The following is a 55,218-nucleotide window of genomic DNA, read 5'->3' as shown; positions in this document are numbered from 1 at the left end:
GCGAATCCTGCAAGATCACGACGGCCTTTGCCAAGGTCGGATTCTCCGGCGATTACGGTGGCACCTATTTCCTGACCCAACTGCTCGGCAGTGCGCGGGCGCGCGAGCTTTACCTTACATCGCCGGTGCTGACCGCGAAGGAGGCGCATGCGATCGGCATGGTGACGAGGGTCGTGCCCGACGCCGAGATCGATACAGCCGCGCATGAGCTGGCGCTGTCGCTGGCGCAAGGACCATCTATCGCGCTCGGCTACATCAAGCGCAACATCAACAACGCCGAGCATCTGCCGCTGGAAGACTGCTTCGACGGCGAGGCGATCCACCACACCCGCTGCAGCGACACCGAGGATCACAAGGAGGCCGCCAAGGCCTTCGTCGAGAAGCGCAAGCCGGCCTTCAAAGGCGCATGACGGTGGCGCCCCATATGCGGCTGCGACAGATATGCCTGGTCGCGCCTCAGCTCGCGCCTGTCATCTCCGATATCACCGAGATCATGGGCCTTTCCGTCTGCTACCGCGACGGCAATGTCGCCAAATACGGCCTGGAGAACGCGCTGCTCCCGGTCGATACGATCCTTCTGGAGGTCGTCGCGCCGTTCAAGGACGGCACCACGGCCGGCCGCTTCATCGAGAAGACCGGCGGCCGCGGTGGCTACATGGCGATTTTCTGCTGCAACGATCCCGACGAGCGCGGCCGCAACGCCAACGCGCTGGGCGTGCGCACCGCCAACGTCATTGATCACGCGCCCTATCACGGCGTGCAGCTCCACCCGCGCGACTGCCGCGCCGCCTTCATCGAGTTCAATCACACCGAAGGCAGCGACGACATTCTAGGGCCGTACCCGCCGGCGGGACCGGACTGGCAGAAATACATCCGCAATGACGTGACGCAGGCGCTCACGGCCGTGGAGATGCAGAGCCCTGATCCGGTGGGGCTCGCGGAGCATTGGCGCAAGATCATCGGTGTTGCGCCGGGTGGCGATGCCGAGCTGAAGCTGCCGAATGCGACCTTCCGCTTTGTGAAAGGGGCGAGCGAGATCATGAGCGCGCTGGAGTTTCGGGTGGCTGATGCCGCGAGTGTGTTGCATGCCGCGCGGGAGAAAGGACTTGCGGTGGCGGGCAACGAGTTCCTGCTCGGCGGTGTGACGTTTCGTGTGAGCTAACCTTGCCCGTTATCCGTCACCGTGTCGTGTTCGCCTCTTCAGCGGCGCTCGAAGGGCGACGGCCACCGGCCGGGGCCGCTCATCCTTCGAGGCTCCCAGCACGGTGCTATGCACCGTGCTGCTCGCACCTCAGGACGACGGGCTGAGTTAGCCGCGAAGAAATGCGGCGTAGAGAGCGCAATCACCGTCCCCTAAAATTCGCCACGCGCCGTTCTTCCGTGGCCTTCACGCCCTCCTTGAAATCCTCCGTCGCGCGCAGGCGGGTCTGCTCGGCAAGTTCGTGATTGGTCGCCGCCATCACGCGGTCGGCGAGGCCGGCGCGCATCGTGGCGCGGGTGGAGAGGAGGCCGAGCGGGGAGCATTCGGCGATCTCGCCGGCGAGCTTCATCGCGGCCGCTTTCACCTGGTCCTGCGGCACCAGCTCGTTGGCGAGGCCCCATTTATAGGCCTCTTCGCCGGTGACGCGGCGGCTGGTGTAGAACATCAGCTCGGCGTTGTTCTTGCCGATCAACTCGGGCAACGTCGTGGTCAGACCGAAGCCGGGATGGAAGCCGAGTTTCGTGAAATTCGCGGAGAAGCGGGCTTCCGGGCAGGTGACGCGGAAATCCGCCGACACCGCAAGGCCCAATCCGCCGCCGATGGCCGCGCCCTGCACGGCGGCGACGATCGGCTTCTTGGCGCGGAAGATGCGCACGGCCTGGATGTAGAGATGATTGATCGGGCCGAGACTGTCTGCCGGATCGCCCTTGGCCTTTTTCTCCGCCTCTTGTGCTTCCTGCGCCTGTCGCGCGGGGTCACCGAAATTGGCGCCGGCGCAGAAGGCCTTGCCTTGCGCCGAGAGAACGGAAGCGCGGATCTCGATGTCGCGATCGAACTCGTCGAGCGCGTCCGCGATCTGGTTGATCAGCGAGATGTCGAAGAAGTTGAGCGGGGGACGGCGGATCTCGATGGAGCCGACGTGCCCGACCTTCTCGACGCCGATATCCTTGTAGGTGGTCATGATGTCCTCGAAGCGTTAGCGCAGGCCAAGTCCACGCGCGATGATGCCGCGCAGCACCTCGGTGGTGCCGCCCTGGATGGTGAGTTTAGGTGCGGTCTTGATGGCGAAGTCGAGCTGCCGCTCGAGCGTCTCGCGATTGGTAGCGGTCTCCTCGACGAAGGCCGCGAGATCGCGCACGCGGTGCGGAAGCTGCTGTTCCCAGACCGTGCCGATGTCCTTGACGATGGAAGCTTCCACCACCGGCTCCTTGCCGGCCTGCAGCATGCCCGCGACCGAAACCGACATGCGACGCATGGTGTGGAGCTGCGCGACCAGACGGCCGATGCCTTCGGCGCTGCGCGTATCCGGATTAGGGCCGACCGCGCGGACGAGCTCGGTCAGCACGTAATAAGTCTCGAGGAAGCGCTCGGGGCCCGAACGCTCGTAAGCGAGCTCCGACGTCGCCTGCTTCCAGGCGCCGTCGACTTCGCCGAGCACGTGATCGTCGGGGACGAAGAAATCGGTGAAGACCACCTCGTTGAACTCGTACTGGCCGGTGATCTGCCCGATCGGGTTCACCTTGATGCCCGGCTGCTTCATCTTGACCAAAAACTGCGTCAGGCCGTGACGTCGGTTTTCCTTGGTCGGCGGCGAGGTCCGGAAGATCGCGATCATGTAATCGGCGATATGCGCCGACGAGGTCCAGATCTTGGTGCCGTTGATGAGATAGCCTCCGTCGGTCTTGGTCGCGCGCGTCTTCGCCGCGAACAGGTCCGAACCGGAATTCGGCTCGCTCATGCCGATGGCGAAGCAGATCTCCCCACGGCAGATGCGCGGAAGGATGTCCATCTTGATGTGCTCGGGCGCGTATTTCAGCAGCACCGGCCCGCTCTGACGGTCGGCGACGAAGAAGCGACGCGTCGGCGCGTTGGCGACGCGCATCTCCTCGGTCACGACGTAGCGCTCGAGGAAGGAGCGCTCCTGGCCGCCATATTTCTTCGGCCAGGTCATCCCGAGCCAGCCCTTGGCGCCGACTTTCCGGGAAAATTCCGGCACGTCGGTGTCTTCGCGGTTGGGCTTGTGCGGATCGAAGGTGCCGGCGGCGATTTCCTCGGCGAGGAAGGCGCGCACCTCCTTGCGCAGTTGCTCGCACTTCTCGGGCAGGCGGATCGGATCGAAACGGAGAGCTGCGGTCATATGTTTCGTTCCCTGTTAGCGCGACGCCACGAGCGGCCACAACTCATCGGCGCCTCTGGAGGCGACGAGCTTGCCGAGCTCGACGGCCCAGTGGCTTTCGGAGCCGAAGTCATCGCGCCAGGCCAGCGCCCGCAGCGAATAGCGGTGCAGGATGTGCTCGATGGTGAAGCCGATCGCGCCGTGCACCTGATGGGCGATGCCGCCGCCTTTCTCCGCGGCTTCCGCGCAGCGGATCTTTGCGGAGGCGGCCTCGAGATAGACTTCGTCGTCGAACGATTTGGCGTTCGCGATGGCATCGGCCGCCGACGTCGCGGCCGCGAGCGCCGCGGCGGATTCGCCGGCGAGGCGGGCGAGATTGTGCTGCACCGCCTGGAACTTCGAGATCTTCTTCTCGAAGGCAACGCGTTCGTTGGAATAGCGCACCGAGATGTCGAGCATGGATTCAAGTGCGCCGGCGATCTGAAGGCTGCGCGCGACACCGCCCATCAGCATCAGCGTGGTCTGGTCGACGCCTTTTGGAGCGGCCTTGACGGTCACAGGCTGGACCTTGTCGAGCGTCACGGTATCGCTGTGGTCGTAGCCGACATTCAGCCCGGATTCGATCCGGCCCTTCGAGGCATCGACCAGGGCGATGGAGACGCCGTCCCTGCCATGCGCGAGCACCGCAAAATGCTTCGCGGCCTTGGCAAAGGGGACGCCGCGGGCGCGGCCGGAAAGCGCGCCGTCGGCATCGACAATGATGCGATCCCTCGGGCTCGCCGGCAGCACCGTCATCTCGCCTTCCGGCGAGGCGATCTTCGCCTGCGCCAGCAGCCAGCCCGCGAGCATGGTTTCGGCCAGGGGAACCGCGACTGCGAAGCGGCCGGCGGCGTTGAGCAGGGCAAAACCGTCGGCAAGGCTCGCGCCGGAGCCGCCGAGATCGTCGGGCACCCAAGCCAGCGGCAAGCCGGATTCGCTCAGCGCCTGCCACAGCGGCGCCTGCCACGATTTTGTCTTGTCGTTGTTGATGGTTTGCGGATCGGCGAGATCGGCGAAGATCTTCTCCGCGGTCTCGACGACGATATTGTCACTCTCCGCCACAGCGTTCCCCGTGTTTTGCCATTGGCGCGTCCTGCCCAAGGAGCCGGCGCGCGATCTCTTTCTTGCGCCCGATGATCCGAAAAAGCCATGGCCCTGACAAGCGTTGATCGCAGGCCCATCTGCGGCTCCGGCATGGGGGAAGGAGCTGGTCTGGATTAATTCCGCTTAGCGGAGTTTGCTCGATTTGCAGGGCGCGGCAAACTCGCTAAACAGGGCGCCACATTCAAACACGGGGAAGGACATCCGGATGGCCAAGGACAGTTTGTGCGCAATCGTGACGGGGTCCGCATCCGGTCTCGGCGCGGCGACTGCGGAAATTCTCGCAGCGACCGGGGCACGGCTCGTCATCAACTATTCGTCGAGCCAGAAGGAAGCCGAGGCCACCGCTGAGCTCTGCCGCAAGGCGGGTGCTGCGGAAGTGCTGGTGGTGCAGGGCGATGTCTCGAAGGATGATGATTGCCGCAGGATCGTCGCCGCCGCGAGCGGCTGGGGCAAGCTCGACATCCTCGTCAACAATGCCGGCACCACCAAGCATGTCGCCCATGGCAATCTCGACGGGCTCTCGGCGGAAGATTTCCAGCGGCTCTACGGCGTCAACACCATCGGCCCGTTCCAGATGGTGCGCGCTGCGCGCAGCCTGCTCGAGGCTGGTGCAAACGGGTCGGGGCGTCCATCGGCCGTGGTCAACATTTCCTCCGTTGCCGGCATCAGCGGTGTCGGCTCGTCGATTGCGTATGCGGCAAGCAAGGGCGCGCTCAACACGATGACGCTGTCGCTGTCGCGTGCGCTGGCGCCCCTGATCCGCGTCAATACGGTTTGCCCCGGTTATATCGACACGCCCTGGTTCACCAAGGGCCGCGGCGAGGAACAGGCAAAGCAGGTGCGCGACAGCGTGGTGGCAAAGGTGCCGCTGAAGGTCGCCTCTTCAGCCGAGGACATCGCTCGGCTCGTCTGCTTCCTGGCGATGCCTGCGTCCAGCAACATGACCGGCGAGGTCGTGCGCATGGATGCGGGGATGCATTTGATTACGTAGTTCGTCATTGCGAACGAAGCGAAGCAATCCAGAAATCTCTCCGCGGAGACAGTCTGGAGCGTTTCGTCGCACCAGCGCAAAATTGCTTCGCAATCTGTCGCGGACTCCTCGCAATGCCGGAGTCTGAGGCGGCGGCGCGTTCCTGCAGCCTACGCAGTCACCCCTTGATCACGCCGCTCGCGACCAGTCGGTGCCAGATGAACAGCACCACCACGGCGCCGATCGTGGCCATGATGAATCCCGCGCCCTGATCCGGACTGTAATGGCCGATGGCCTGGCCGACGAAGGTCGCCAGAAACGCACCGACTATGCCGAGGATGGTGGTGAGGATGAAGCCGCTCGGGTTGTTCGGTCCCGGCGCCAGAAAGCGCGCGATGAGGCCGGCGACGAAGCCGACCACGATGATCCACAACAGGCCGCCCATGCTCATGTCAGTGCTCCCCTTGCCGAATGCGTAGATCCAATTTGGATTAAATTCGTCCCGCGAGCTCGGTTTCGCTCGGCAGCCGTCCGTCCGGCGTCAGATGATCGACCACCTGCGGCAGGTACTGGCTGAGGCCGGACAGCAGTTCGTCGCGCGACAGCCCGCTCTGCGCGGACAGACTGTTGATCTGGTCGGCGCCGAGCGCATTGGCGAGATCGCCGGGGCTGATGGCCTTGTTCTCGCCCTTGCCGACCCAGGTGTTCGCGGTGTCGCCGTGGCCGCCCTGCTGGAGCTGGTTGAGGAGATCGCCGAGGCCGCCGCTGAGCACGGAGCCGGCTGCGCCGCCGGCGAGCAGGCCGCCGAGGCCCCCCTTGAGGACATCACCGAGGCCGCCACCGCCCGTGCCGGTGTTCACCGGCGGCGGCACAGGTGCCGGCGCCGACTGCGGCGCGGCGCCCGGCTGGCCAGCCGTCAGACGCTTGAATGCCTTCCAGGCGAGCAGGCCGAGGATAGCCATGGTCATCGGCGACATGCCACCGGAAGATTGCTGTGAGCTCGGGGTGCTCGGGCCGCGGGGCCCGTTCTGCATGCCGTTGAGGACGTCGAGTAGACCCATGGTGCTCTCCTTTGGCGTTCTCGTCGGCGAGCTCTCGCCGGTGACAAGCCCCCAGGCAAAAACATATGGGGCTCTCATGACGGTTACAAGGCAGATGCGACTTGGTCGCGATGGGCAGCCGACGCTGTCTCTGCTATCGAAGGCGAGTGATTGAGGGAGAAGGTCAGGTGCTGACGGATCGACCGATCGTGGTGGCCGGCGCGGGCGCCATCGGGTGTTTCGTCGGCGGCATGCTGGCGGCTGACGATCGTCGGGTCGCGCTCCTGGTCCGGCCGCGCGTGAAGACCGAAATCGAGCGGTTCGGCCTGCGGCTGACGGATTTCGACGGCTCCGAGAAGAAGCTGGGTGCGGGCCAGCTGGCGTTGTCGGAGGATCCCGCGATCTTTCACAGTGCTGGCATCGTGCTGGTCACGGTCAAGAGTGCCGATACGGCCGATGTCGCGGATCAGATCGCGCGGCACGCGCCCCGGGATGCCGTGATCGTGTCGTTGCAGAACGGCGTCGGCAATGTCGCGGTGCTGCAGGAGCGGCTCGGCGGCCGGCGCGTGCTCGCCGGCATGGTGCCGTTCAATGTGGTCGCAATGGGCGACGGACGCTTCCACCGCTCGACCTCGGGCGACATCACCGTCGGCGAAGATGTGGACAATACGGCTGCGGCATTGTCGGTGTCTGGTCTCGCGATGCGCGCGAGTCGCGACATCACCGGCGTGCAATGGGGCAAGCTGATCATCAATCTGAACAATGCGCTCAGCGCCTTGTCGAACATGCCGCTCGCCGCGCAATTGGCGAACCGTGACTGGCGAAAACTGTTTGCTGACCAGATGGCCGAGGGTCTCGCTACGTTGAAAGCCGCCGGAATCAAGCCGGCCTCGGCGACGCCGATCCCGCCGAACTGGACGCCGACCCTGTTGAGACTGCCCGACGTGATCTTCAGCGCGATTCTGGGGCGCACGATGAAGATCGATCCGGAGGCACGCTCCTCGATGTGGCAGGATCTGAAGCAGGGCCGCAAGACCGAGATCGACTATCTCCAGGGCGCGGTCATTGCGCTCGCCGAGCAGAACAAGGTCGATGTGCCGCTGATGCGCCGCATTGTTGCGCTGGTCAAGCAGGCAGAGACGGCCGGCACGGGCCCTCCGGGACTTTCGCCGCAGCAGATCCGCGGTATGGTTTGAGCGTTGACGGTTGATGGAGAAGCACGATGAAAATATGTCTGATGATCGGGCTGATGCTCGCCGCACTCTGCGCCGCCTCCAGCTTTGCGGAGGCTCGGCCGCCGACTGTCATGAACTCCCCCGGTTACGACGCGCGTTTGCAGGAGAGCCGCAAGGCGCTGGGCAATTCACAGACGACCACCACGCCGACGGATGCAACGGTCGTCAAACCGAAGCATAGCAAGAAGAAGCAACCGAACTGAGGAACGGCTTTCAGTCCTCACCGGGTTGACGTGCCGAGAGAGAAGCGAGCGGGTCGTGCCTCAGCCCTTCTTCGCCGGCTTGCTCGGCGTTGGGCTGAACAGCTTCTTCAGATCACTGAGGCCTTCCGACAGCCGCGGCCATTCGCAGGAGAACGAACCTTTGGTGCAAGGCGCGCCCTTCGGTCGCGGCGCAACTTGCTGGACCTTGGGCCGCTCGACCGGAACGGGGATGTGCTCCACTTCGGTTCGCAGCGCGACCTGTTGAAGCTGCTGCGCCTGCTGTTCGCGCTGCTGCCGCACAATCGCCTGGGCCGCTTCATTGCTGCGGCGCTGATCGGCGAGATAGGCGGTGTAGGATTCGTCGATCTTCTTCTGCTCTTCCGGTGTCGGGTTGGGCCCAGCGATGTCGAAGGTCCGGTCCTGGAGGAAGTCGTAATAGGTGTAGCCGCCACCCGGCTTGCGCCGGCCGGCGAATTTTGCGTTGCAGTCCGCCAGTGCCGAAGTCTTTTCGGCCTTGGTTGCGGATTTTTCGGCCGCGTCGGCGCATTCCTCGAAGTCGACAGGCGCGCGCTTCCACCATTGTGCGTGCGCATGCGACGAGGTCAGCAGGAAAAGTCCTGCTGCAGCAACAAGAAGAGGCGCCGCACGACGCGATGCAACTACGTCTGACATTCTTCGAGAGCATTCCCTGCGAAACTCAACCCCAACTGAGTCGGAACTGATTTTTGCTCCTTTCTCGCGAGCTTGTCACCCGTGGAACTCGGGAATTTCATGACTGGAGTGCTGACATTTTTTGCTTGACGTGGCCCGGGAGTCACAGCCTCGCGACGCATGATGCGCTTAGAATTTTATCGATTTGATCCGACGAGGACATGTTCGTCATGAGGGCGCTAAGCTCTATGGCCGCAGTCGCTTTGATGCTGGTTTGCGGCTGCGCGCTTGCCGCCGAGGACGAGGCCCCCAACCATAAGCCGGTGAAGGTCGTGGCCGATGCGCGGCTGTCGGTCGGCGGTAAGGGACTATTGCCGCTCTATCTCTCCAACGACTGGTCGATGCCGCTGCCTGCGATCTCGCGCGCCGTCATCGTGCTGCACGGCCGCTTGCGCAATGCCGACGAATATTACATCTCGGCCCACACCGCGCAGGTTGCCGCCGGCGACGACGGCAAGAGCGCGCTCATGATCGCGCCGCAGTTCCTGGCGGAGGTCGATATCGATGCACACAAGCTGCCCGCCGACACGCTGCGCTGGTCGCTGGTGGGATGGGAAGGCGGCGAGGCCGCGCTTGCGCCCAATCCGGTCTCCTCCTTCGAGGCGCTCGACGCGATCCTGGCAAGGCTTTCCGACCGGCGCATCTTTCCGAACCTGAAGCAGGTCGTTATCGCCGGTCACTCCGGCGGCGGCCAGGTCACGCAGCGTTACGCCATCGCCGGCAAGGGCGAGGCGGCGCTGTCGCGTCAACACATCGAGGTTCGTTATGTCGTCGCCAATTCGTCGTCTTATGCATATTTCAGCGGTGAGCGGCCGGTGCAGGCGATCGCCGCGTCCTGCCAAGGCTACAACGTCTGGAAATACGGCATGGATGGACGGCCGCCCTACCTTGCGGACGCGACGCCGGCCGCGTTGGAGCAGCGCTATGTCGAGCGCGACGTGATCTATCTGCTCGGCACGCTCGACACCAAGCCCGCAGCGGACAAGAGCTGCATGGGCGAAGCACAGGGTCCAAATCGCTACGTCCGCGGCCACGCCTATGCCGACGCGATGGCGAAGCGCAGTCACGGCGCGCCCAATCACAGGGTGTGGGACGTCGCCGGCATTGGGCATGACGTCGACAAGATGCTGACGTCAAAATGCGGCCTCGCGGCGCTGTTCGACAGTCCGGGATGCGGCGCAGAGCGCTGATGCGGATACTTGGAGGGCAGATGCCTTGAAGGTCCGGCTCCGGCTGTTACACTTCGCCTCGCGAACGCCTCATCCTGAGGCGGCGCCAAGAAGACGAAGTGGAAACGCCTGATGTTGCTGCCCCTGTCCGATGTGCCGCGCTGGTACGCTCAACGCAAACCCGAAGGCACGATCGCCGTCCAGCATGGGCAGGACAAGCTGACATGGGACGCGCTCGAGCGCGGTGCCAACCGGCGCGCGCGGGCGTTTGCGGCCAAGGGCGTCAAGCCCGGCGATTTCGTCGCGATCGGATTGCCCAACGGCAATGCGTTTTTCGAGACAACCTTTGCGGTGTGGAAATGCGGCGCGACGCCGACCTCGCTGTCATGGCGGCTGCCGCGCGGCGAAGCCGCAGCCGTGCTCGAGATATTGAAGCCCGCGCTTGTGGTCGGTGGCGAGGCAGACTGGAATGCGCAGAACCGCCTGCCGGCGGATTTCGTGCCGGAAGGTTTTTCCGATGAACCGCTCGACCCTCCGGTCGCGCGCTACTGGAAGGCCATGACATCGGGCGGGTCGACCGGCCGTCCGAAGGTGATCCTCGATCACAACCCCGCGGTCATCGATACGGCCGCGCCGTTGCCGCTCAACATGCCCATCGGCGCCTCGCTCCTGAATCCGGGCCCGCTCTACCACAATGCGCCGTTCATCGTGTCGCACTATGCGCTGTTCGGCGGCGGCAAGCTCACGGGGCTGGTCAAGTTCGACGCCGAGCAGACGCTGCGGCAGATCGAGCGCGAGCGCGTGCAGTGGGTCAATTTCGTGCCGACCATGATGCACCGGATCTGGGCGCTGCCCGACGACGTTCGCAATGGCTACGACGTCTCGAGCCTGCAAACCGTGTTCCACATGGCGGCGCCCATGCCACCCTGGCTGAAGGAGAACTGGATCGCCTGGCTCGGGCCTGACAGGATCTGGGAGCTCTACGGCGGCACCGAGCGGCAGGGCGCCTGCATCATATCAGGCACGGAATGGCTGACGCACAAGGGCTCCGTCGGTAAGATCGGCGAGACGGCGAAGCTTCGCATCATCGGCGAGGACGGCAACGACGTCGCGCCCGGCGAGACCGGCGAGATCTACTTCCTCAACAACGACGGCAAGGACGCAACCTATCACTATCTCGGCGCCGAGCCGAAGCGTCGCGCCGACGGCTGGGAATCACTCGGCGATATCGGCAGGCTCGATGCCGAAGGCTACCTTTATCTCGGCGACCGCCTCGCCGACATGGTGCTGCGCGGCGGCGCCAACATCTATCCGGCCGAGGTCGAAGCTGCCGTCTCCGCGTGCCCCGGCGTGCGCTCCTGCGTGGTGGTGGGCCTGCCAGATCCGGAGCTCGGCCAGCGCGTGCACGCCATCATCGAGCCGGAGGCGAACGCGGATGGTCAGGCCATCGCGGACGGCATGGCGGACTTCCTGAAGGACAGGCTCAGCCGCTACAAGCATCCGGAGAGTTTCGAGTTCGTCGGCGCATCGCCGCGCGACGATTCCGGAAAGGTTCGCCGCACGCTGTTGCGCGACGAGCGCGCGGCATGGATGAAGGACGGACGCGCGTTTCGCATCGTGCCGGCGAAAGCGCGGGTGCACGCCGAATAAGACATCACGGAAGGATCGAGCCCCATGACGATTTCCATCGCAGCGAACAGCGTGTCGAAACCGCCGGCCGGTATCATCGAGGGCTTTCGGAATGCGCCGACCTCGATCATTTCTGACAATCTTGGCCGTCTGCCGGGCGCGGTCGGGCTGAAGCCCTATCACCGCAGCGGCAGGTTGATCGGCGCAGCCTTCACGGTACGCACCCGGCCCGGCGACAATCTCGCCATCCACCGTGCGCTCGAACTGGTCGGTCCCGGCGACGTCATCGTGGTCGATGGTGGCGGCGACGAGACCCGCGCGCTGGTCGGCGAGATCATGAAAAATATCGCGCAATGGCGCAAAGCAGAGGGCTACGTCATCGACGGCGCAATTCGCGATGTCGCCGCCTTTGCCGGCGACGACTTCCCCTGCTTCGCCCGCGCGGTGATCCATCGCGGCCCCTACAAGAATGGCCCCGGCGAGATCAACGTGCCCGTTTCGGTCGGCGGCAGCGTGATCTCGCCCGGCGACATCGTGGTCGGGGACGAGGACGGCGTGGTGTCGTTTCCCGCCGCCGGTGCCGCGGCCCTGCTGGAGGCGGTGCGCGTCCAGATCAAGCGGGAGGAGGACACACTGAAGGCGATCCGCGAGGGCCGCTACCAGGGGGCTTACGGGAAGTCCTGATCGCCCGCTCGTTGTTGAGCGAAGGGCTTCCGATTCGGCCCTCGCTTTGATATGTACAGCTCCAGGCAACCCGCCTCACCGGTGGGTTCCGCGGTCCCGTAGCTCAGCCGGATAGAGCGGCGGTTTCCTAAACCGTAGGTCGCATGTTCGAGTCATGCCGGGATCGCCATTACGGCTTCAGAACGCTGAGAGAAAGTGTGAGGTCGCCTCGCGCACGTCCGGTCGGTTGATGGTGTGCAACTTCGCATCCACGACCAATACCAAAGCGTAGGGACGGCCCTTCAGCGCGCCAGTCCAAGCCTAGGCCGTTGAGGCTTCCAAATCCTGCTCATGGTGAAGGCCTCCAATCCGCGGCAGCGTTTCTGGCGGTGCCATTTGCCTGCTCGGCGCAAAAATTGCTACACGCGGGGGGCAGCGTTTCTGGCGGACGTTTGCCAGCCTTGTCCGCGAATCCGGAGCCAATGATGCCTTTCGACTTGATCCTTCGCGGCGGACGGGTCGTTGACCCCTCGCAGAAGCTCGACGCCGTGGCCGATGTCGCATTTTCTGGTGGCAAGGTCGCAGCCGTCGGCAACGGGCTCAAGGTGGATCCCGGCACCGAGGTTCGTGACGTCTCGCAGTTCATAGTCACTCCGGGTCTGATCGATCTCCACACCCATGTCTATTGGGGTGGCACTTCGCTCGGCATCGATGCCGAGGAATTCTGCCGCGCCTCCGGCGTCACCACCTCAGTCGATACCGGCAGCGCCGGCCCCGGGAATTTCGCCGGCTTCCGCAAGCACGTCATCGAGCCGAGCCAGGTCCGCATTCTCGCTTACCTGCATGTCTCCCATGCCGGCATCTTCGGCTTCTCGCACCGGATCATGGTCGGCGAGAGCGAGGAACTACGGCTGATGAATCCGATCGAGGCCGCCAAAGTCGCCGACGCCAACCGCGACGTCGTCGTCGGCATCAAGGTGCGGGTCGGGCTGCACTCATCGGGCACCTCGGGTGCGGTGCCGCTCGATATCGCGCTCCAGGTCGCCGACGAGGTCGGCATGCCGCTGATGGCACATATCGACCATCCGCCGCCGACCTATGAAGAGGTGCTCGCCCGCCTGCGCCCTGGCGACGTGCTGACCCATGCGTTCCGCCCTTTCCCGAATTCGCCGGCAACCGCGCAGGGCACCGTGAAGAAGGCGGTACTGGATGCGCGTGAGCGCGGCGTGCTGTTCGACATCGGCCACGGCAAGGGCTCGTTCGCGTTCAAGACCGCGCGTGCCATGCTCGCCAACGGCTTCTATCCGGATACCATCTCATCCGACATCCACCAGCTCTGCATCGACGGCCCGGCCTTCGACCAGGTGACGACGATGTCGAAATTCCTCTGCATGGGCATGTCGCTGTCGGATGTGGTTGCCGCGTCGACGGAGAACGCCGCGATGGCGTTGCGGCGCCCCGAGCTCGGCAGCCTCAAGCCCGGCAGCGTCGGCGATGCCACGCTGATCTCGGTGAAGCAAGGCCAGTTCGACTATGAGGACGTCGTCGGCGAGCATCTCATCGGCGACAAGAAGATCGTCTCCGAAGGCGTCGTCATCGGCGGCCGCTGGTGGCATCCGAATTGAGGGACGCTCACGGATCGTGAGCGCCCGATCGCGGGACTTGCCCGTCAGTCGCGTCCTGCCTCCATGATGGCCTTGGCGAGCCGTGCGGGATCGGAGAAGCACAGTTCGTGGCTCCCGGAAACCTGCACCAGGCGGAACAGGCCGAGCTTCTCCGACAGACGCGGATGCCAGCCATGGCTGTGCGGCAGCGCGGTGTCCTCGGTGCAGTTAATGTAGGACTTTGCCAGCGGCATCTCGGCGGGATTGCTCTTCAGCGCGATCTTGTCGCTGAAGGTTGCGAGCGGGTGCGGATTGAGAACGTCATAGGCCTTCTGCGCCAGTTCGAGGTCGGCATCGTTGATGAAGGCCTCGCGCCAGATCGGGAAGGGCAGCACCACCGAGCCGTCGCCGCGCTCGGCTGCGATCGCGTCGAACAGCCCGACATAGTGCGGCGGCACCATGTCGTTGAGGCACTCGCCGTTGTTCGGCACGAAGGCATTCCAGTAGACCAGGCGGCGGATGCGCTCGGGTACGAGGTCGGCGACACCGGTAGTGACCATGCCGCCATAGGAATGGCCGAGCAGGATGACGTCCGTCAGGTTGTTCTCTGCGAGATAGTCGGCGATCGACTGGATCGCTTCCTTCAACCCCGTCGTCTTGGCATCGCCCGGGCGGTTACCCTTGATCGTCGGCGTATAGACCCGATGGCCATGGGCGCGGATCGGGGCGGCGACAGGCTCGAACTCGGCACCGGTGTGCCAGGCGCCATGGACGAGAACGTAGGTCGACATGTTGTGGCTTCTCCCGGGGGTGTGGTTAGATCGCTAAGGGCGCATCGCCGTGCGGCCAGTCTGGACCGGCAAAGGATTTCGCGCTTGGCTGGAAGTGAACCGGATTGGTCTCGGAGTGAACCGATGCAGGAAGCCGCACGCGCCGTTCCGTCACGCCGATCAGCCTGGAATACCGCGGACATCAGGCCGGGCGAACAATTCGCCTATTATCGCGAGGCGATCTGCCAGGCCTTCATGAACCTGACGCCGGAGCCGGCGGCAGCTTCAGGCTTTCCTGCGAGCGTCGAACACATCCGTCTCGGCGATGCCGCGATCAACCGCGTCAGCTTTCCCGAGCATGTGGTCCGCCGCTCCGCGGCCGACATCGCCGCGTCGGACCGCAGCTGCTTCTATCTCAACCTCAAGCTGGCCGGCCGCTGCCGCATTCGGCAGGACGATCGCGAGATCAGCCTGTCGCCAGGACAGGTCGGCATCTTCGACAGCGACCGGCAATTCGCGCTTGTGCACGACCGCGGTCCGCAATTGCAGGTCGCCTCGTTCTGGGTGCCGGCGGAGACCTTGCTGGAGCGCTTGCCGGCCTCGTTCGACGTCGCCGCGACCCGCGTCTCCGACGATCCCTTCGTCGGCCACCTCATCGTCGAGACGGCGCGCACGCTCAGCGACGGTGCGCTGCGCATGACCGAGGACGAGGGCGTGCATCTGTTCCGGGCGTTGATCGAACTGGTTGCGATGAGCCTGTCACGGCAGAGCCGCGCGCGCACCGCGGAGGCGGAAAGCCTGACTGATGCGACCGCGTTGGCGCTAAAGCGGGCCATCCACCGCCGGCTGCGCGAACCCGGCCTCAGCGTTGCCAAGATCGCCGAGGCCGTCGGCATCAGCGAGCGCTATGTGCACAAGCTGCTGGCACGATCCGGCTCCGGCTTCACCGACTACGTGATCGACCGTCGTCTCGACGGCATCGCCAGGGATCTCAGTGACCCCGCGATGGCGGACCGTGCGATTGGCGCCATCGCGTTCGACTGGGGCTTTTCCGACCTCTCCCATTTCACGCGACGCTTCAGGCAGCGCTTTGGCTGCCGTCCGCGTGATTGGCGGGCGCGCTAGTGCCACGCTACAGGGATCTCGCGATCAACAGCTTCATGATCTCGTTGGTGCCCCCATAGATCTTCTGGATGCGGGAATCGATGAAGATGCGCGAGATCGGATATTCCTGCATGTAGCCATAGCCGCCGAACAGCTGGAGGCATTCGTCGGCGGTTTGCACCTGCTTGTCCGAGCACCAGTATTTCGCCATCGACGCTGTGACGGTGTCGAGGTCTTTCGCCACCAGGCGCTCGATGCACCAGTCGACGAAGACGCGCGCGATCATGGCCTCGGTCTTGCGCTCGGCGAGCGTGAAGGCGGTGTTCTGGAAATCCATCAGCGGCTTGCCGAACGCCTTCCGCTCCTTGGTGTATTCGGTGGTGAGCTTGACCGCGCGCTCCATCGAGGCGACGGCGCCGACCGCTAGCGCGAGGCGCTCCTGCGGCAGCTGCTGCATCAGCTGGACAAAACCCTGGCCTTCCTCGTTGCCGAGCAGGTTGTCCGGCGGCACGGTGACATTGTCGAAGAACAGTTCCGACGTGTCGGAGGCGTGCAGGCCGATCTTGTCGAGGTTGCGGCCGCGCTTGTAGCCGTCGGCGCCTGCGGTCTCGACCACGATCAGCGAGATACCCTTGGCGCCGGCCTCGCCGGTGCGGGCGACCACGACGACGAGGTCGGCTGCCTGGCCGTTGGTGATGAACGTCTTCTGGCCGTTGATGACGTAGGAATTGCCCTGCTTCTTTGCGGTGGTCTTGACGGCTTGCAGGTCCGAGCCGGTGCCGGGCTCGGTCATGGCGATGGCGCCGACCATCTCGCCCGAGGCCATCTTCGGCAGCCAGCGCTTCTTCTGCTCCTCCGAGCCGTAATTGAGGATGTAGTGCGCGACGATGGCGCTGTGCACGGAGACGCCTGTCGTCAACTCCGGCACGGTGCTTTCGAGATCGTCCAGCACCGCCGCGTCATAGGCGAAGGTCGCGCCCAGCCCGCCATATTCCTCCGGCACGCTCGCCAGCAGCGCGCCCATTTCGCCGAGCCCGCGCCAGGCGAAGCGGTCGACCATCTTCTGCTCGCGCCATTTCTCGGCATGCGGTGCCAGGTCCTTGGCGAGATATTTCCGGAACTGGTCGCGGAAGACGTCGAGCTCTTCGGTCATCCAGGAGGAGCGGTAGGACATGATTACCTCGGTTGATGCGGCTTGCCGGCTTGGTAGGCCAGTCGACCGCGGCAATTATTGTGTTTTCAGGCTGTGTCGATGACGCTACCAAGGCGGCCGTAGCAGCATCTGTCGGGGTGGTTGATTGTGGCTGTCAAAACGCAAGAGCTCAAGCTCGACATCAAACGCATCGGCGCAGTCTCCGCGATCCTGATGCAGCCGGACCATGTGCGCGCCTGCTACGTTCTGGCGCATGGCGCGGGTGCTGGGATGCGGCATGCCTCGATGGAGAAGATTGCGGAGGGACTCGCCGAACGCGGCATCGCGACGTTCCGGTTCAATTTTCCCTACATGGAAAACAAGCAGGGCCGTCCCGATCAGCCGGCCGTTGCGCATGCCGCCATTCGTGCGGCGGTCGAGGAGGCGGCGCGGCTGTGCCCGGAATTGAAGCTTGTCGCCGGCGGAAAGTCGTTCGGCGGACGCATGACATCGCAGGCTCAGTCGAAGGCTGCGTTGCCCGGCGTCAAAGGCCTCGCCTTCCTCGCCTTTCCCCTGCATGCCGACAAGAAGCCGTCGACCGAGCGCGCGGAGCACCTTGGTGGCGTCACCATTCCCATGTTGTTTCTCCAGGGAACGCGAGACGGGCTTGCTGATCTCGGCCTTCTCAAGCCGGTCGTCGCGGCGCTCGGGACCAAGGCGACGCTGCATGAAATCGAAGGCGGCGACCACTCCTTCGCCGTGCTGAAGAAGTCCGGCCGTACCAACGACGAGGCGCTCGCGGAGGTGCTCGATACGCTCGCGGCCTGGATGGACGGGCTCGCCTGAAGTTCAGGCCGAGTAGAGCCCCTTGTCGCGCGCCTTCTGGATCGCGAGCGCGGCGATCAGGTCGAGCGTCGGCGTCGACAGGCCGGCGGCGCGCGCGAAGGCGGCGGGCGCCTTCACCAGCACGTCGATCTCCATGGCGCGGCCGAGCTCGTAGTCCTGCAGCAGTGAGGGCTTGTGGTTGGGGGCGGGCCCGCTGCGCGTCACGCGCTTGACCTCGGGGATGAAGTGCTGCGCGATGTCGTTCGCCTCGTTCAACATGCGCGGGATGACCTCGGCGAAAGCAGGATCGTCGCGTACGCCCCGCGCAGTCTGGCCGGTCAGCAGGCACAGCACCGACAGCGACATGTTGGTCAGCAGCTTTGACCAGATCGCCTCGCGGATCTCGGCCACCGGCGGCGACTCCAGCCGTGCGTCGTTGAAAGCTCCGCGAAGTTTTGTGATGCGCTCGCAATTCCGGTCGTCGCATTCGCCGATCAGGAGGCGGTTGCGGTCAGGGGTGAGGTTCTGCACCACGCCGGGCGCGGTCACCTCGTTGGAGGAGAAGATGACGCCGCCGATGATTCGCTCCTTCGGAATGCAGGCTCGCAACCGTCCGCCCGGATCGAGGAAGGAAATATCAGGCGGCGTGGGATGCCGCGGCGGCAGGCCGATCCCGTACCACCAGGGAATGCCGTTCTGGGCGAACACGATCGCGGTGTCGTCCTGGAGCAGTGGCTTGATGCTGGAGACCAGGCCGGTCAGCGCGGTCGCCTTCAGCGTCGAGATCACCACGTCCTGCGGACCGAGCTGGGCCGGATCGCCCGAGGCATTCACCTTGGCCGAGACCTCGGAATCGCCGACGCGCAGCTTGAGGCCATTGGCGCGGACCGCTTCCAGATGCGCCCCCCGCATTACGCATGAGACCTCATGACCGGCGCGCGCCAGCCGTACCGCAATGTGGCTGCCGACGGCGCCCGCGCCGAAAATGCAGATGCGCATATGATGTTCGTCCCTGATCCCTAGGATGCCGCCCGGCCGCAGCATGACACAAGCCGCCATGCGATGGACGCGGCCGCCCCACGCTGGAAAGATATGGATCGGGATGCGTTGCCTCGGCCATAGTGCGCGCCAACAAACGATCGGAGGATCGCCGATGACTGCCAGCCCTGTCCTGTGGAGCCTCGATGAACGCGGGGTTGCGACCGTCACGTTGAACCGGCCGGAGGTGAACAACGCCTACGACGGCGCGCTGATCGCGGGCGTGCTGGCGGCCATGGACGATCTCGGCAAGAAGCCCAACCTTCGCGTGGTCGTGCTCAAGGGCAACGGCAAGCATTTCCAGGCGGGCGCCGATCTCAAATGGATCAACGGCGTGAGGCCGCAATCGCCCGACGCCAACGAGGCGGCGTCGCGGGCGACGTTCGAGGCCGTGCAGCGCCTCAACACCTTGCCGATCCCCACCGTGGCCCTTGTGCAGGGCGGCTGCTTCGGTGGCGGCACCGGTGTGATTTCGGCTTGCGACGTCGTGATCGCCGCGGATAACGCCCTGTTCTCCATCACCGAGGTGCGCTGGGGCCTGACCGCCGCGATCATCATCCCGCAGCTCTGCGATGCCATTGGTGTACGGCAGGTCCGCCGTTATGCGCTGACCGGCGAACGCTTCGGCGCCGAAGACGCCCGTCGCATCGGCCTCGTCCACGAGGTGGTGCCGCTGGCCGATCTCGAAGCCGCCGGCGCCAAGGTGGTCGAGCAGCTCCTCGCCAACGGACCCGAGGCGATCGCCGAGACTAAGCGCCTCGCACTGGAAAGCTCGTTCGGTGGAATGGCGGTGGACGATGCGGCGTATGCGCGGCTCGTCCAGTTGCATTCACTCAAGCGCCAGAGCGCGGAAGCGGCCGAGGGGCTGGCCTCCTTCGCCGAGAAGCGCGCGGCGAAGTGGGGTGGCGGAAAGGGTTGAGCGTCCCTCCATGCGGCACTGCAGTTTACAGCGACGGCGCGAGTGACGTTTTTCAGCAAAGTTAGCATCGCCTGCACCGCGGCGGCGTTGCGCCGCCGCTCAGGAATCGCGGCCTTTACCCACAATTCCGGAATCGGAAAATCGCGCAGCACCGGTTTCAGCGTGCCGTCGCGCAAGGCGTCCGCGACGAGATAATGCGACATCAGCGCGATGCCGTTGCCGGCGATCGCGCTGCGCGCCAGCACATGTCCCTCGTTGGACGAAAGTAGCGGGCTGACCTGGATGGTGATGCGGCCGCGCGGCCCGTCAAAGACCCATTCGGGGCCGGTCGGCATGAAGCTGAGGCAGCGATGCTCGACGAGGTCGCGCGGATGTTTTGGCGTGCCGTGCTGCTTCAAATACGCCGGCGAGGCGCAAAGCAGCCGCTTCAAGGGGACCAGCGGCTCGTCGACCACGCCGCCGAAGGAATGCGGGAAGGCGCCGATCGCGATGTCGAAGCCCTCGCTGACGGGATCGACCGGGCGGTCGATCAGCACGATCTCCAACTTCAGTCGTGGGTTTTGCGTCTGGAATGCGCTGAAGGCGTCGGCAAGCCGCGCCACCGTCATCGAGGTCGGCGCCTTGATGCGGAGGTGGTCGACGAGATCGTGGCCCTTCTCGCCCATGCGCGACAGCAGATCGGTCGCGTCGGTGACGACGCTGCGCGCGCGATGGACGTAGCGCTGGCCGGCTTCGGTCAGCCGCAATTGCCGGGTCGAGCGGTGGAACAGCGGCGTGCCGATCCGCGCCTCCAACTGCGTCACGCGCTTTGCGACGACCGAGGTCGAGACATTGAGTTTGCGTGCGGCGGCGGAGAAGCCGGCTGTATCAGCGGTGGCAAGAAAGGCCTGCAGGTTCACCAGGATGTCCATGTCGACCTTTCTTGATTTGCGAAAGCTGATCGCATATTTTGATGGATTGTAGCCCGCCGCGCGTTAATTCATAGTCGTTCCAAGCAAGGAATTTGGGAAGGACGCGCCATGTGGGCCACGACGATCAATGAACCGGCACGACAAGTGCCGCTCTATGGCGAGTATGAAGTCGTGGTTCTCGGCGGCGGCCCTGCCGGCATCGTCGCTGCGGCTTCGGCCGCGCGCGCCGGGCGGAAGACGCTGCTGATCGAGCGCTACGGCTTTCTCGGCGGCATGGGCACCGCGGCCGGCGTCACCAATTTCTGTGGCCTGCACGGCAACGTCTATGGCGAGGCTGTCAGGCTGGTGCAGGGCATGGCGACCGACCTGCTGGCGCGGATCGATCATCTGAACGGCCTCAACGCGCCGCACCTGATCCTCGGCAAGGTCTTCGCCCAGGCCTATGACACCGCGGCCTACAAGATCGCGGCCGACGAGCTGCTGGCCAGCCACAAGGTGCACATCCTCTTCCACGCGCTCGGCGCCGGCGTGGTGATGGGCAATGACCGCCGTATCGATGTGCTGATGGTCGAGACCAAGGCCGGCCGGCAGGCGGTGCGCGCGGAGATCTTCATCGACTGTTCCGGCGATGGCGATCTCGCGGTCTGGGCCGGTGCGCCGTTCGAGATCGGCGACGAGCACGGCCATCCGATGTATCCGTCGATGATGCTTCGTCTCAACGGCATCGACCCTGCAAAGGCCGGTGATGCCTGGCGGACCATCCCACAGTTGATGGAAAAGGCCACTGCGGCCGGCACGCACAAATTTCCGCGTAAAAGCGCGATCGTGCGGCCGCAGAAATCCGGCATCGAATGGCGGGTGAATTTCACGCAAGTGGCGCGCGAGGACGGCCACGCCATCAACGGCGTCGAGCCTGATGACCTCACCCGCGGCGAGATCGAGGGCCGCAAGCAGGCGCTCGCCGCCTTCGAGTTCCTGCGCACCGTGCCGGGCTTTGAAAAATCCTACATCGTCGATTTGCCGCCGCAGCTCGGCATCCGCGAGACCCGCCGCATCAGGGGGGGCTACCAGCTCAGCGGCGAGGACGTGCTCGGCTGTGCCTCGTTCGAGGATTCCATCGGCGTCAACGGCTGGCCGATCGAGGCCCACGTCGCCGGCGACGTCATCTTCACTTTCCCGCCGATCCCGGAATCGCGTGGCTATAACGAGCTGCCCTACCGGATGCTGGTGCCCGAGGGTGTCGACAACCTCCTGGTCGCCGGCCGTTGCGCCTCTATGACCCATGAGGGGCAGTCGGCGGCGCGGGTTTCCGGGGCTTGTTTCGTGATGGGGGAGGCGGCGGGTTCCGCGGCCGCCCTGGCGCTCTCCGGAAACCGGATCCCGCGTGACATCCCCATTGAAAAATTGCAGGAAACGTTGAAACAACAGGGTGCCTTCATCGGGCTGGATCAACCCGTGCCGAAGGGCCTGTAACGGACTGTAAAAAGAGAAAAATTGGAGGAAATGGGATGATCGGGATTGCGCGGGTCGCGGCTATTAGCCTTTTGGCTATGATGGCGATGGGCACGGCGAGGGCCGAGGATGCGCTGAAGGCCAAGATCGGCGTGCTCCGCCTGTCGTCCTCTGCGCCTGTTTTCATCGCCCAGGACAAGGGTTATTTCCGCGAGGCTGGTCTCGACGTCGAGCTGAAATTCTTCGATGCGGCGCAGCCGATTGCGGTCGCGACGACGTCCGGCGACGTCGATTTCGGTGTCACCGCCTTCACCGCGGGCCTCTACAATCTCGGCGGCAAGGGCGTGCTGAAGGTGATCGGCGGCATGAGCCGCGAGAAGGCCGGCTATCCCCTGATCGGCTATTTCGCCAGCAACAACGCCTATGCCGCCGGGCTGAAGACACCGAAGGACCTCGCGGGCAAGCGCATCGCGATGACCCAGGTCGGATCATCCTTCCATTATTCGCTCGGGCTGCTCGCCGACAAGTACGGTTTCAAGCTTTCTGATGTGAAGATCGTGCCGCTGCAATCGCTCTCGAACGCGGCGGCCGCGTTGAAGGGCGAGACCGTCGATGCGGCGTTGCTGCCGATCTCCACCGCACGAAAGCTGGTAGACGATGGCGGCGCAAAGTTTCTGGGCTGGGTCGGCGACGAGACGCCCTGGCAGCTGGGCGCGGTGTTCGCGTCGCCGAAGACACTGACCAACAAGGTGCTGGCGACGAAATTCCTCGGCGTACTCGCCAAAGCCGATCGCGAATATCACGACGTGATCCTGGCTTCGATGAAGAACGGCGTCGCGCCGATCAACGACAAGACCAAGCCGCTCTTGGAGATCATCGCGAAATACACCAACCTGCCAGTCGAGCAGGTGGTCGGCAACTGCGCCTATATCGATCCGGACGGCAAGCTCGACGTGAAGAACGTCGACAACCAGATCAAATGGCTCCAGGAGCAGGGCTTCGTCGACAAGGGCTTTGATGCGGATGCGATCATCGCCAAGGATTACGTGAAGGCGGATTGAAGCGTCCGTCATTCCGGGGCGGTGCGATGCATCGAATCCGGAATCTCGAGGCTCCCCGGTGCGCAACTGCGCACCTGGGGTCTGGTCCTTCGGACCATCCCGGAACGACGGAGCAGAGGGTAGACAAGACAGAATGGACCTGATCGCCAACCACATCAGCCATCGCTTCGGCGATCTCGCCGTGCTCGACGATGTTTCCTTCACGGTGAGCGCCGGAGAGGTGGTGGCGATCGTGGGTCCCTCCGGCTGCGGCAAGAGCACGCTGCTGTCGATCCTCGGCGGCTTGCTGCTGCCGACCTCGGGGGCGCCCGAACTGCGCGGCGCGCCGCCGGCGGACAGCCTCAATCCACTCACCTTCGTGTTCCAGGACTTCGCGCTGCTGCCCTGGGCGACGGTGGAAGAGAACGTCGAATTCCCGCTGCTGCACACCCAGCTCTCGGCCGCGCAGCGCCGCGCGCTGGTCGATGATGCCTTGCGCCGCACCGGCCTGACTGATTTTCGCAAGACCTATCCCAAGCAGCTCTCAGGCGGCATGCGCCAGCGCGTCGGGATTTCGCGCGCGCTTGCGGTCAAGCCCGCCATTCTCTTGATGGACGAGCCGCTCTCGGCGCTGGACTCGCAGACGCGCGAATTGCTGATGGAAGACTTCGTCCGCCTGCTCGCCGATGGCGGCATGGGCGCGGTCTACGTCACCCACAATCTCGAAGAGGCCGCACGCCTTGCCGACCGCATCGTGGTGCTGTCGCGGCGGCCCGGGCGCATTCGCGAGGTCGTGACCGTGCCGATGACGCGCGCCGCGCGTGGTGAAGCTGCGGCGCGTGAAAAACTGCTCGCGCTTCAGAACCAGATCTGGTCGCTGATCCGCAACGAGGCGATCGATGCCGAACGCGAGGTCCAGCATGCTTGATCGCGCGACGGACACCTCCGCCAAGGACGACACGGCGCGGCGCGTCCGCTTTCGCGGCGCAGGCTTCGTGCCTGCGTCCAGCCGTTTCGGCGGCTGGATCGCGCTCGCCCTCGTCATCGCGATCTGGCAGGCGGCCGGCAGCGCCAAGCTCGTCAATCCGCTGTTCCTGCCGCCGCCCTCGGCAATCGTGCGGGCGATCTATGAACTCGCGATATCGGGCGCGCTTTGGCAGCATCTCTCGGCCTCGCTGCTGCGTATCGGCGTCGGCTGGGTGCTCGGGACCGCAGCCGGTGTCGTGGTCGGCTTCGCCATCGGCCTGTCGCGACTGGCGCGCAGCGTCGGCATCACGTTCATCTCGGCGCTGTTCCCGATCCCGAAGATCGCGCTGCTGCCGCTGCTGATCCTCTGGCTCGGCATCGGCGAGGAGCCGAAGATCGCGACGATCGCGCTTGGCGTGTTCTTCTCGACCGCGATCTCGGTCTATAGCGGCGTCGATGCGGTGCCGCGCAACCTGATCCGCATGGCGCAAAGCTTCAACGTTCCCTTCGCCACGATCGTGCGCAAGGTGGTCTGGCCCGGCGCGTTGCCCGCCATCCTCGCCGGCTTCCGCATCACGGCATCAGTGGCGCTGCTCCTGGTCGTCAGCGCCGAGATGATCGGCGCGCAATACGGCATCGGTGCCTTCGTGCTCCAGGCCGGTAATCTCATGCAGACGGACCAGTTGCTCGCCGGCGTCGTGATTCTGTCGGTGTTTGGGCTGGCGGTGGGGAAGGTGATTGGCTGGCTGGAGGTCAAATTATTGCACTGGCGTTAGTCTTGTCGTCCCGGCGAAGGCCTGGCCTTCGACGGGACGTCGCCGAGGGCGGAGCGCCCGTCTAGATAGTCTCACGCGTTGCCGCGATCCTCGCGAAACAGATCCAGCTTCTGCTGCACGGGCCGGTCCGAGAAGCTGAACAGCACGGTATCCTCATCCGCCTCGTGCGTTACCCACTGCCAGCTCGGCACCACGAACAGATCGCGCGGACCCCACTCGAACACGGCATCGCCGATGCGGCTGCGGCCCTTGCCCTCGATCGGACAGAATACGGTCGCGTCGGTCGCGCGATAGCGGGCGGTCTTGAAACCCTTCGGCAGCAGCTGGATGAAGGTGCCGATGGTCGGCATCGCGAAATCACCGGTCTCTGGATTGCTGAATTTCAGCTTCAGCCCGTGGCAGGCGTCCCACTCCTGGCTCGTTCTGGCCTTCTCCAGCGCCTCGCGGGTGTAGGCATAGGGATAGCTGAAGATCGGCGAAGTCTTTGAGCTCCGCTTCACGTCGACCGGCAGCAGATTGTGACCATAGCGGGCAAAGCTGTCGCCGGCCGGCTTCGTGATCTTCTGCTGGTCTTCCTTCGATCCTTCCGCGAAGGAGCAGTCGAAGAACTGCACCAGCGGAATGTCGAGACCGTCGAGCCAGAACATCGGCTCGTCGGTCTCGTTGGAATGATCGTGCCAGGTCATCGACGGCGTGATGATGAAATCGCCGGGCTCCATCGCGGTGCGCTCGCCGTCGACGGCGGTGTGAGCGCCTTTGCCTTCGAGCACGAAGCGCAGTGCGGACTGGCTGTGGCGGTGTGCGGGTGCGATATCGCCGGGCACCACCATCTGCACGCCGGCATAGAGCGAGGTCGTGATCCTGGATTGGCCGCGCAGGCCGGGGTTCTCCAGCACCAGCACGCGCCGCTCGGCTTCCTTGGCCGTGATCAGCTTGCCGGCTTCCGTCATGTAGTCGCGGATGATTTCGAACTTCCACAAGTGCGGCCGGCAGGCGCTCTTCGGCTCCGGCGTGATCAGATCGCTCATCACAGTCCACAGCGCGGTGAGATTCTCGCCGTCGATCTTCTTGTAGAACGCCTCGCGTTCCGGCGTCTTGGTCACGGCTTCCATGGCGCAGCTCCCGGTGATTGTTGATTGACAGTATACTTACAATCTAGGTAGCGTCAACTTGACGAACGACCTACAAAATTGTCATTCCGGGTCGAGGCGCTAGCATCGAGCCCGGAATCCATAGCCACGATCGGGAGTATGGATTCCGGGCTCTTGCTTCGCATGCCCCGGAATGACGGAGAGGGAGGGTTCCGATGAAGCTGCACGGCTATTTCCGTTCCAGCGCCGCCTATCGCGTGCGGATCGCGCTGAATCTCAAGGGCCTCGGTGTCGAGCACCTGCCGCATCATCTTCGCAAGGGCGAGCAGTGCGCCCCAGGCTATCTCGCGATCAATCCGCAGGGCCTGGTGCCGGCGCTGGAGAACGATTCCGGTGCGGTGCTGACCCAATCGGTCGCGATCATCGAATGGCTCGATGAGACGCATCCCAATCCGCCGCTGCTGGCGAAGGATCCGCTGCAGCGCGCCAAGGTGCGGGCGTTTGCGCTGGCGATCGCCTGCGACACCCATCCCGTGCAGAATCTGAAAGTGCTGGCGCGGCTCCGCGAGCTTGGGCTGGCCGAAGAGAAAGTCCAGGACTGGGCCGCCTGGGTCAACCGCGAGGGGCTGTCTGCGTGCGAGACGCTCATCAAGGACGAGGTAGGTCCGTTCTGCTTCGGTGATGCGCCGACGCTGGCCGATCTATGCCTGGTGCCGCAACTGGCCAATGCACGCCGCTTCGGCGTCGATGTCTCGGTCTATCCGCGCCTGCTCGAGGCCGAGGCCGCCGCCAAGGCGCTGCCGGCCTTCGCCAATGCTGCTCCGGAGAAGCAGCCCGATGCCGAGTAAGCCTCTGCTTCCGATCACGATGGACGCGGTGTATGCCGCGCCGGGCTATCTGTTCCGGCGCATGCAGCAGATCGCGGTCTCGATCTTCATGGAGGAGTGCAAGGCGTTCGACCTCACGCCGGTGCAATATGCGGCGCTGATCGCGATCCATACCCATCCCGGCATCGACGCGACGCGGCTGTCGGCGGTGATCGCCTTCGACCGCTCCACGCTCGGCAGTGTGATCGAGCGGCTCCAGGCCAAGGATTTTGTCGAGCGCAAGCCGGCGCCGGAGGACAAGCGGATCAAGCTGCTCCATCTGACGAAGTCAGGCGCCGCGATCCTGCGCGAGATCATCCCCGCGGTCGAACGCGCCCAGTCGCGTATGCTGGAGCCGCTGAAGCCAACCGAGCGCAAGGCGCTGATGGGGTTGATGTCGCAGCTCGTCGATCTGAACAACGAGGCCTCGCGCGTGCCGTTGCGGGCCGAGGACGCGATGGAGCACCTGGGGAAGGGTGGGTGAGGGGATGTGTGGCGACGCCGTTGGCCTCACATCCGGAGCAACGCCTGCCGATCAATCTTCCCCGTACCCGTTTTCGGCAGTTCGTCGATGAAGATCACCTCGCGCGGATATTTGTAAGGTAGCAGCTTGCTCTTCACATAGTCCTGCAAGCGCCGCGTCGCCTCGCTCTGGTCCGAAGCGCGGTCGTTCATCACCACCACCGCCTTCAGCGTCATGCGGCGATCCGGCAGCTCGGTAGCGAACACCGCGCATTCGCGGATATCCGGGTGATCAGCGAGGCACAGTTCGACCTCGAGCGGGTAAACCCACTGGCCCGAAATTTTGATGAGATCATCGGCGCGGCCGCGGAAGAAGTGGAAGCCGTCGCTGTCGCGGACGAAGCGATCGCCGGTGTAGATCCAGCCACCCTCGCGGATGGTCTCGGCGGATTTGTCCGGCCGGTTCCAGTACAGCGGCGTGTTGGAATCGCCGCGGACCCACAGGATGCCTTCCTCGTTATCGCCGACGTCGCGGCCGTCCTTGTCGCGTAAGCTCACCTCGTAGCCCGGCACGCGCAGGCCCGCAGCGCCGAGCTTCTTCTGCTCGGGGCGGTTGGACAGGTAGATGTGCAGCACCTCGGTCGAGCCGAGGCCTTCGACGATCTCGAGCCCCGTGAGCGTCTTCCAGCCGTTGAAGACCTCGGCCGAGAGCACTTCGGCGGCCGAAAGCGCCATGCGCAGGGACGAGAAGTTCGTCCGGGCGGCGCCCTCCGCCTTGGTCAGCGAGGTGTACAGCGTCGGCAGGCCGAAGAACACCGTCGGCTCGTACAACTCGACCGCCGCAAAGATCGCGGCCGGCTTCGGCTGGCCCGGCAGCAGCAGCGTAGCCGCGCCTGCCGAGAACGGGAAGGTGACGGAATTGCCAAAGCCGTAGGCGAAGAAGATCTTCGGCACCGAGAAGCAGATGTCGTCAGGCGTCAGTTTCAGCACGTTCCGCGCAAAGGCGACCTCGCTATAGGCCATGTCGTGCTGGAGATGCACGATGCCCTTGGGCCGGCCGGTCGAACCGGAAGAGTACATCCAGAACGCCATCTCGTTGCGATGGGTCGCCGCCTCCGTCAGTTCCGCTGAAAATTGCGGCAGCCACTCCGTGGCAGCTATCGCCTTCGGCGCGGCGTGATCGCCGACCGCTCCATTGACCACGATCAGCGTGCGCAACTGCGTGTCCTTGCAGGCCTCGGCGTTGAAGCGCGCGCAGAACTCGGCATCCGCCACTGCAACGGCTGCGCCGGAATCGGCGAGATAGAATTGCAGCAGGTCCGGCGGCGTCAGCGTGTTGATCAGGAGCGGCACGAAGCCGGCACGCACGGCGCCAAAAAAGGCGGCCGGATAGGCCGGCGTGTCGTCGAGGAACAGCAGCACGCGGTCGCCGCGCTTCAGGCCGAGCGAGGCAAAGCCGTTGCCCCAGCGGCAAGCATCAGCGCACAGCTCGGCATAAGTCCGCGCGCCGGCCGGGCCAATCAGCGCCAGCTTGTCGCCACGGCCCTTGGCGAGATTGTCGAACAGCACGCGGCTGGCATTGTAGGCTTGCGGAACGGCAAAGCCGATCTCACGGACGCCCGCGCAGTCCGCGGGCACCTCGTCGCGAATCTCGTTGCTCATGCCGTCGCCTCGTCGACCGCATCTCCGTCGGTGTTCTTCTCGGCCTCGTAGCGGGCCATGAAGGCCGGCGACATCGCGCGCAGCCGGGAATCGTCGATGCGGCCGGAGCGGGTGATGTAGCTGTAGGCAAAGTCCATCAGGCCAAGCTGCATGTGCTGGGCGAAATGCTCGTACCAGAAGGCACTGGTGCGCGCGGCATTGACCAGCTTCTGCACCACGGGCTTGCGCGCGGCCTGGTAGCGATGCAGCGCGGTCGCCAGATGGGCATCCGATTCCAGCGCCTTGACCAGCGCGATGGCGTCCTCGATCGCGAGCCGCGTGCCGGAACCGATCGAGAAATGCGCCGAGTGCAGCGCGTCCCCGATCAGCACCATGTTCTTGAACGACCAATGCTCGTTCCAGACCCACGGGAAGTTGCGCCAGACCGACTTGTTGGAAACCAGGCAGTGGCCGCCGAGCGTGTCGGCAAACACCTCCTCGCAGACGCCCTTTGACTGTTCGACGTCCTTGTAGGCGAAGCCATAGGCCTGCCAGGTTGCGTGATCGCACTCGACCAGGAAGGTGCTCATGTTCGGCGAATAGCGGTAGTGATGCGCGTTGAAGGCGCCGCGGTCGGTCCTCACAAAGGTCTGCGACAGCGTGTCGAAGCGCTTCGAGGTTCCGTACCAGACGAATTTGTTGGAGGAATAGGACAGCGACGTGCCGAAATCGCCCTCATAGGCGCGGCGCACCAGCGAGTTGAGGCCGTCGGCGGCGACGATCAGATCGTGGCCGTTGAGCTGGTCGATCGCCTGGATCTGGGTGTCGAAGCGAGGGGTGACGCCAACATCGAGTGCGCGCTGCTGTAGGAACTGCAACAGCTCGAGCCGACCGATCGAGGAGAAGCCGACGCCGTCGATGGCGACGCTGTCGCCGCAATGGTTCAGCGTGATGTTTTCCCAGCTTTCCATGTGCGGAGCGATCGCATCGACCGTCTCCGGGTCGTCCGCGCGCAAGAATTCCAGGGCCTGGTCGGAGAACACGACGCCAAAGCCCCAGGTCGCGTCGGCCGGGTTCTGTTCGAACAGGTCGACTTGATCCTCGGGGTGACGCTTCTTCCAGAGATAGGCGAAGTAGAGCCCGCCGGGCCCCCCGCCAATCACGGCGATCCGCAAATCCTGCCTCCCTAATTGACAGTATACTTACTATCTCAGGGTAGACTAATGGGCTCCGGTCTCCCACGCCAGCGGAATTATCGCCAAGGCGAGGTGCGCCGCAGCACGGCTGCGGGCACCCGTTTTGCGCGCGCCCGAAACCGTCAGCTGGGAATCATAGCCAAACCGCGCCGGATTGACCACCCGCGCGTCAGACGCAGCGCTTCACGTAGACCCCGTTCACCAGAACCCTGGTGCAGCGAACCACCGGGGCGGGGTGCCGGACCACGACGGCGCCATTCGGTCCGGCGCAACCGGCGCGGTAGACGCCGCGGGCGCACACCACTGCGTTGGCATCGGAGGACGCGAAAGTCATGGTCGCCGCGAAGGCGAGCAGTGCGGACGCGGTAAGCAGAAATGCACGCATGTCGTTTCTCCCGGTCTTGTCGTGATTGAAATCGCTTGTCGGCAAAGGATTGGTCGCAACAGGCGCGCGAAAAATCATGCGCCGCCTGATGTCGATGAGGCCGCGAACTGTCGCGGCCCTATCGCGCCGCGAACGGTGCAAGCACCTCTTTACAACCGGGCGACAGCGAGGCCGCATTGCTGGCGATGCATTGCACGACGCGGCCGCCACCCGGCGCGACGCCGGCACAGAGCGAGCGGATATCGGCGCCGCACGCGGAGCGCACGATGAACAGCTCCTCGCGCGGTCGCAGCGGCCGCAGCACGATCACGGCGGGCGCAGCGGCCGGTGCTGCTGCGGCAGCCGGTGCGGCCCCCGCCGTCGGCGCTGCGGTTGCCGTTGCGCCGCCGCTACCAGCCGCAGCGGTCACCGCCTTCGCGCAAGCCGCCGAAACCTTGGCCTTGTTCTTCTCGAGGCATTCGAGCGCGGGAGCGCCGCCCGGCGGGACGCTGGCGCAAACCTTGGGATAATCGGCGCGGCACGCGCTCTTGACCGCAGCGACCTGCGCGCTGCTCGGTTGCTTGGCCGCCGCCGCTTTCGGAGCGGTTTCGGCGACCGGCTTTGCCGCGGGTTGGGGCGCCGGGGCGGCTTCGGTCTTTGCGGGTTCGGACTTGGCAGGCTCAGACTTGGCAGGCTCAGCTTCAGTCTTGGGTGCCGCCGCCGGCTCGACGGCGCGAACGGCCGTCTGGCATCCCGCCGACAGGCTCGACATATGACCCTGCAAACATTGATACGCTTCGACGCCGCCCGGCGTCACGCTCGCGCAATGCGCCATGAAATCCGAGCGGCACGCGGAGCGGATGGCGCTCTTCTGGGCCTCGGTCGGCGTTTGTGCGAACGCGCTTGTTGCAGTTGCGAAGAGTGTCGCGGCGAGCAGCGCACGGCGCGTTGATGCATGTTTCAACGTGTTGAACATTTGAGTGAATTCCTGCCCTGTCGGTATGCCGACGCATTATTAAAAGCGATGCAAACAAATCGTCGCGGTAATGCCGCGTGCGGCATCATTGGCCGCCGCGGCCTCTACCGCAAGTAGATAATGCCGGTTGAATTGCGACGTAACTACGTCGTCACAGCTTGACCATCCGCTTGCCGCGGTTCTCGCCGGCCAGCAATCCGATCAGCGCGTTGGGCGTGTTCTGCAATCCGTCGATGATGTCTTCCTGCACCTTCAGTTTGCCGGACTTGACCCAGGCCTGGAGATCGGCGAGCGCGCGCTGGCTGTCCTTCATGTAGTCCATCACGATGAAGCCCTGCATCACGAGGCGCTTCACCACGATCAGGCCAGGCACGCCGCGCGGGCCGTGGGCCGACGGCGCGCCGTCATATTGCGAGATCGCTCCGCAGCAGGCGATGCGGCCGAAATTGTTCATCTGCGGAATACAGGCTTCGAGAATGTCGCCGCCGACATTGTCGAAGTAGACGTCGATGCCACCAGGTGCCGCCGCGCGCAGCGCCTTGAACACCGCGCCGTCCTTGTAATCGACCGCGGCATCGAAGCCGAGCTCGGAGGTCAGCCAGTGGCACTTGTCCGCGCCGCCGGCGATGCCGACCACGCGACATCCCTTGATCTTGGCGATCTGCCCGACGATCGAGCCGACCGAACCCGCTGCGGCAGAAACCACCACCGTCTCGCCCTGTTTCGGCTTGCCGACCTCGAGCAGGCCGAAATAGGCGGTGAGGCCGGCGATGCCAAACACGCTGAGAAGATGCGTCATCGGTTCGAGCTTCGGCATTTTCGTGAGATGCTTCGCCGGCACTGCGGCAAACTCCTGCCAGCCGGTGTCACCGAATACGATGTCGCCGGGCGCAAGCTCCGGCGCCTTCGAACTCATGACCTCGGCAATGGCGCCGCCCGCCATCACGCTGTTGGCTTCGACGGCCGAGCGATAGGTCGCGCCATGCATCCAGGCGCGGTTGGCGGCATCGAGCGAGATGTAACGCACGCGCAGCAAGGCCTCGCCGTCCTTCGGTTCCGGCAGCGTGCTCTCGACCATCTTGAAGTGCTCGGGGCCGAGCTTGCCGCTCGGCTTCTCAACCAGGAGAATTTGGCGATTGACGTTTCCTGTCATGGCGTTCCCTCTCTCATTGCTTGACGTTTATTGAAGCAGCTGCCGCAAACAAAACGTGCAAGCCGCATTCGTTGTGCGCTGCGTGAAGGCTAGATCGCTGCATTCCGTTTCGCAACGGGAACATCCCGACATTGCGAGCGCACGCAAAGCGTGTTGCGCCGCTGTCGTATCTGCGACATCATGAAGCGGCCGGTGGTGTGGGGGTCTTTTCAATGTCGAATAGGTTTACGCAATACATTCTGGCCGCGATGGTGCTCGGCATCATCATGGGCTCCGCGATTTACAACTTCCTGCCCGATACGCGGGGCGACTGGGCCTCCTCCATCAATCTGATCGCCGTGATCTTCCTGCGCCTGATCAAGATGATCATCGCGCCGCTGGTGTTCGCGACCCTGGTCGGCGGCATCGCCCACATGGGTTCTGGCTCCAAGCTCGGGCGCATTTTTGCCAAGACGATGGGCTGGTTCGTCAGCGCTTCCTTCGTCTCGCTGATGCTCGGCCTCGTGATGGTCAATCTGCTGCAGCCCGGCGCCAACTTCCCCGGCACGCTGCCCGACAAGGCGCAGTCGACCGGGCTGCCGGTTTCCGCCTTCTCGATCGAGAAGTTCCTGACCCATCTGATTCCGACCTCGATCGCGGACGCGATGGCGCAGAACGAGATCCTACAGATCGTGATATTCGCTGTGTTCTTCTCGGTTGCGATGGGCGCGCTGCCGGAACGTTCCAAGCAGATCCTGTCGCTGATCGACGACCTCGGCCACATCATGCTGAAGGTGACGAGCTATGTGATGATGTTCGCGCCGTTTGCGGTGTGGGCCGCAATCACCGCGACGGTCGCCAAGAACGGCCTGCTGGTGCTCTGGAAGCTCATCGTGTTCATGGGCGGCTTCTATCTCTCGCTGTTCATCCTCTGGGGCATCCTGGTGGCGGTCGGTTTCATCGTGATCGGGCCGCGCTACAGCCATCTGCTTCGGTTGATCCGTGAGCCGCTGATGATCGCGTTCTCCACGGCGAGCTCCGAAGCGGCCTACCCGAAGACGCTCGAAGGCCTCAACCGCTTCGGCGCCTCGTCGCGAATCTCGAGTTTCGTGCTGCCGCTCGGCTATTCCTTCAACCTCGACGGCACGATGATGTACTGCACCTTCGCCAGTATCTTCATCGCGCAGAGCTACCACATCGACATGCCTCTCGGTACGCAGCTCGCGATGCTCGCGACCTTGATGATCACCTCGAAGGGCGTCGCCGGCGTGCCGCGCGCCTCCCTCGTCGTCATTGCCTCGACGCTGTCGCAGTTCAACATTCCCGAGGCGGGATTGCTGATGATCATGGGCATCGACACTTTCCTCGACATGGGCCGTAGCGCCACCAACGTGATCGGCAATACGCTGGCGACCTCGGTCGTGGCGAAGTGGGAAGGCGAGCTCGGGCCCGAGCATGCGATGGGTCCGGGCGATGCCGTGCCCGACGACATGGTGCCGGGTGAAGTGCCGGCGATGGCCGGCCATTGACGGGAGTGCGTCATGCGCCCTTTGACGGCGATTTCGAGCGGCCTTTTGCTGGCAGCGTGTCTGCTGGCAACGGGGGCCTCCGCCCAGACCGGCGGCAGCGAAGGGCTTAGCCCGACGCTGTCAGCCATCAAGAACGCGCACACCGTGCGGCTCGGTTATCGCGAAAGCTCGCCGCCGTTCTCCTTCCTCGACCAGGCTAACAGGCCGATCGGCTACAGCCTCGAACTCTGCGAGGCCGTAGTCGAGGAGATCGGCATCGAGGTCGACGATGCCAATCTGAAGATCGACTACGTCAAGGTCACCTCGGATGACCGCATCGACGCCGTGCTCCAGAACAAGATCGATCTGGAATGCGGCTCGACCACGGCCAATTCCGAGCGCGGCAAGCGCGTCGCCTTCTCGCCGCTGATGTTCGTCGCCGGCACCAAGCTGATGGTGCCGAAGGCGTCCAGCGTCCAGTCGTTGACCGACTTGAAGGGCAAGACCGTCGTGGTGACGAAAGGCACGACCAACGAGCAGGCGATCCAGGCGGCGGACAAGAAGCTCTCGCTGGGCCTGAACATCGTCGTCGGCGCCGATCACGAGCAGTCCTACCAGATGCTGGTCGATGGCAAGGCCGATGCGTTCGCGACCGACGATATTCTCCTCTCGGGCCTGATCGTGCGCCACAAGGCGCAGGACAAGTTTCGCGTCACCGGTGACTATCTGTCCTACGATCCCTACGGCATCATGTTCCGCAAGGGGGACCCGCAACTGGCGGCGGTGGTCGAGCGTGCCTTCCGCAAGCTCGGCTCCAACCACGATCTCGTGCCGCTCTACAACAAATGGTTCATCGCGCGCATGCCGACCGGCGAGAAAATGAACGTGCCGATCTCGCTGCAGCTGGAGGAGGCGTTCAAGGCGATGGACGATTCCGCCAGCGCGAACAATTAGCTGAATTTCACGCGGCGATCTCGCTGCACCTTCTCCCACGGGGGAGAAGCGATGACGCCGTGTACCTGGTGCTCAGCGCGCTTCGTCGAACACCCGATCCAGCGCCGCATCATACGTCGCCTGCACCAGCTCCGGATGCAGCTTCCCCAGCGCTTCCATCATCACCCCGGAATTGATCTCGAGCACGCGCCAGGTGCCATCGACCAGAACCACGTCGATCGACGCGAGGCGGATGCCGATGGCGCTCGCGGCGTCGATCGCGAGCTTCACGCACGCCGTGCGAACCGTGCCTTGCTTCAGCAACACAGGTTTGGCGCCAGCATCGAGATTATGCCGCCAATCCGTGCCGCGCTGCTTGCTGTAGACGACGCGGGGCGCATCATCGAGCAGGATCACACGGACCTCGTTCTCGACAACGACATAGGGCGAGATCACGAGCCCGGTGCTCATCGAAAAGACCTCGCCAATCGCGTGGTCGAGCTCCGCCTCCGTCGTCACCTTGAACACCGAGCGCCCCGAGGTGCCCTCGTTGGGCTTCGCCACCACGCCTTGCGGATTCGCTCGAAGCAGCTCGACCATCCCATCTCGCCAGTTGGGGCCGGCAACCTTCTCGCCCAGATTCGGGTTGAGGAAGAGATGATGGGGAATGCAGGGCACGCGTGCGAGCGACAGGACCTCGGCGGTTGCCGATTTGTCGTTGGCAAGGCGGTGCGCGATCGCGCTGTTCAGGCCGATGTCGTAACCGAAGGCGAAGCGGCGCATCTCCCCGCGGCGCATCGCGATCAGCCAGCCGCCCGAGCGGACATCGACGTCGATGCCGTGGCGCGCGCCATAGCTCCTGATCGCCTGGACGAAGATCCGCTCGCTGCTTGCCATGTCTTGATCGTTCCAGGCGCCAAAAGCCGAAAAGATGCGGGAAATGGCGCCAAAGCGGGGTGAAAGTCAGAGCTATTCTTAATGAAATTCTCGCGAGCGCGACGGAAATTAAGTGCTGCTTTCGCGGCCAAAAGGGAAAAGATATTGCCCCCTTCGCGTGCCGGACAGCAGATCCGTTAATGATGTGACCATTTCCGCCGCAAATGCCGGTTTGACCGGCATCAATTGCATCCGGAACGAGGTTGATTATTGATTGTAATGGCGTAGATCACTCACGCGAAATCCTCCGCCACGGCAATGGTGTCCGCCCGTTTTCAGGGCCGGGCAGTGCTTTTGCCCGAAAACCCGCAGACATTCGGAATATCGAAAATCATGAGCGCGTTTTACCGAGAGAAGGTTCTTTCCGTCCAGCATTGGACCGACACGCTGTTCAGCTTCCGCGCTACGCGCGACACCGGCTTCCGCTTCCAGAACGGCCAGTTCGCCATGATCGGCCTCGAGGTCGACGGCCGTCCGCTGCTGCGGGCCTACAGCATGGCCAGCGCCAACCACGAGGAAGAGCTCGAGTTCTTCTCGATCAAGGTGCAGGACGGTCCGCTGACCTCGCGCCTGCAGAAGATCAAGGAGGGCGACACCATCCTGGTCGGCCGCAAGGCGACCGGCACGCTGATCACCGACAATTTGATCCCCGGCAAGCGGCTGATGCTGCTTTCGACCGGTACCGGCCTTGCGCCCTTCGCCAGCCTGATCAAGGACCCCGAGGTCTATGAGCAGTTCGAGAGCATCGTGCTGGTGCACGGCTGCCGCCAGGTGTCCGAGCTCGCCTATGGCGAGAAGCTCGTCGCAAGTCTGCGCGAGGATGAGCTGTTCGGCGAGCTGCTCGCCGACAAGCTGATCTATTATCCGACCGTGACCCGCGAGCCGTTCCGCAACCGCGGCCGCATTACCGACCTCATCAACTCCGAGCAGATCTTCAACGACATCGGGCAGGGTCCCCTCAACATCGAGACCGACCGCGTCATGATGTGCGGCAGCCCGGCGATGCTCGAAGAGTTGAAGGTGATGTTCGAGAGCCGCGACTTCGTCGAAGGCTCCGGCAACAGGCCCGGCCATTTCGTGATCGAGAAGGCGTTCGTCGAGCGCTGATTGGCTCTCGGTGTCGTCCTGGCTTTGGCCAGGACGACGGCGGTGGGCACAGCGTCTCGCCCGGCTAGCAGCTCCTCCGCATCCCCGCTCTCTGCTGCACTGCAGCAGCCCAGCCCATCGGGCTGATTGATTTGCCTCATCCAAATTCGCTAGCCTGAAACAAGCGCTGCGTCATATCCGTATGACAGGCGTGGGCGTATCGTACTGCCCGATGCTGGCGAGAGGATGGGAATCGTGGCCGACGACACCAAGACGCAGGAATCCTCCAACGGTCCATCTTCCAAGCGCCTGCCGCTGGCCGAAGAGGGAATCCTGGAAACCCTTCTGCTTCCCTTCTCGCCACGCTTCATCATCTTGACGATCTGCGCGGTCGTCACCGCGCTGCTGATCGGAATTGGCATCGCGGACCGCAAGATCTTCGGCATCCTGCTGATCCCGATCGCCATCTTCGGGGCCCTGACGGCGCTCGGCGTCCGCGATCTCATGCAGAAGAGCCACGCGGTGCTGCGCAACTACCCGATCTCGGCGCATATCCGCTTCCTGCTCGAAGAGATCCGCCCGGAGATGCGGCAGTATTTCTTCGAGAGCGAGAAGGACGGCATGCCGTTCTCGCGCGACACCCGCGCAGTGGTCTATCAGCGCGCCAAGATGCAGCTCGACAAGCGTCCGTTCGGTACCCAGGAGGACGTCTATCGCGAGGGCTATGAGTGGATGCATCACTCGGTGTCGCCGAAGGCGCATGCCAAGGAGAAGTTCCGTGTCACCATCGGCGGGCCTGACTGCGCAAAACCCTATTCGGCTTCGGTGTTCAACATCTCGGCGATGAGCTTTGGCGCGCTCAGCCCGAACGCGGTGCGCGCGCTCAATGCCGGCGCCAGGAAGGGCGGCTTCGCCCATGACACCGGCGAGGGTGGCGTCAGCCCCTATCATCGCGATATGGGCGGCGACATCATCTGGGAGATCGGCTCGGGCTATTTCGGTTGCCGTCATCTCGACGGCACATTTGATCCCGAAGCCTTCGCGCGCGTCGCCGGTGACGACCAGATCAAGATGGTCGAGCTCAAGGTCAGCCAGGGCGCCAAGCCCGGCCACGGCGGCGTGCTGCCGGCGGCGAAAGTCTCGGAAGAAATCTCCAAGATCCGCGGCGTCGCGATGGGCGAGGATTGCATTTCGCCGGCCTCGCACCGTGCCTTCTCAACGCCTGTTGGCATGATGCAGTTCATCGCGGAGATGCGAAGGCTTTCCGGCGGCAAGCCGGCGGGCTTCAAGCTCTGCATCGGTCATCCCTGGGAATTCCTGGCGATCTGCAAGGCGATGCTGGAGACCGGCATCTATCCCGACTTCATCGTGGTCGACGGCAACGAAGGCGGCACCGGTGCGGCGCCCCTCGAGTTCATGGACCATCTGGGCATGCCGATGCGCGAGGGCATCAATTTCGTCCACAACGCTCTGGTCGGCATCAATGCGCGCGATCGCATCAAGATCGGCGCCTCCGGCAAGATCGCGACCGCCTTCGACATGGCACGCGCCATGGCGATCGGCGCGGACTGGTGCAATTCTGCGCGCGGCTTCATGTTCTCGCTCGGCTGCATCCAGTCGCTGAGCTGCCATACCGACCGCTGCCCGACCGGCGTCGCGACCCAGGATCCGACGCGGGCGCGTGCACTGTACGTGCCGCTCAAGATCGACCGCGTCCACAATTATCACCACGCCACGCTGTACTCGCTGACCGAGCTGATCGCCGCGGCGGGCCTGACCCATCCGCAGGAGCTGCGCCCGATCCACTTCAGCCAGCGGACGTCGACGACCAAGGTGCAGTCCTTCGCGCAGCTCTATCCGGCGCTGCGTCCGGGCGAACTGCTCCAGGGCACCGAAGACCCCCGGTTCCGTGATGCCTGGCAGATGGCGCGGGCGGATACGTTTCAGCCGGCGATCTGAGGCTTGGCCCCACCGCATGATACCGCCACGCTCGGTCGCGGCGTAAAATCGTCGCGAGCTGGTTGCATTTTAACCTCTGTGTCAGCTTCGGGTGTAAATTGGCTCGATGGACGAAGAACGGCGCAGCAAGACCAGGCACCGCGTGTTGAAGGCCGGAACCATCGAGTTCGGTGGCGGCGCGATCGACTGCACGGTCCGGAACTTCTCGGACACCGGCGCGGCCCTCGACGTCACCAGCCCGGTCGGGATTCCCGAGCGCTTCACCTTGAACATCAAGGCCGACGGAGCGCATCTCGCCTGCACCGTGGTGTGGCGCAAGGAAAAGCGCATCGGCGTGCGGTTCGGGTGAGAGGGCTCACCCCGTTTCCACTTCCCCCAGCCGGCTCGCCAAGATCTTGTCGATCCGCCTGCCGTCGAGATCGACCACCTCGATATGCCAGCCCGCGAAGTCGAAGGCGTCGCCGACATTGGGCAGCACGGTGAATTGCTGAAGCACGAGGCCGGCGACCGTGTTGTAGCGGTGATGCGGGGGCAGCTCGATGCTGAGCAGCTCGCCGAACTCGTCGACCGGCATCCAGCCCGAGACGAGCAGTGAGTCGTCCGCTCGCCTGACATAGGCCGGCTCTGGCGGGCCTTCCTCGGAATGGAAGGCGCCGACGATCGACTCCAGGATATCCGCCGCCGTCACCACGCCTTCGAAGGCGCCATATTCGTCGTGGACGAGGCCGATATGCACCGGCGCCGCCTTCAGGATCGCGAGCACGTCGCGCGCGTCCGCGGACGCCGGGATGATCGGCGTTTCGCGCACCAGCACGCGCAGATCCGGCGTGCGCTCGCGCATATAGGCGACGAGCAGATCCTTGGCCTGGAGCACGCCGATCGGCTTGTCGCGATCGCCGTCACACACCGGAAAGCGCGAATGCGGGCTCTTGGCGATCAGCGCCTGGATCGCCTCCTGATCGTCGTTCAGGTCGATCTCGTCGACCTCCGTGCGCGGCGTCATCACGGCGCCGACCGGGCGGTCGCCGAGCCGCATCACGCCGGCGATCATCTCCTTCTCGCCGGGCTCGAGCACCCCTGCGCTCTCGGCCTCGTTGACGAGATGATGGATCTCGTCTTCCGACACTTTCTCCTCGGCCTTGCCGCCGCGGCCGAGCAGCGTGAGGATCAGCTTGCCGGAGACGTCGAGCAAAAACACCAGCGGCCGCGAGATCCGCGCCAGCACGTGCATCGCCGGCGCGACCTTGACTGCGATGCTTTCGGGATCGCGCAGCGCCACCTGCTTCGGCACCAATTCGCCGACGATCAGGGTCGCATAGGTGATGATGGTGACGACGATGCCGACGCCGACGATGTCGGCAATGCCGGAGGACAGGCCGAGCTCGACCAGCCACTGCGTCAGTCGCTGCCCGAGCGTCGCGCCGGAGAAGGCGCCGGAGAGCACGCCGACCAGCGTGATGCCGATCTGCACCGTCGAGAGGAACTTTCCGGGATCGGCCGCCAATGTCAGCGCGCGCTCGGCGCCGCGCACGCCTTTGGCGGCCAGCAGCGACAGCCGCGCCGGGCGCGATGAGACCACGGCGAGTTCCGACATGGACAACAGGCCGTTGATGACGATCAGGACGACGACGATGATGAGTTCGACGGACAACATTGTGCGCAGGCGATGGGAACACGCGATCCGGCGGACGCCGGACGAAGCCCATTATATATGAGCGTGATGCGCGTTTTGCCTGGTTCCGACCAAATTGTCGCAGGCGAGGTTCAGGTGCTTTCGCCGGGGTTTTCGAGGCTGAACGTGTCCGATTGCTCGTCATATGCGAACAGCTCGGCATAGCGGCCCCATGAAACGATCGTCTTCAACGTCTCCTCGGCGTCTTCCTCGGACATGTAGTCTTCCAATTCATTCCGGAAGCGAGCGACGGGCGCGGTGTGGGACGTGCGCTCATCGAGCACACGCTTGATCAGGGCCATCACCGGAACATAGGTGAGCGCATGCTCGGCGAAGAGTTTCTTGCGGGCGTCGGTTTCGAGATTGGCAAACCGGTTGCCGGCTTCCGATAGCACCAGATCGCCTTCGCTCAACTGGGCGAACCGCAGCAATTGAAGCGACTCACCGAAGTGGATGATCTCGCCCGCTTCCAGTTGGAGACTGCCGGCCAGCACGGGCAGGTCGGCGTGGCCGTTGTACGGCGGCCCGGACAACGTCTCGATCAGGCCTGAAAGGACGTTCGATGAAACATGGTGCAGAACCATGCCAATGCCGGTGCCCGGAATGCCCTCGATCGAAGCGGGCCTGGCCTCGGGACGCTGGGTCATGCGGGCATAGATGCTGTCGACCAATTGCCGGAAGACCGGATCCAGCCGATTGCGCGGATGCGGCAGATCGACCTTGATCTCGGCGGCGACCCGTCCGGGGTTCGACGAGAACACCAGGATGCGATCGCACATCAGGACCGCTTCCTCGATATTGTGCGTCACCATCAACACCGACTTGATCGGCAATCGACCCTCGATCCAGAGATCGATCAGATCGGTGCGCAGCGTTTCGGCCGTGAGCACGTCGAGCGCCGAGAACGGTTCGTCCATCAAGAGCAGGTCGGGATGTACGACCAGCGCGCGGGCAAAGCCGACGCGCTGGCGCATGCCGCCGGACAGCTCCTTGGGAAAGGCCGATTCGAATCCATCGAGGCCGATCAGGTCGATCGCCGCGAGCGCGCGCTTGCGCCGTTCGGTCGCGTCGACGCCGAGCGCCTCCAGTCCGAGCTCGACGTTTTGCAATACCGTCAGCCAGGGAAACAGTGCGAACGACTGAAACACCATGGCGACGCCGTTCGGCGGACCCGCGATGATCTCGCCCCGGCAGGTCGCCTGCCCCGTGGTGGGGGAGACGAGGCCGGCAATGATCCGCAGCAGCGTGGATTTGCCGGAGCCCGAGCGGCCGAGCAAGCCGACGATCTCGCCGGAGCGGATCGTCAGATCGACCTTCTCCAGCACCAGCAGCTCCTCGCCGCTGCCCTTTGGAAAGGACCGGCAGACACCGCGGATATCGATGAGCGTAGAGGGTTGATCGAGCATGATGGTCTCCTCGTCAGCCGAGCCGAAGGCGGCGCTCGCCGAACGCATAGAGTGGTCGCCAGACCAGACGATTAAACAGCGTCACCAGAACGCACATCGTGGCGATACCGAGAACGACGCGTGGAAAATCGCCGGCTTCGGTCGCAGATGCAATATAGGCGCCGAGCCCGGCGGCATTCAGATGGGTGTCGCCCCAGCTCGCCACCTCGGCGACGATCGAGGCGTTCCAGGAGCCGCCGGATGCGGTGATCGCGCCGGTGACGTAATAGGGAAAGATGCCGGGCAGGATGACCTTGAGCCACCACCGCCATCCGCCCAAATGAAGGCTGCTCGCGGCCTCACGCAGATCGCTGGGAAAGGCACTGGCGCCGGCGATGACGTTGAACAGGATGTACCATTGCGTGCCCAGGATCATCAGCGGGCTCAGCCAGACATTGGGATTGAGCCTGAAGCTGACGATCGCAACGACGAAGACCGGAAAAGCGAGATTGGCGGGAAACGCGGCGAGAAACTGTGCCAGAGGCTGGATGCGTTCGGCCAGTTTGGGACGCAGCCCGATCCAGACGCCGATCGGCACCCACATGATGGTAGCAAGGCTGATCAGCACGATGACGCGCAACAGCGTGATCAGCCCGTCGCGGATCACAACCAGCACATCGCGCAGGCCAAGACTGGCCGAGAGATAGCGATAGGTCAGCCAGGCGGCGTAGACCGTGCCGGCGAGGATGACGGCAAGCCAAAGTCCGTCGATCAATCGCGACGGCCGGCCCTTGCTCTTTGTCTTTCCCCTCAGTTCAGGCAGCGAGATACGCAAGTTGGAAATTTCACGATTGACGGCCGAGAAGGGCAGCGTGACGGCACGCAGAGCGCGTGTCCGGCGAAACAGGTCGAGCATCCACGAGGTGGGTGGCTCACCGGACGCCGTCTGCTCGAAGCGGAATTTGTCGGCCCAGGCGATGATGGGCCGGAACAGCAATTGGTCATAGGCGATGATGACGAGCAGCATGGCCAGGATCGCGTAGAAGATCGCCGGCAAATCGCGCTGCTGGATCGCCTGGGCGACGTAGGAGCCGACCCCCGGCAGGGTCACGGTGGTGTTGCCAACGGTGATCGCTTCCGACGCGACCACGAAGAACCAGCCGCCCGACATCGACATCATCGCATTCCAGATCAGTCCCGGCATCGCGAAGGGCACGTCGAGGCGCCAGAAGCGCTGCCATCCGGACAGATGAAAGCTCTGCGTGGCCTCTTCCAGGTCCTTCGGCACGTTGCGCATCGACTGGTACATGCTGAACGTCATGTTCCAGGCCTGGCTCGTGAAGATCGCGAACACCGAGGCGAGCTCGGCGCCGAGCACCTGGCTCGGAAACAGGTTCATGAAGAAGACGACGGTGAAGGTGAGGAAGCCCAGGATCGGTACCGACTGAAGGATGTCCAGCAGCGGGATCATCACCATCTCGGCGCGCCGGCTCTTGGCGGCGATCGCGGCATAGATGAAGGTGAAGATCGTGGAGCAAACGATCGCAAGCAGCATCCGCAGGACGGTGCGTAGCGCATAGAGCGGCAGGTTTGCCGGATCGAGCGAGACTGGCGTTCGCTCGAGCTCGGACAGGGGAGCGACGGTCTGCTCGCCGCCATAGACGATCAGCACCATGGCGCCGATCACCAGGATCAGTGCCGCGACATCCCAGACATTGGGGAGTAGCGCCCGGCCGATCGCGGCCGTGCGGATATCTCTTGGCTTCATGGGCCTGCCTTTGGGCAATAATCCCGGACTTAGAACTCGGCGTGCAGGCGGCCCGAGAAGATCGAGACCGGTCCACGGTCGGCGTTATAGGCCGGGTTTGTGATCAATTGATAGTCGCCGGTCAGCGTCACGCCCTTGATCACCGAATAAGCGTAGTAGGCTTCGAGAATGCGTTCGGTGCGGTAGTTGAGCTGGCCGTCGCCGATCAGGAGGCCCGTGCCGCCGGCGGCGAGGAAATCGCGATGCGCAGCCGACAGGCCGTTGATGGCGCCGCCGATGCCGACCGTGTCGTCCGGACGCCCCCAACGGCTGCCCTTGATCGACAGGCCGCCGGAAACGCTGCGGTCGATGTCGGTGAAGGACAGGATCTGGTTCTGGCCGTCGTTCCAGCTTGCTCGCGCGAACAATCCGACGTCGTTGACGATCTGCTGCTCGAGATTGACGTAGAACCCGTATTTGAGGCGGGTGCGCTGGGTCGTGCTGACAATGTCGTTGATGTCGAGCGCAGGATTCGTCGCAGCCAGATCCACCACCTCGCGGTAGTTCGCGGTGTGACCGCTGTTGGCAAACACGCCGACGCGCAATTTGCCGGGTTGTTCGAAGATCGAGTGACGTTCCTCGAACTCGACGACCGAGCCGCCGGTCTTGAAGGTGAGTATGTCGCTGTTCGGGGCGTCCGGGACCTGGAACAAGCCGGCGCGTATCGCCCAGTTCTTGCGATTGAGCTCGACCACGGCGCCGCGGGTGTAGCCGGGCAGGTCGGCGGGGAAGTCATAGGCGGCCGAGGCCCACATCGCCCAATTCATGAAATCGGCGCGAGGATCCTTTGCGTAGGCGTTGCCGTCGAAGAAGTCGCCGACGGCGAAGCGGCCGACGATCAGCGTGACGCGATCGATATCGCGCTTGCCTGCGAGCTGGTTCGGCGCGTCCTCGACCGCTTCCTGCTCGCCGCCAAGTCCGAACGTCTGCTTGAAGTAATAGCGTTGCGCACGGATTTTTGGGAACGGCGCACCGGCCTTCTGCGCTTCGCCGTTGGAAAAGCCGGCGAGGCCGAGGGTGCCGTTAAGGCCAAAACCCTGCGCGAGCTCCGGGTTGAAGTAGACCTCGCCACCGTCCCAGAGTCGCGCGCCCAAGAACGCGGTCGTCGTCCATGTCGCCTGGAACTGGCCGCCGCCCGGCAGGCTCTGCGGGCTCGCATAGGGCGAATGGATCGGCCCGTAGCCTTGCGGCAGCACGGTCGTTTGGGCGTGCACGTTCCAGTCGTCGGACTCGGGCAGCTTGGGTTTGTCGACCGCCGGCATCCATGGCGTATCGCCGAACTGGTAGTTCAGGCCGAGCTTGAACAGGTGAATGCGCGGATCGACGTTGACGCTGCCGAGGCCAAAGCCGCTGAGGTCGTAGGTCTTGCGCGAGAGGTCGACATATTCGTATTCGGCCTTCGCGGTCCAATTGCCGCTGACGGCGTATTCGAGACCCAGGCCCGCAGTCCATCCAGCGTGGTAGTGGCCGACCGGGAACAGCGGCGTGACGCCGTCCGCGTCGTTGACGTTGATGTGCGTGTGGCCCCAGGCGACGCCGCCGGTGACGTAAGGCTTGAAGCGGTCGAAAGCATAGCCGACGCGGCCGCGCACGGTGCCGACATAGTCGATCGTGGTGTTGAAGGGCACCGGTGAGCGCGCGAGCGCAGGGCCGTCGAGAGGGCCGGTAAAGGTCGCATCCGCTTCGATGCCGAGCACGACGCGGTTTGCGAGCTGCCGATTGTAGCCGAGCTGATAGCCGCCGCTGAGCCCGGTCGCGCTGTGCGGAAAGATCACGCCTTGCTCGGGCAATGGATTGGTGCCGGGCCCGAAGCTCGCATCGCCGTAACCGAAATGGCCGCCGACATAGAAGCCGGTCCAGTGGTAGACAGTTTTCGCGGCGCGTGCCTTCAGCGGCAGGTCGGCGGCAAGGCTGGCGCCCGGCAGCACGAGCATGCCCGAGGCGAGCGCCGCGGCCGTCCGCAGATACCTGTAACGGAGACTTCTCAACGTCAAAACTACGCCCCCAGACGCGACTCTGCCTTGGCCACCGCGACATCCCTGCCGATTCGCGGCGATCCTGTCATCAGGGACTTGGCTGTTCACGCGGCTGGACGAGACGAACTCGCCACAGTGCGATGTCACCCCAAGGTCTGGCCAAGCCCCTGTGCTTGTTGTGAACTTTATTGCTAATAATTCGCAATAGCAACTAGTCCAGAATGTCGCAGAGGATGGTTCGCATCCTTATGTGACGGGACTGCAACAACCTCCCGGCGCGGAAAAAAGGATGACCCCGCCCGGGGGGACAGCCGGGCGGGGTCGGGGGCACGACACGGGGTGGATGAGGCGCCCGTGTCGGACGCAGGATCCACGTAAGATCGGCCTCAGAACCTCAAATCAGTAGCAGGTACGAACGCGGCCGACGTACTGGCCGAAGGCGTTGTACTGGGCGACCCAGCCGCAGCGGTGGTAGCCGTAGTAATAGGGCTCGTTGCTGGCGGCGATCGCGGTGCCGACGATGGCGGCGGTGGCGATGCCGGCGCCGACACCCCAACCCCAGCCGAGCGGCTTGGCTTCGGCCTGCGAGGTGGTGGTCGCGATGCTGCCGGCGATGGCGAGAGTGGCGAGAGCGAGTGCGGCAAGCTTGGTCTTGATCGACATGTGAAACTCCATCCGGGTTGAGGCGGTCCGTTGTGGTCCGCGTGCCCAGTTGGACGGAGCCTTGCCGCATCAGGTTCGAAGTCGCGTCGGACGGCTCCGGAGCCGGACATTTTGTCGAATGATTCCAGCGCGGTGTGAGCTAGCCGAGAGGGCCCTTGGCGAGCCTGTTCACGTCGAAGTTATCGACCTCGGCCAGCAGTTCGCAAAAGACGCGCGCGCCCTGGTCGAGCAGTTGCTCGCCCTTCGCAGGCACAGCCAAAGTCGCGTTGCCGACGGCGCCGCTGGCATTGAGATCCTGCGCCTGCCAGGCGAACGGCGCGGGCCGCTGCGTCGATAGCCAATGATATTGTTTTTCCAACGCGACGCTGCTGGCGGGAAAATCCGCGATCGCATCGGCGCGCACCTGCTCGGGATAGCGCGCCAGCATGATCGAGGTCTCGACGGCGCCACCGTGAATGCCGTGGCGCACTTCTTCTGGCGGGAACAGCTTGTCCGCACCTGATAGACGCGACCACGAGGTCGTCACCACGAACAGCTTGTGATGCGCGCGAAGATCCTGCGCCACCAGCATCATCGCCGCGCTGTTGCCGCCATGACTGGTGATGATGACGAGCTTTCTCACGCCGCGCCGCGCGATGTCCTCGCCGATTCCGGTCCAGCGCTTCAGCGCGATCTCGGTCGGCAGCGTCTGCGTGCCCGGATAGTCGATATGCTCGGTGGAGATGCCGACGGGTTCGACGGGAAGGAACGTCACGGGGGCGGCCGCGGGCAGCACTTCCCGCACGCGTGCGAGATAGGCCTCCGCGATCAGCACGTCGGTCGCGAGCGGCAGATGCGGCCCGTGCTGCTCGGTCGCCGCGAGCGGAAGCACCGCGATCCAGCGCGATGCGTCCGCCGGACCAGTGTCGGCCCAGTGGATCTCGGTCCAGTCGCGAGGAGGCGTCATCAAGGTTTCTTTGCCCGGATTTGTCACGTAGTTTGGGGTATCAGGGGACGCGGGCCCGGCCGGTTCGCGTCCCCTGATATGTTGCGGTTTTATCGCGTTGTTTTCACATCGGCTAGAAGCGATCGACGGAGTGCGTTCATGAGCCCCTCTCATCTGCGGCGAGCGTTAACGGTGGGCTTGCTGGCCTCTGTGGTGTCGATCCTACCGGCGCGCAGCGAGACGCTGGACAAGGTCACTTTCGGCACCAATTGGGTCGCCGAGGCCGAGCATGGCGGGTTCTTCCAGGCGGTCGCCGACGGCACCTACAAGAAATACGGGCTCGACGTCAGCATCGTTCCGGGCGGACCGAACGAAAACAACCGGATGCTGCTGATCGCCGGCAAGATCGATTTCTTCATGGCCGCGAACACGCTGATGTCGTTCGACGCCGTCGCCAACAACGTTCCGGTGGTGACGATCGCCGCGATGTTCCAGAAGGATCCGCAGGTGCTGTTGTCGCAGCCCGACGCAAAGGTGACCAAGCTGGAGGACCTCAGGCCGCTGACGCTGTTCGTCTCCAAGGAGGGCATGACCAGCTATTTCCAGTGGCTCAAGTCCGAATACGGCTTCAGCGAGAAGAACGTCCGGCCCTACAATTTCAATCCGCAGCCCTTCATCGCCAATCCCAAGAGCGCCATGCAGGGCTACGTCACCTCCGAGCCCTTCGCCGTGGAGAAGGCCGCCGGATTCAAGCCAAACGTCATCCTGCTCGCCGATGCCGGCTTCAACACCTATTCGACGCTGATCGAGACCCGCCGCGACATCGTCGAGAAGAAGCCGGACCTGGTGCAACGCTTCGTCGATGCCTCCATCGTCGGCTGGTACAATTACATCTACGGCGACAACTCCGCCGGCAATGCCATGATCAAGAAGCTCAATCCGGAGATGACCGACGATCTGCTCGCCTATTCCGTCGCCAAGATGAAGGAATACGGCATCGTCGATTCCGGCGACAGCCTGAAGGCCGGCATCGGCGCCATGAGCGACGAGCGCTACGCCTCCTTCTTCAACAAGATGGTGAAGGCCGGCGTCGTGAAAGGCGATCTCGACTTCCGCAAGTCCTACACGCTGCGCTTCGTCAACAAGGGTGTCGGCGTCGAACTGCGCCCCGCCAAGCCGTAGCCAATGCCGAGATTGGAGCGAGGTACATCGGCGTTGCTTACCTCTCCCCGACGGGGAGAGGTGACGTGCCCCGCAACGGTCAGCGATCGATGGTAGAGAACAGAACTCCGCCCACGGTCGAGGCGAGCCTGACGGCGCTCGCCGTCAGCCTGCGCGGCGTGACGAAGGTCTATGACAACGGCGTCATGGCGCTCGGCCCGCTCGATCTCGCCGTGCGCAAAGGCGAATTCATCTCGCTGCTCGGGCCCTCCGGCTGCGGCAAGTCGACGGCGCTGAGGCTGATTGCGGGGCTCAGCGCCGCGTCGTCAGGCACCGTGCGGGTGTCGCGCCACGAGGGCGAGGTACAAATCGGCCACGGCATCGGCTTCGTGTTCCAGGAGCCGACCCTGATGCCCTGGGCCAATGTGCGTGAAAACGTGCGCCTGCCGCTGAAGCTGGGTAGTATCCCGAAGGCCGAAGGGCGGGCGAGGGCCGATGCCGCGCTCGCCAGCGTCGGGCTTGCCGATTTCGCCGATGCCTTCCCGCGCGAACTCTCCGGCGGCATGAAGATGCGGGTGTCGCTGGCGCGTGCGCTCGTCACCGACCCCGATATCCTCCTGATGGATGAGCCGTTCGCGGCGCTCGACGAGATCACGCGCTTTCGCCTCAACAACGATCTGCTGGCGCTGTGGCGCAGCCTTGGCAAGACTGTCGTCTTCGTCACCCATTCGGTGTTCGAATCCGTCTATCTGTCGCAGCGTGTCGTGGTCATGACGGCGCGGCCCGGCCGCATCCAGGCCGACATCCGCATCGAGACGGTGGAGCCGCGCGGAGAGGAGTTTCGCACCTCGGCGGCCTATTCCGATTATTGCCGGCGCCTCTCGGCCGCGCTGGCGCCGTCCTATCGGGGGCAGTCGACGCTATGAACGCGCAAGCTGCCGCCACTGCAAAGCCGTCCACCGCGCAGCGCGCGCTGCGCGTCGTGCTGCCCGTCATCGTGTTCGCGGCCGGCCTTGCCGCCTGGGAGCTCGTGGTCCGTATCAGGGAGATACCGCCTTACGTGCTGCCGGCGCCATCAGTGATTTTCCTGACGCTGATCAAGGACTGGGCGGTGCTGTCGCAATCGCTCGCGACCACGCTGCTGACGACGCTCGAAGGTTTCGTCGCCGCCAGCATCGGCGGCATCGCGCTGGCGCTGTTGTTCAACCAGTCGAAATGGGTGGAATTTTCGCTATTCCCCTATGCCGTCGTGCTCCAGGTGACGCCCGTCATCGCGATCGCGCCGCTGCTCCTGATCTATCTGGAGCAGCAGGCCGCGGTCGTCGTCTGCGCCTTCATCGTCGCGTTTTTTCCGGTTTTGTCGAACACCACGCTCGGGCTGAATTCGGTCGACCGCAACCTCGCGGGCCTGTTCCAGCTCTATGGCGCATCAAAGCCGCAGACCCTGCGCTTCCTGAAGCTGCCAGCAGCGCTGCCCCAAATTTTGGGCGGCCTGCGCATCGCCGGCGGCCTGTCGCTGATCGGCGCGGTCGTAGCCGAAATCGCCGCGGGGACGGCGGGGGCAGGCTCGGGCCTCGCCTACAGGATCGCCGAGTCGGGCTATCGATTGAACATACCCCGCATGTTCGCGGCGCTGCTTTTGTTGTCGCTGGCCGGGATTGTCATCTATGGGGTGCTGGCGCTAATTTCCCACCTCGTTTTACGGCGCTGGCATGAGAGCGCGCTTGGAAAGGAAAACTGATGTCTACCGGTTCGATTTCGTCCGACAAGATCGACCTTCTGATTTATGGACCGGTCCGGCCGATCCTCGAGAACGGGTTTTCCGATCATTTCGTCGTGCACAAGGCCGAGACGCGCGGCGATCTCGAGCGGCTGACGCCGGCGATCCGCGAGAAGATCCGCGGCGTCGCGGTGACCTATCACACCGTCCGCGCCGACAAGGATTCGCTGTCGCAATTGCCCAAGATCGAGATGGTGGCGAGCTTCGGCGTCGGCTACGACCATATCGACGCCAAATACGCCGCCGAGCACAACATCATCGTCACCAACACGCCTGACGTGCTGACCGAGGAAGTAGCCGACGTCGCGATGGGCCTGTTGATCTCGACCGTGCGTGAATTCATCAAGGCGGACCGCTACGTCCGCTCCGGCCTCTGGCAGACCCAGAACTATCCGCTCAGCGTCGGCTCGCTGCGCGACCGCAAGGTCGGCATCGTCGGCATGGGTCGGATCGGCCAGGCCATCGCACGCCGGCTCGATGCCTCGCTGGTTCCTGTTGTCTATCACTCGCGCAATCCGTCCAAGGACGTCTCCTACAAGCACTATCCTGATCTGATCGAGATGGCGAAGGCCGTCGACACGCTGATGGTGATCGTGCCGGGCGGCGCTGCTACCGAAAAGATGATCAATGCCGAGGTGCTCAAGGCGCTCGGTCCGCGCGGCGTGCTGGTCAACGTGGCGCGCGGCTCTGTCGTCGACGAGCCCGCGCTGGTCCAGGCGCTGAAATCAGGCACCATCCTCGCCGCCGGTCTCGACGTGTTCGCCGCCGAGCCCAACGTGCCTGATGAACTCAAGACCATGCAGAACGTGGTGCTGCTGCCGCATATCGGCTCGGCCTCCGTCGTCACGCGCAACGCCATGGACCAGCTCGTGGTCGACAATCTCAAGTCCTGGTTCTCGGGCAAGGCGCCGCTGACGCCGGTTGCGGAAACGCCGTTCAAGGGGCGCTGATGCAAGTTCTTCGGGTCGGTGCATTCGCCGTCGCGGCCCACTTGGCCGCGATCGGCATCGCGCATGCGCAGGATGCGACGACCCTGAAGAAGGAGATGGTCGGGCAGTGGGAGCTCTCGACCACCGAACGCAGCAAGACCTGCGTCGTCACGATGAAGGGCGACGCGACGGCGCAGGGCTTCAAGCTCGAGCTCGAGCCGGCCTGCAAGACCGCGCTGCCCTTCACCAAGGATATCGTCGCCTGGAGCGTCAAGGGTCTGGATATCGTCCGCTTGCAGGATGCGACCGGTGAGGCGGTGATCGATTTCACCGAGGTCGAGGCCGGCATTTTCGAAGGCCTGCGGCAGGGCGAGGGCGTCTACATTCTCCAGGATCTCGCCGCGGCCCGCTCCATGGCCAAGTCGATGGACCAGATGATCGGCGACTGGGCGATGGTCCGCGGCAACGGTCAGCCGGTCTGCGGATTGACGCTGACCAACACGGAAGCCGAGCAGGACAATTTCCAGGTCTTCCTGAAGCCGAAATGCGATGCGGCCATTGCCCAGTTCAACCCGACGCAATGGCGGCTCGAGCACGGCCAGATCGTCCTGATGTCGAAATCGGGCGAGGCCTGGCAGTTCGAGGCGGACGACAACGCGCAATGGCGGCGGGTTCCCGATACGGCCGATCCCCTGATCATGCTGCGCCAGTAGGCGCGTCTGCTTTGCTGCAATTTTTCTGCTGCTCATGTCGATCCGGCTTTGGCTGGATCGTCATCTGGATAGCGAGCTGATCGCGCGGCCGAACCGGCCGCGTCTCGCCTTATCAGGAGTTTTGCATGCGGTTCATGTACATCGTCACCTCCAGCCAGCCGATGAAGGGCCCCAGCCCAGCGCTGATGGAGGCCATGCAGAAGATTTCCGAGCGGGAAATCAAGGCCGGCCGGATGATCGACAATGGCGGCCTGATGCCGCTCGCGACCGGCGCACGGGTGCGGATCGTCGACGGCGAGCTGAGCGTCGTGGATGGTCCCTTCATCGAGGCCAAGGAAGTGGTCGGCGGCTATGCCATTTTCGAGCTGCGCGACAAGGCGGAAGCCCTGGCCATGGCCAAGGAGTTCATGCAGCTGCACCTCGACCACATGCCGGGCTGGGACGGCACCTGCGAGTTGCGGGCCTTTGCCACACCGGGCGTCGATGGCGCCTGCGAGGTCGATGCGAAATCAGGCGTAGCCGCCCAAGCCTGATGGTCGCCACCGGCAAACAGGGTCGGCGGCGATGACGGCCGCCGACATCGATCAAGCCGTCCGTGCCACGATTCATGCAACCTGGCGCGTCGTGCAGCCGCGGCTGATCGCGACGTTGTCGCGGATGCTGCGCGACGTGCCTCTTGCTGAAGAGCTGACCCAGGACGCGCTGGTCGCTGCGCTCGAAGCGTGGCCCGGCATGGGCGTGCCCGACAATCCCGGCGCCTGGCTGATGACGACCGCGAAACGCCGTGCGCTCGATCATTTGCGTCGCGGCAAGATGCTTAGCGACAAGCACGACATGCTGGCGCGGGACATGTTGCAGGAGCAGGAGACGGTGCCCGATTTCGATGCCGCGCTCGACGACGACATCGGCGATGAATTGCTGCGGTTGGTCTTCACCGCCTGTCATCCGATCCTGTCGCGCGAAGCTCGTGTGGCGCTGGCACTGCGCATGATCTGCGGGCTCACCACCTCCGAGATCGCGCGCGCCTATCTCGTGCCTGAGACCACCATCTCCCAGCGCATTGTCCGCGCCAAGCGGACGCTGTCGAATTCCGGTCTCGCTTACGAGACGCCTGTTGGCGAGGCCCTGTCGGAGCGCCTCGCCTCGGTGCTGGAAGTCGTCTACCTCATCTTCAACGAGGGCTATCTAGCAGCGCGTGGCGAGGAATGGCTGCGGCCGCAGCTTTGCGACGAGGCGCAGCGCATGGGCCGCGTGCTCGCAGGCCTCGCCCCTGACGAACCCGAGGTTCACGGCCTCGTCGCGCTGATGGATCTGAATGCCTCGCGGACGCACGCGCGCACCGACGCGAACGGCGATCCCATTCTGCTGATGGACCAGGATCGCACGCTCTGGGACTGGTTGCAGATCCGGCGCGGCCTGCGCTCGCTCGAACTTGCCGTCGAACTCGGTGGCGGAGCGGGGTTTTACGCGCTTCAGGCGGCGATCGCGGCATGTCACGCCAGAGCGGAGACCGCTGCAGCGACCAACTGGCCGCGTATCGCGCAGCTCTACGCCGAACTGTCGCGGCTGGTGCCCTCGCCGGTCATCGAGCTCAATCGCGCGGTCGCGGTCGGGATGGCCGAGGGACCGCAGGCTGGCCTCGACGTGCTGGACGCAGTCGCCGGCGCACCGGCGCTGGCGGCCTATCATCATCTGCCGGCGGTTCGCGGTGACCTCCTGCAAAAGCTTGGGCGGCTTACGGAGGCGCGGCACGCGTTCGAGGCCGCCGCGCATCTTGCGACCAACGAGCGCGAACGCGCGCTGATGCGGCGCCGCGCCGCCGCACTCGACGCCCGGACGATCTAGGTCGTCGGCTTGGGCGGCGGCGCGGTGCCTTGCGCCCACTTCTCCATCTTGCCGAGCACGCCCCAGGCCGTGAGCGCCAGCGAGATCGGGAGCGCGAATTGGCTCAGGCCCGGCACCGCGGACGCGATCGTCCCCAGCAGTCCGGCAAGGCCTCCCGCATTGGGGCTTGTCGTCACCGCAGAGAGCAGCGCGGTGATGAGCGAGCCGGCGATGCCCAGCGCGGTCTTCTTGCCGTCGAGCATCTTGCCGATGGTTTCGCCGAGCGCGCCGTTGACCTGACCGAGCACGGGCTTGTTGCCGAGCAAGGCGCCGAGCAGGTCGACCACCTGCTTGAGCTGATCGGTCGGAGCGGGGTTTGTCGCCGCCGGCGTTGCGGGGGCTGTCTTGGTGATCAAGGAGAGGAGCTGTCCAAGCACATTCACCGGCGTGTTGGCCGCCGGCGTCGTGCTCACAGGAATTGTCGCTCCCGGCTGCAAGGCCTGCGTGAGGCTTTGGAGTTGGGTCAGGATCTGAGAGAGCTGGGTGGTCTGGCCCGCAGGCAGCGTCCCGATCGGCGGGATCGCGATCGGCGTTGCACCTGTTGGAGCCGCTCCGGGTTGAAGAAGCTGTGCGAGGTTCTCCAGCCGGCCCAGGATCTGGGACAGGTCGATATTCGCCGTCTGGACCGGTTGCACCCCGGCACGCGTGATGGCGGAGATGGTGGTCCCGTCGAGCAGGCCGGTATCCTCAAGGCCGTGCTGTTGCTGAAACTGCGAGACCGCTGCCTTGGTCTTCGGTCCGCTGATGCCGTCTTCGTCGAGCGGCGGATTGGCGCCGAGCCTGTTGAGGGTCTGCTGCATCAGCAGCACCGACGACGCCACGTCCTCGTCGGGCTCGGAACGGGGAACGATCGACGGGCTGTCGCCGATCGTGATGGAAGAATCCAGCGACATCATCGCGTGCAGGATCACCGCGGTGCCGAGCTGGGAATCGGTATGGGTCGGATCGAAGACGTGGTCCGCGACGAATTTTCCCGGCCTCGCCTCCGGCGGTCCGTAGAGGGTCGAACCGCCGTAGAGATAAGGCGAGTTGACGCCCTTGGCGTGATAGCCGAGGCCGTTGAAGCATTCGAGCCGGTACAGCGTGCGCGCGATGCACCAGTCCTGCGTGCCGACGAAGTGCTGGACCCTCAGCGCGTCCACGGCGCCGTCGACGAACGAGGCGAACGGGCCGCGCCCTTTCGGGACGAGACAGGTCACGCGATGCAGCGACTCGCCGTTGCCGAGATAGGTGTCGAAATCGAAATTGGACTCGCGATAGTGGCAGAGCGCGACGAAATACCAGGGCACACCGGTCAGCCGTTCGACCTGCTGATAGGTCGCCTTGCCGTTGATGGCCTTGCGTGCCGTTGCGTTGGCCTCGGCAAGGCGTGCCGGCCGGATCTGGAGATTGTCCCAGTTCTTCTCATATCCACTCTTCAGGCTCTCGTATGACACCATCTCCCGCTCCCGCGAATTGATAAAATTATCGGTTCGTTTGCAAATCAGGCGTGAGCCGCATGCCGTCTTTGGCGGGTACGGACTCTGGGCGTGGCTCGGCAAATGTGGCAGGCCATG

Annotated in this window: 53 protein-coding genes, 1 tRNA gene and 1 pseudogene (1 of these 55 running past the window's edge); 31 read left to right on the top strand and 24 right to left on the bottom strand. The window is 64.3% G+C overall.

The features are described from left to right. Both QY049_RS29705 and QY049_RS29700 read left to right on the top strand, forming a co-directional pair. Nucleotides 1-410 carry the 3' portion of an enoyl-CoA hydratase gene (locus QY049_RS29705; RefSeq protein ID WP_194479158.1) on the top strand. It extends 379 nt beyond the left edge of the window, so the window shows 410 of its 789 coding nt (coding positions 380-789); its start codon lies off the left edge, out of view; the stop codon is at nt 408-410. 2 nt (nt 411-412) lie between these two features. After that, entirely contained in the window at nt 413-1,162 is a 750-nt protein-coding gene (locus QY049_RS29700) for a hypothetical protein (RefSeq protein ID WP_258767111.1), read from the top strand. A gap of 181 nt (nt 1,163-1,343) precedes the next feature. On the opposite strand, the gene QY049_RS29695 is transcribed toward QY049_RS29700, so the two are convergent. From QY049_RS29695 to QY049_RS29685, 3 genes are read right to left on the bottom strand one after another with little or no spacing between them, the layout of a single operon-like run. Next, nucleotides 1,344-2,162: an enoyl-CoA hydratase/isomerase family protein gene (locus QY049_RS29695; protein WP_128949400.1), complete on the bottom strand. Its 819-nt coding sequence runs from the start codon at nt 2,160-2,162 to the stop codon at nt 1,344-1,346. A 15-nt stretch (nt 2,163-2,177) separates the two neighbouring features. After that, nucleotides 2,178-3,338 carry an acyl-CoA dehydrogenase family protein gene (locus tag QY049_RS29690; RefSeq protein ID WP_194479159.1) on the bottom strand — a complete coding sequence of 387 codons (1,161 nt, stop codon included), beginning with the start codon at nt 3,336-3,338 and terminating at the stop codon, nt 2,178-2,180. A 15-nt stretch (nt 3,339-3,353) separates the two neighbouring features. Beyond that, nucleotides 3,354-4,418, bottom strand: a complete 1,065-nt coding sequence (locus QY049_RS29685) for an acyl-CoA dehydrogenase family protein (protein WP_258764740.1) — start codon at nt 4,416-4,418, stop codon at nt 3,354-3,356. A 247-nt stretch (nt 4,419-4,665) separates the two neighbouring features. Between QY049_RS29685 and QY049_RS29680 the strand changes: the two genes are divergently transcribed. After that, a complete protein-coding gene (locus tag QY049_RS29680) occupies nt 4,666-5,451 on the top strand; it encodes an SDR family NAD(P)-dependent oxidoreductase (RefSeq protein ID WP_258764741.1) in 786 nt (261 codons plus the stop codon). 157 nt (nt 5,452-5,608) lie between these two features. On the opposite strand, the gene QY049_RS29675 is transcribed toward QY049_RS29680, so the two are convergent. Then, nucleotides 5,609-5,881, bottom strand: coding sequence for a GlsB/YeaQ/YmgE family stress response membrane protein (locus tag QY049_RS29675; RefSeq protein WP_194479162.1), 273 nt, complete (start codon nt 5,879-5,881; stop codon nt 5,609-5,611). 40 nt (nt 5,882-5,921) lie between these two features. Continuing rightward, complete coding sequence (locus QY049_RS29670) at nt 5,922-6,491, bottom strand: YidB family protein (protein ID WP_258764742.1); 570 nt, start codon at nt 6,489-6,491, stop codon at nt 5,922-5,924. Nucleotides 6,492-6,658: 167 nt separating this feature from the next. Between QY049_RS29670 and QY049_RS29665 the strand changes: the two genes are divergently transcribed. Further along, a complete protein-coding gene (locus QY049_RS29665; RefSeq protein WP_258764744.1) occupies nt 6,659-7,666 on the top strand; it encodes a 2-dehydropantoate 2-reductase in 1,008 nt (335 codons plus the stop codon). A gap of 26 nt (nt 7,667-7,692) precedes the next feature. Further along, a complete protein-coding gene (locus QY049_RS29660; protein WP_258764745.1) occupies nt 7,693-7,908 on the top strand; it encodes a hypothetical protein in 216 nt (71 codons plus the stop codon). A gap of 60 nt (nt 7,909-7,968) precedes the next feature. Here QY049_RS29660 and QY049_RS29655 read toward each other — a convergent pair whose 3' ends face one another. Then, complete coding sequence (locus tag QY049_RS29655) at nt 7,969-8,580, bottom strand: hypothetical protein (protein ID WP_258764746.1); 612 nt, start codon at nt 8,578-8,580, stop codon at nt 7,969-7,971. A 209-nt stretch (nt 8,581-8,789) separates the two neighbouring features. On the opposite strand from QY049_RS29655, the gene QY049_RS29650 reads away from it, so the two are divergent. The 5 genes from QY049_RS29650 to QY049_RS29630 all read left to right on the top strand — a co-directional run bounded on the left by QY049_RS29650 (nt 8,790) and on the right by QY049_RS29630 (nt 13,705). Continuing rightward, a complete protein-coding gene (locus QY049_RS29650; protein WP_258764747.1) occupies nt 8,790-9,809 on the top strand; it encodes an alpha/beta hydrolase in 1,020 nt (339 codons plus the stop codon). A gap of 111 nt (nt 9,810-9,920) precedes the next feature. Next, nucleotides 9,921-11,438 (top strand): AMP-binding protein, encoded by a 1,518-nt coding sequence (locus QY049_RS29645; RefSeq protein WP_258764748.1) that lies wholly within the window; start codon nt 9,921-9,923, stop codon nt 11,436-11,438. Between the two features lie 24 nt (nt 11,439-11,462). Next, nucleotides 11,463-12,101, top strand: a complete 639-nt coding sequence (locus QY049_RS29640) for an RraA family protein (RefSeq protein WP_194479168.1) — start codon at nt 11,463-11,465, stop codon at nt 12,099-12,101. 92 nt (nt 12,102-12,193) lie between these two features. After that, nucleotides 12,194-12,270 (top strand) — tRNA-Arg (locus QY049_RS29635). A gap of 295 nt (nt 12,271-12,565) precedes the next feature. After that, nucleotides 12,566-13,705 carry an amidohydrolase/deacetylase family metallohydrolase gene (locus QY049_RS29630; RefSeq protein ID WP_258764750.1) on the top strand — a complete coding sequence of 380 codons (1,140 nt, stop codon included), beginning with the start codon at nt 12,566-12,568 and terminating at the stop codon, nt 13,703-13,705. A 44-nt stretch (nt 13,706-13,749) separates the two neighbouring features. On the opposite strand, the gene QY049_RS29625 is transcribed toward QY049_RS29630, so the two are convergent. Then, nucleotides 13,750-14,475 (bottom strand): alpha/beta hydrolase, encoded by a 726-nt coding sequence (locus QY049_RS29625; protein ID WP_258764751.1) that lies wholly within the window; start codon nt 14,473-14,475, stop codon nt 13,750-13,752. A gap of 123 nt (nt 14,476-14,598) precedes the next feature. Here QY049_RS29625 and QY049_RS29620 point away from each other — a divergent pair, with 123 nt between their 5' ends. After that, on the top strand, nt 14,599-15,579 hold the full coding sequence (locus QY049_RS29620) for a helix-turn-helix domain-containing protein (RefSeq protein ID WP_258764752.1): 981 nt from the start codon (nt 14,599-14,601) through the stop codon (nt 15,577-15,579). Between the two features lie 7 nt (nt 15,580-15,586). Here QY049_RS29620 and QY049_RS29615 read toward each other — a convergent pair whose 3' ends face one another. Continuing rightward, nucleotides 15,587-16,732 carry an acyl-CoA dehydrogenase family protein gene (locus QY049_RS29615; RefSeq protein WP_258764753.1) on the bottom strand — a complete coding sequence of 382 codons (1,146 nt, stop codon included), beginning with the start codon at nt 16,730-16,732 and terminating at the stop codon, nt 15,587-15,589. A 126-nt stretch (nt 16,733-16,858) separates the two neighbouring features. Here QY049_RS29615 and QY049_RS29610 point away from each other — a divergent pair, with 126 nt between their 5' ends. Beyond that, complete coding sequence (locus tag QY049_RS29610; RefSeq protein WP_258764754.1) at nt 16,859-17,536, top strand: alpha/beta family hydrolase; 678 nt, start codon at nt 16,859-16,861, stop codon at nt 17,534-17,536. Nucleotides 17,537-17,539: 3 nt separating this feature from the next. Here the strand turns inward: QY049_RS29610 and QY049_RS29605 are convergent, their stop codons facing one another. Continuing rightward, complete coding sequence (locus QY049_RS29605) at nt 17,540-18,514, bottom strand: ketopantoate reductase family protein (RefSeq protein WP_194479172.1); 975 nt, start codon at nt 18,512-18,514, stop codon at nt 17,540-17,542. 154 nt (nt 18,515-18,668) lie between these two features. Between QY049_RS29605 and QY049_RS29600 the strand changes: the two genes are divergently transcribed. Next, nucleotides 18,669-19,472, top strand: coding sequence for an enoyl-CoA hydratase-related protein (locus QY049_RS29600; RefSeq protein WP_258764755.1), 804 nt, complete (start codon nt 18,669-18,671; stop codon nt 19,470-19,472). 104 nt (nt 19,473-19,576) lie between these two features. Here QY049_RS29600 and QY049_RS29595 read toward each other — a convergent pair. Then, a pseudogene (locus QY049_RS29595) lies at nt 19,577-20,383 on the bottom strand (LysR family transcriptional regulator); the annotation flags it as partial. A gap of 108 nt (nt 20,384-20,491) precedes the next feature. On the opposite strand from QY049_RS29595, the gene QY049_RS29590 reads away from it, so the two are divergent. The 4 genes from QY049_RS29590 to QY049_RS29575 all read left to right on the top strand — a co-directional run bounded on the left by QY049_RS29590 (nt 20,492) and on the right by QY049_RS29575 (nt 24,617). After that, a complete protein-coding gene (locus QY049_RS29590; protein ID WP_258764757.1) occupies nt 20,492-21,856 on the top strand; it encodes an FAD-dependent oxidoreductase in 1,365 nt (454 codons plus the stop codon). Nucleotides 21,857-21,891: 35 nt separating this feature from the next. Next, on the top strand, nt 21,892-22,896 hold the full coding sequence (locus tag QY049_RS29585) for an ABC transporter substrate-binding protein (RefSeq protein WP_258764759.1): 1,005 nt from the start codon (nt 21,892-21,894) through the stop codon (nt 22,894-22,896). 133 nt (nt 22,897-23,029) lie between these two features. Then, nucleotides 23,030-23,803: an ABC transporter ATP-binding protein gene (locus QY049_RS29580; protein ID WP_194479177.1), complete on the top strand. Its 774-nt coding sequence runs from the start codon at nt 23,030-23,032 to the stop codon at nt 23,801-23,803. Continuing rightward, nucleotides 23,796-24,617 carry an ABC transporter permease gene (locus QY049_RS29575; protein ID WP_258764760.1) on the top strand — a complete coding sequence of 274 codons (822 nt, stop codon included), beginning with the start codon at nt 23,796-23,798 and terminating at the stop codon, nt 24,615-24,617. The genes QY049_RS29580 and QY049_RS29575 overlap by 8 nt, the downstream gene beginning before the upstream one ends. A gap of 71 nt (nt 24,618-24,688) precedes the next feature. Here QY049_RS29575 and gtdA read toward each other — a convergent pair whose 3' ends face one another. Further along, entirely contained in the window at nt 24,689-25,729 is a 1,041-nt protein-coding gene (gene gtdA / locus QY049_RS29570; RefSeq protein ID WP_258764761.1) for a gentisate 1,2-dioxygenase, read from the bottom strand. Nucleotides 25,730-25,923: 194 nt separating this feature from the next. Here gtdA and maiA point away from each other — a divergent pair, with 194 nt between their 5' ends. Then, complete coding sequence (maiA, locus tag QY049_RS29565) at nt 25,924-26,556, top strand: maleylacetoacetate isomerase (protein ID WP_258764763.1); 633 nt, start codon at nt 25,924-25,926, stop codon at nt 26,554-26,556. Continuing rightward, the gene (locus QY049_RS29560; RefSeq protein WP_194479181.1) at nt 26,546-27,058 is read left to right on the top strand and encodes a MarR family winged helix-turn-helix transcriptional regulator; all 513 of its coding nucleotides are present in this window, start codon (nt 26,546-26,548) and stop codon (nt 27,056-27,058) included. The genes maiA and QY049_RS29560 overlap by 11 nt, the downstream gene beginning before the upstream one ends. Nucleotides 27,059-27,084: 26 nt before the next feature. Here the strand turns inward: QY049_RS29560 and QY049_RS29555 are convergent, their stop codons facing one another. The 5 genes from QY049_RS29555 to QY049_RS29535 form a co-directional block, all read right to left on the bottom strand. Beyond that, the gene (locus QY049_RS29555) at nt 27,085-28,698 is read right to left on the bottom strand and encodes a benzoate-CoA ligase family protein (RefSeq protein ID WP_258764764.1); all 1,614 of its coding nucleotides are present in this window, start codon (nt 28,696-28,698) and stop codon (nt 27,085-27,087) included. Next, on the bottom strand, nt 28,695-29,852 hold the full coding sequence (locus QY049_RS29550) for an FAD-dependent monooxygenase (protein ID WP_258764766.1): 1,158 nt from the start codon (nt 29,850-29,852) through the stop codon (nt 28,695-28,697). Before QY049_RS29550 ends, QY049_RS29555 begins: the two co-directional genes overlap by 4 nt. 190 nt (nt 29,853-30,042) lie before the next feature. Continuing rightward, complete coding sequence (locus QY049_RS29545) at nt 30,043-30,258, bottom strand: hypothetical protein (protein ID WP_194479184.1); 216 nt, start codon at nt 30,256-30,258, stop codon at nt 30,043-30,045. Between the two features lie 118 nt (nt 30,259-30,376). After that, on the bottom strand, nt 30,377-31,213 hold the full coding sequence (locus QY049_RS29540; RefSeq protein ID WP_258764767.1) for a cysteine rich repeat-containing protein: 837 nt from the start codon (nt 31,211-31,213) through the stop codon (nt 30,377-30,379). A 151-nt stretch (nt 31,214-31,364) separates the two neighbouring features. Continuing rightward, nucleotides 31,365-32,366, bottom strand: a complete 1,002-nt coding sequence (locus QY049_RS29535; protein ID WP_258764768.1) for an NADP-dependent oxidoreductase — start codon at nt 32,364-32,366, stop codon at nt 31,365-31,367. Between the two features lie 212 nt (nt 32,367-32,578). Between QY049_RS29535 and QY049_RS29530 the strand changes: the two genes are divergently transcribed. Both QY049_RS29530 and QY049_RS29525 read left to right on the top strand, forming a co-directional pair. Then, nucleotides 32,579-33,874 carry a dicarboxylate/amino acid:cation symporter gene (locus tag QY049_RS29530; RefSeq protein WP_194479187.1) on the top strand — a complete coding sequence of 432 codons (1,296 nt, stop codon included), beginning with the start codon at nt 32,579-32,581 and terminating at the stop codon, nt 33,872-33,874. A gap of 12 nt (nt 33,875-33,886) precedes the next feature. Further along, a complete protein-coding gene (locus QY049_RS29525; protein WP_258764769.1) occupies nt 33,887-34,807 on the top strand; it encodes an amino acid ABC transporter substrate-binding protein in 921 nt (306 codons plus the stop codon). Between the two features lie 72 nt (nt 34,808-34,879). On the opposite strand, the gene QY049_RS29520 is transcribed toward QY049_RS29525, so the two are convergent. Further along, complete coding sequence (locus tag QY049_RS29520; RefSeq protein WP_258764770.1) at nt 34,880-35,683, bottom strand: RimK family alpha-L-glutamate ligase; 804 nt, start codon at nt 35,681-35,683, stop codon at nt 34,880-34,882. A 372-nt stretch (nt 35,684-36,055) separates the two neighbouring features. Between QY049_RS29520 and QY049_RS29515 the strand changes: the two genes are divergently transcribed. The 3 genes from QY049_RS29515 (at nt 36,056) to QY049_RS29505 (ending at nt 39,116) form a co-directional block, all read left to right on the top strand. Further along, nucleotides 36,056-36,829, top strand: a complete 774-nt coding sequence (locus QY049_RS29515; RefSeq protein ID WP_194479190.1) for a ferredoxin--NADP reductase — start codon at nt 36,056-36,058, stop codon at nt 36,827-36,829. A gap of 225 nt (nt 36,830-37,054) precedes the next feature. Continuing rightward, complete coding sequence (locus QY049_RS29510) at nt 37,055-38,767, top strand: FMN-binding glutamate synthase family protein (RefSeq protein ID WP_301270359.1); 1,713 nt, start codon at nt 37,055-37,057, stop codon at nt 38,765-38,767. Nucleotides 38,768-38,873: 106 nt separating this feature from the next. Further along, nucleotides 38,874-39,116 (top strand): PilZ domain-containing protein, encoded by a 243-nt coding sequence (locus QY049_RS29505; protein WP_194479192.1) that lies wholly within the window; start codon nt 38,874-38,876, stop codon nt 39,114-39,116. A gap of 6 nt (nt 39,117-39,122) precedes the next feature. Here QY049_RS29505 and QY049_RS29500 read toward each other — a convergent pair whose 3' ends face one another. The 6 genes from QY049_RS29500 to QY049_RS29475 all read right to left on the bottom strand — a co-directional run bounded on the left by QY049_RS29500 (nt 39,123) and on the right by QY049_RS29475 (nt 47,216). Then, nucleotides 39,123-40,421 carry a hemolysin family protein gene (locus tag QY049_RS29500; protein WP_258764772.1) on the bottom strand — a complete coding sequence of 433 codons (1,299 nt, stop codon included), beginning with the start codon at nt 40,419-40,421 and terminating at the stop codon, nt 39,123-39,125. A gap of 110 nt (nt 40,422-40,531) precedes the next feature. Further along, entirely contained in the window at nt 40,532-41,845 is a 1,314-nt protein-coding gene (locus QY049_RS29495) for an AAA-associated domain-containing protein (RefSeq protein ID WP_194479194.1), read from the bottom strand. A gap of 13 nt (nt 41,846-41,858) precedes the next feature. Continuing rightward, a complete protein-coding gene (locus QY049_RS29490) occupies nt 41,859-43,592 on the bottom strand; it encodes an ABC transporter permease subunit (RefSeq protein WP_258764773.1) in 1,734 nt (577 codons plus the stop codon). Nucleotides 43,593-43,621: 29 nt separating this feature from the next. After that, a complete protein-coding gene (locus tag QY049_RS29485) occupies nt 43,622-45,565 on the bottom strand; it encodes a carbohydrate porin (protein ID WP_301270371.1) in 1,944 nt (647 codons plus the stop codon). A gap of 441 nt (nt 45,566-46,006) precedes the next feature. Next, the gene (locus QY049_RS29480) at nt 46,007-46,270 is read right to left on the bottom strand and encodes a hypothetical protein (protein ID WP_258764774.1); all 264 of its coding nucleotides are present in this window, start codon (nt 46,268-46,270) and stop codon (nt 46,007-46,009) included. A gap of 139 nt (nt 46,271-46,409) precedes the next feature. Then, a complete protein-coding gene (locus QY049_RS29475; protein WP_258764775.1) occupies nt 46,410-47,216 on the bottom strand; it encodes a creatininase family protein in 807 nt (268 codons plus the stop codon). A 138-nt stretch (nt 47,217-47,354) separates the two neighbouring features. Between QY049_RS29475 and QY049_RS29470 the strand changes: the two genes are divergently transcribed. The 7 genes from QY049_RS29470 (at nt 47,355) to QY049_RS29440 (ending at nt 53,623) form a co-directional block, all read left to right on the top strand. After that, a complete protein-coding gene (locus QY049_RS29470) occupies nt 47,355-48,377 on the top strand; it encodes an ABC transporter substrate-binding protein (protein WP_258764776.1) in 1,023 nt (340 codons plus the stop codon). Nucleotides 48,378-48,466: 89 nt separating this feature from the next. Beyond that, entirely contained in the window at nt 48,467-49,282 is an 816-nt protein-coding gene (locus QY049_RS29465) for an ABC transporter ATP-binding protein (protein WP_258767113.1), read from the top strand. Continuing rightward, nucleotides 49,279-50,097 carry an ABC transporter permease gene (locus QY049_RS29460; RefSeq protein ID WP_258764777.1) on the top strand — a complete coding sequence of 273 codons (819 nt, stop codon included), beginning with the start codon at nt 49,279-49,281 and terminating at the stop codon, nt 50,095-50,097. Before QY049_RS29465 ends, QY049_RS29460 begins: the two co-directional genes overlap by 4 nt. Continuing rightward, nucleotides 50,097-51,086, top strand: a complete 990-nt coding sequence (locus QY049_RS29455; RefSeq protein ID WP_194479200.1) for a 2-hydroxyacid dehydrogenase — start codon at nt 50,097-50,099, stop codon at nt 51,084-51,086. The genes QY049_RS29460 and QY049_RS29455 overlap by 1 nt, the downstream gene beginning before the upstream one ends. Then, entirely contained in the window at nt 51,086-51,778 is a 693-nt protein-coding gene (locus QY049_RS29450) for a protease inhibitor Inh/omp19 family protein (protein ID WP_258764778.1), read from the top strand. Before QY049_RS29455 ends, QY049_RS29450 begins: the two co-directional genes overlap by 1 nt. 125 nt (nt 51,779-51,903) lie before the next feature. Next, a complete protein-coding gene (locus tag QY049_RS29445; RefSeq protein ID WP_258764779.1) occupies nt 51,904-52,311 on the top strand; it encodes a YciI family protein in 408 nt (135 codons plus the stop codon). A 31-nt stretch (nt 52,312-52,342) separates the two neighbouring features. Beyond that, on the top strand, nt 52,343-53,623 hold the full coding sequence (locus tag QY049_RS29440) for an RNA polymerase sigma factor (protein ID WP_258764780.1): 1,281 nt from the start codon (nt 52,343-52,345) through the stop codon (nt 53,621-53,623). Here QY049_RS29440 and QY049_RS29435 read toward each other — a convergent pair. Continuing rightward, entirely contained in the window at nt 53,620-55,101 is a 1,482-nt protein-coding gene (locus QY049_RS29435; RefSeq protein ID WP_258764784.1) for a peptidoglycan-binding protein, read from the bottom strand. The genes QY049_RS29440 and QY049_RS29435 overlap by 4 nt on opposite strands. Nucleotides 55,102-55,218: the final 117 nt, after the last annotated feature.

Origin of the sequence: Bradyrhizobium sp. WYCCWR 13022 (genome assembly GCF_030435535.1) — a bacterium.
In the GTDB taxonomy this organism is placed as follows: domain Bacteria; phylum Pseudomonadota; class Alphaproteobacteria; order Rhizobiales; family Xanthobacteraceae; genus Bradyrhizobium.
Note: the sequence above shows the minus strand (reverse complement) of the source record. Positions and strands in the feature narration are given on the sequence as shown.

What these genes read in the sequence shown, in the direction of transcription:
- QY049_RS29695 (WP_128949400.1), bottom strand. Translation starts at nt 2,162, where the DNA reads ATGACCACCTACAAGGATATCGGCGTCGAGAAGGTCGGGCACGTCGGC.
- QY049_RS29690 (WP_194479159.1), bottom strand. Translation starts at nt 3,338, where the DNA reads ATGACCGCAGCTCTCCGTTTCGATCCGATCCGCCTGCCCGAGAAGTGC.
- QY049_RS29680 (WP_258764741.1), top strand. Translation starts at nt 4,666, where the DNA reads ATGGCCAAGGACAGTTTGTGCGCAATCGTGACGGGGTCCGCATCCGGT.
- QY049_RS29675 (WP_194479162.1), bottom strand. Translation starts at nt 5,881, where the DNA reads ATGAGCATGGGCGGCCTGTTGTGGATCATCGTGGTCGGCTTCGTCGCC.
- QY049_RS29670 (WP_258764742.1), bottom strand. Translation starts at nt 6,491, where the DNA reads ATGGGTCTACTCGACGTCCTCAACGGCATGCAGAACGGGCCCCGCGGC.
- QY049_RS29660 (WP_258764745.1), top strand. Translation starts at nt 7,693, where the DNA reads ATGAAAATATGTCTGATGATCGGGCTGATGCTCGCCGCACTCTGCGCC.
- QY049_RS29655 (WP_258764746.1), bottom strand. Translation starts at nt 8,580, where the DNA reads ATGTCAGACGTAGTTGCATCGCGTCGTGCGGCGCCTCTTCTTGTTGCT.
- QY049_RS29650 (WP_258764747.1), top strand. Translation starts at nt 8,790, where the DNA reads ATGAGGGCGCTAAGCTCTATGGCCGCAGTCGCTTTGATGCTGGTTTGC.
- QY049_RS29645 (WP_258764748.1), top strand. Translation starts at nt 9,921, where the DNA reads ATGTTGCTGCCCCTGTCCGATGTGCCGCGCTGGTACGCTCAACGCAAA.
- QY049_RS29640 (WP_194479168.1), top strand. Translation starts at nt 11,463, where the DNA reads ATGACGATTTCCATCGCAGCGAACAGCGTGTCGAAACCGCCGGCCGGT.
- QY049_RS29630 (WP_258764750.1), top strand. Translation starts at nt 12,566, where the DNA reads ATGCCTTTCGACTTGATCCTTCGCGGCGGACGGGTCGTTGACCCCTCG.
- QY049_RS29625 (WP_258764751.1), bottom strand. Translation starts at nt 14,475, where the DNA reads ATGTCGACCTACGTTCTCGTCCATGGCGCCTGGCACACCGGTGCCGAG.
- QY049_RS29620 (WP_258764752.1), top strand. Translation starts at nt 14,599, where the DNA reads ATGCAGGAAGCCGCACGCGCCGTTCCGTCACGCCGATCAGCCTGGAAT.
- QY049_RS29615 (WP_258764753.1), bottom strand. Translation starts at nt 16,732, where the DNA reads ATGTCCTACCGCTCCTCCTGGATGACCGAAGAGCTCGACGTCTTCCGC.
- QY049_RS29605 (WP_194479172.1), bottom strand. Translation starts at nt 18,514, where the DNA reads ATGCGCATCTGCATTTTCGGCGCGGGCGCCGTCGGCAGCCACATTGCG.
- QY049_RS29600 (WP_258764755.1), top strand. Translation starts at nt 18,669, where the DNA reads ATGACTGCCAGCCCTGTCCTGTGGAGCCTCGATGAACGCGGGGTTGCG.
- QY049_RS29590 (WP_258764757.1), top strand. Translation starts at nt 20,492, where the DNA reads ATGTGGGCCACGACGATCAATGAACCGGCACGACAAGTGCCGCTCTAT.
- QY049_RS29585 (WP_258764759.1), top strand. Translation starts at nt 21,892, where the DNA reads ATGATCGGGATTGCGCGGGTCGCGGCTATTAGCCTTTTGGCTATGATG.
- QY049_RS29580 (WP_194479177.1), top strand. Translation starts at nt 23,030, where the DNA reads ATGGACCTGATCGCCAACCACATCAGCCATCGCTTCGGCGATCTCGCC.
- QY049_RS29575 (WP_258764760.1), top strand. Translation starts at nt 23,796, where the DNA reads ATGCTTGATCGCGCGACGGACACCTCCGCCAAGGACGACACGGCGCGG.
- gtdA (WP_258764761.1), bottom strand. Translation starts at nt 25,729, where the DNA reads ATGGAAGCCGTGACCAAGACGCCGGAACGCGAGGCGTTCTACAAGAAG.
- maiA (WP_258764763.1), top strand. Translation starts at nt 25,924, where the DNA reads ATGAAGCTGCACGGCTATTTCCGTTCCAGCGCCGCCTATCGCGTGCGG.
- QY049_RS29560 (WP_194479181.1), top strand. Translation starts at nt 26,546, where the DNA reads ATGCCGAGTAAGCCTCTGCTTCCGATCACGATGGACGCGGTGTATGCC.
- QY049_RS29555 (WP_258764764.1), bottom strand. Translation starts at nt 28,698, where the DNA reads ATGAGCAACGAGATTCGCGACGAGGTGCCCGCGGACTGCGCGGGCGTC.
- QY049_RS29545 (WP_194479184.1), bottom strand. Translation starts at nt 30,258, where the DNA reads ATGCGTGCATTTCTGCTTACCGCGTCCGCACTGCTCGCCTTCGCGGCG.
- QY049_RS29540 (WP_258764767.1), bottom strand. Translation starts at nt 31,213, where the DNA reads ATGTTCAACACGTTGAAACATGCATCAACGCGCCGTGCGCTGCTCGCC.
- QY049_RS29535 (WP_258764768.1), bottom strand. Translation starts at nt 32,366, where the DNA reads ATGACAGGAAACGTCAATCGCCAAATTCTCCTGGTTGAGAAGCCGAGC.
- QY049_RS29530 (WP_194479187.1), top strand. Translation starts at nt 32,579, where the DNA reads ATGTCGAATAGGTTTACGCAATACATTCTGGCCGCGATGGTGCTCGGC.
- QY049_RS29525 (WP_258764769.1), top strand. Translation starts at nt 33,887, where the DNA reads ATGCGCCCTTTGACGGCGATTTCGAGCGGCCTTTTGCTGGCAGCGTGT.
- QY049_RS29520 (WP_258764770.1), bottom strand. Translation starts at nt 35,683, where the DNA reads ATGGCAAGCAGCGAGCGGATCTTCGTCCAGGCGATCAGGAGCTATGGC.
- QY049_RS29515 (WP_194479190.1), top strand. Translation starts at nt 36,056, where the DNA reads ATGAGCGCGTTTTACCGAGAGAAGGTTCTTTCCGTCCAGCATTGGACC.
- QY049_RS29510 (WP_301270359.1), top strand. Translation starts at nt 37,055, where the DNA reads ATGGGAATCGTGGCCGACGACACCAAGACGCAGGAATCCTCCAACGGT.
- QY049_RS29505 (WP_194479192.1), top strand. Translation starts at nt 38,874, where the DNA reads ATGGACGAAGAACGGCGCAGCAAGACCAGGCACCGCGTGTTGAAGGCC.
- QY049_RS29500 (WP_258764772.1), bottom strand. Translation starts at nt 40,421, where the DNA reads ATGTTGTCCGTCGAACTCATCATCGTCGTCGTCCTGATCGTCATCAAC.
- QY049_RS29495 (WP_194479194.1), bottom strand. Translation starts at nt 41,845, where the DNA reads ATGCTCGATCAACCCTCTACGCTCATCGATATCCGCGGTGTCTGCCGG.
- QY049_RS29490 (WP_258764773.1), bottom strand. Translation starts at nt 43,592, where the DNA reads ATGAAGCCAAGAGATATCCGCACGGCCGCGATCGGCCGGGCGCTACTC.
- QY049_RS29485 (WP_301270371.1), bottom strand. Translation starts at nt 45,565, where the DNA reads ATGCTCGTGCTGCCGGGCGCCAGCCTTGCCGCCGACCTGCCGCTGAAG.
- QY049_RS29480 (WP_258764774.1), bottom strand. Translation starts at nt 46,270, where the DNA reads ATGTCGATCAAGACCAAGCTTGCCGCACTCGCTCTCGCCACTCTCGCC.
- QY049_RS29475 (WP_258764775.1), bottom strand. Translation starts at nt 47,216, where the DNA reads ATGACGCCTCCTCGCGACTGGACCGAGATCCACTGGGCCGACACTGGT.
- QY049_RS29470 (WP_258764776.1), top strand. Translation starts at nt 47,355, where the DNA reads ATGAGCCCCTCTCATCTGCGGCGAGCGTTAACGGTGGGCTTGCTGGCC.
- QY049_RS29465 (WP_258767113.1), top strand. Translation starts at nt 48,467, where the DNA reads ATGGTAGAGAACAGAACTCCGCCCACGGTCGAGGCGAGCCTGACGGCG.
- QY049_RS29460 (WP_258764777.1), top strand. Translation starts at nt 49,279, where the DNA reads ATGAACGCGCAAGCTGCCGCCACTGCAAAGCCGTCCACCGCGCAGCGC.
- QY049_RS29455 (WP_194479200.1), top strand. Translation starts at nt 50,097, where the DNA reads ATGTCTACCGGTTCGATTTCGTCCGACAAGATCGACCTTCTGATTTAT.
- QY049_RS29450 (WP_258764778.1), top strand. Translation starts at nt 51,086, where the DNA reads ATGCAAGTTCTTCGGGTCGGTGCATTCGCCGTCGCGGCCCACTTGGCC.
- QY049_RS29445 (WP_258764779.1), top strand. Translation starts at nt 51,904, where the DNA reads ATGCGGTTCATGTACATCGTCACCTCCAGCCAGCCGATGAAGGGCCCC.
- QY049_RS29440 (WP_258764780.1), top strand. Translation starts at nt 52,343, where the DNA reads ATGACGGCCGCCGACATCGATCAAGCCGTCCGTGCCACGATTCATGCA.
- QY049_RS29435 (WP_258764784.1), bottom strand. Translation starts at nt 55,101, where the DNA reads ATGGTGTCATACGAGAGCCTGAAGAGTGGATATGAGAAGAACTGGGAC.